The organism is Microcystis sp. LSC13-02 (assembly GCA_002282935.1).
Taxonomy (GTDB): Bacteria; Cyanobacteriota; Cyanobacteriia; order Cyanobacteriales; family Microcystaceae; genus Microcystis.
The window spans coordinates 1-57,671 of the sequence record MTBT01000043.1; the positions used below are offsets into that span (position 1 = coordinate 1).

Sequence of the window (57,671 nt, forward strand, 5' to 3'; positions counted from 1 at the left end):
TGTAAACTAATCTTACACAGCCCAAAGTGTGCCGCAATAGCGACTCTTGTTCTGGTGTGGGGTAAAATCGAAACGAATAGGCTTTTTCCATATCTTAACATTCTGGCATATATTTCGTAAATGTGCTAATATTTAACGGTAAAGCCAACCTAGAACGACGGGGTTTCAGACCCAAATTTTCGATGAGTAAGTATTTGATACTAGATATTCTGTTCAGATCATACCGGAATCAGTGGCCAAAATTATTTATCAGTAATCAGTAAACAGTGAAAAGACAGCACTGTTAATGCTATTTCATCCTCCTCACTTAATACCCCTGACTAAAAACCCAGATCTGATAACTGGTAACTGATCACTGAGTACTGATTACTGACAGGCTGCGGTGGATGTGGAGAAATTTAGTTATTTCCTCCACTGCTAGAGGGCCACTGATGCGATTGCCTTGCATTCTCTCGCAACCTAATTCTTGCAGGATTTCTAATTGTTGTTGGGTTTCTACTCCCTTGGCGATCACTATTAAGTTAAAACTTTTCGCTATCGCCAACAATGACGAGATAAAACGGGTATCTTGGGGATTATTACTCAGGTTTTTCGTTAAAGATTGCTCTATTTTCAGTTTTTTCACGGGAAATTGACCGAGATAGGCGATCGACGCGTAACCGCTGCCAAAATCATCAAGGGTGATACTAATACCCAATTCCTGCAAATCCCCAAGAATTCGACCAGTTTCGCGGCTATTTTCCAGTAAACTTGTCTCGGTTATTTCCATCTCCAGAAAGAAAGGCCCGATTTTGCTTTCAGTCAAGACTTCTTTGAGGATGGTGAGCAACTGCGGATCCCGCAATTGGTGCGGGGACAGATTGATCGAGATGGGAGTATATAATAATCCTCGCTGCTGCCATATTTGTGCTTGTTGACAGGCATTTTTCAGCACCCAACGATTAAGCTCAAGGATTAACTCGCTTTCTTCGACTAAGGGTAAGAAACGATTAGGAGCGATTAATCCGAATTGAGGGTGTAACCAGCGCAATAATACCTCTAACCCTTCCACTTGTCCCTGAGTCATATTAACTTGCGGTTGATAGTAAAGAGCTAATTCATTATTTCTGATTGCCTGATAGAGAAAATATTCAACTTTAGAACTACGAGTATTTTTAGGGCGAACATTAACTGACTCTATCCTGGAGTTATTATTGATATTATTCTTGACCGCTACTAAATTCTTCTCCAGTTTCTGTAAAGTTATTTTTCTGTCTGTGCCGACGGGGGGACAGATAACTGAACCTAAATTTAATCGCACGGCTAGGGAGTGATTTTCGATTTCGTAATTATTTTCTAGGGTTTTAATAATTCTTTGACTAACTTTTTCCAGATCATTGGCATTATTAATTTGTGGCAGCAGGATAATAAATTCGTCCCCTCCCCAACGAGCGACTATATCCCCCGATCTCAAATTTTTTCTTAACCGTTCACTGACGATTTTTAATAGCTTATCTCCCAGTCGATAACCTAGTCGATTGTTGATATTTCTTAGCCGCTCTACATCCACTAATAACAGACCGAGCAGTTGATTACTTTTCTGGGCATTATTAATAGCATTTGACAGATATTCATTAAAGAGAGAACGGTTAGGCAAATTCGTGAGAGGATCTAGGGAAGATTCCTCTTGAGTCCTGTTATCAAAACTAAGGGTCTGGGATGGGGAATTATGGAGAATTAGGGTACTTTTTGTGTGGAGGTTATTCTGGCTATAATTTGCTTCATTTTCCGTTAGATGCACTCGTAGCTGTCCTGAACTTTTAACCGGTGCTTGCTCTATTTTTTCTTGACTGGATATTAAATGAAAACTGGCATTTATATCACAGCCAAAGTTAATTAAATCACCATCTTTTAATTCATGAACCAAGCATTTAGACCCATTGACATAAATACCATTATGACTTTTATTTCCCTCTAAATCACCATCAAGAATCCAATAGGAAAATTTTTGGCGATCAATACTCTTTTTAATTAAAGTCGCATGATAGCGAGACGCGTGTTTGGAGCGAAGAACAATTTGATTATCGGACTTACGGCCGAGAGAATATTTCATGTCTTCTAGGGTAATTGTTCTTCTCCCTTGAGGATCTTCCACAATGAGGAGATAACGGGAATTGGATGAACCATTAATCATTTTTTCGGTACCTCGACAAAATATAAGTTAATATGCTCTCTCAAAAAGTCATGGCTTATTCATCTTTGACTTAATTTATTTTCTCAATAAAGTGTTGGGTGTGATTCGGAACAGTTACTTAATGGCAATTGCGTCACATCTTCTGGTTTCAAGGCCTGAGTCAACCAAAATCCTTGTACTTCTTCAAGTTCTGTTCTAGGCCGATTATAGTCGATAACATGGCTAAATGCTCGGTTTTTGATGGTAAAGATTGGATAAAGGTTCGCTCTTCAAACTGTCGAGGGGATATTTATAAATATAACTTAAGAAGGAATAGCCCGCATCAAAATTATCTAAAACTAACTGTACCCCTAATTCCTTGGCTTAAAGCTGACCCCGCTCCCACGCAGTTTTAACGAGTAATTCAGATAGTCAACAGCTTACCGACAATCAGCAATTATCAGTCATCCTTAAACTGGTACAAATGTATGAACAACCCCGTGTAAGCATCCCACTTGCAAAGCTAATGCTTTCCAGCGTTTGGGGGAGACAGTTCCTCCACGGACATCTGAGAGCAAATCGGTTTTTAGTGGTACGATTAACTGCCAATCAAACTTTAAAAACCCGCTCCCTTCTCCCCACTTCCCACTTCCCACTCCCCAACGGAGGGTTTGGGGGGTAGAATCCCCCAAGAGTCAAAGATTAAGTGATAAAATCGGAAATAACAGCCAATTCTAGCAGAGAGTTTCCCTTTAAAAATCCCAACCTAGTAAATTGACAAAAATGAGATGCAACCGACAGGAGTTCTCCCTATGGATAGCAACCGATTAATCGAAGAATTAAAAAATCCCGACTTTTATCCTCATTCTGTAAAAATTCCCGTTGAAATTATCCAAACCCATGCTTCAATTATCTTCTTGACAGGAGATTATGCCTATAAAGTCAAGAAACCAGTTAATTATAATTTTTTAGATTTCTCCACTTTAGAAAAGAGAAAGTATTATCTAGAACAGGAACTAGAGTTAAATAAAAGAGTTGCGGCGAATATCTATCTGGAAGTTTTGTCAATTAATGAGGAACGGGGTACCATAAGTTTAAATGGAGAAGGGAAAGCGATCGAATACATTTTAAAAATGAATCAGTTTCCCCAAGAATGTTTACTGAGTAAGGTTTTTGAACGAGGAGAACTAACGGAAAAAGCTATAAAATCTTTGGCTGAAAAAGTGGCAGGATTTCATCGACAAGCTCTGACTAATTCCTATATTACCCAATTTGGCAATTTAGAAGTTATTAAACAAGCTTTTGATGAAAACTACCAACAAACCGAGAAATATATTAATTTTGTCCAAACCCAAAAACAATACGATGAAACGAAAGCTTATACAGATAAATTCTTCGCAGAACACGGAGATTGGTTAGAAGAAAGACAAATAAAAGGGATGATTCGCGAATGTCACGGAGACTTACATTTAAATAATATCTGTCAGTGGCAGGGAGAAATACAATTATTTGATCGCATAGAATTTAATGAATCTTTTCGCTTCGTTGATGTCATGTATGATCTTGCTTTTACAGCCATGGATTTAACCGCTAGGGGGAGAGAAGATTTCGCTAATTTATTTGTGAATACTTATTTAGAACAAACCGCCGACTGGGAGGGTTTAAAAGTCTTGCCTCTCTACCTGACTAGACAAGCATATGTGAGGGCAAAAGTCAATAGTTTTTTGCTTGATGGTGACAGTTTTTCCGAGAAAATTAAAGCCAATGCACAGGATTATTATCAATTAGCTTGGCAGTACACACAACCGCAGAAACCGAGATTAATTCTGATGTCGGGATTTTCTGGCTCGGGTAAGAGTACCATAGCGAAAGTAATTGCTAAAAATCTTAATGCTATTCAGATTCGTTCCGATGCAGTTCGCAAACATTTGGCTGGAATTGACTTAAATCAAACAGGATTTCTCGACATATATAGTCTGGAAATGAGTCAAAAAACCTTCGCTAGACTGGCAGAATTAGCCGAAATTTTAATAGCTTTAGGTTATCCGGTTATTCTTGATGCACGCTACGATAAATATGCTTGGCGAGAACCTTTATTAACCTATGCCCAAAATTTACAGATTCCTTTTCATATTGTCCATTGTCACGCACCTATAGAAGTTTTAAAACAACGGATTGCCGCTAGAAAAGGTGATATTTCTGACGCTACTATCGAGGTTTTAAATGCCCAAATTGAGAAAACAGAACCTTTTAATGAAAAAGAACAACCCTATCTAATTTCCCTAGACACTACTAATCCCGATTGGCCAGAATTTTTAGAGAGTCAATTAGATAAATAGGTTGAGATGAATCACCGATATAGCCATTGTTATAATTAAGTTATCTTGTATAAAGTAGCAAGAAGGAGAAGCGATGGAAACTGTAGTGTTAAATCTAGAGACAGTTAATTTGACTGATGAACAATTTTATCATCTCTGTCAGGCTAATCAAACATGGAATTTAGAACGTAATCAAAAAGGAGAATTATTAATTATGGCTCCCGTGGGTGGAAATAGTGGTAAACAGGAAGCTAATTTGATTGTTAAAGTTGGGGTATGGAACGAGCAAACTCAACTTGGTGAGGTATTTAGTTCTTCGACAATTTTTCGTTTACCAAATGGAGGAGATCGTTCTCCTGATGTTGCTTGGATAAAACGGGAGAGATGGGAAGCTTTGAGCGCAGAAGAGCGAGAAAAGTTCCCACCTTTGTGTCCCGATTTTGTGATTGAATTACGTTCTCGTACTGATTCTCTCACCTCTTTACAGGACAAGATGCGTGAATATTTAGCCAGTGGTTTACGTTTAGGTTGGTTGATTAATCCGCAACAGCAGCAGGTGGAAATCTATCGACTAAATAGCGATATGGAAATTATTAATTTACCTGCTATTTTATCCGGGGAAGATGTGTTACCCGGGTTTGTTTTGAATTTAACATAGGAAGGATTACAGGGAATAACAAAGGGAATGACACCGAATCAGGCTATCTCTATTTTGTCAAAACATTTCCAGAAAAGCGATCGATTGTCAGCTTGGCCGTGTATAATCTCTCAATATCGCCCAAAAAAAAGAATCAGGATTTCAGGAACAGATTCTCTGGCTACTGCTTCAAAGAAAGAGGAAACTCTCAGTCACAACATTGATATTTGTCAATAATGTCACCTAAAATTTTCAATCATCACTTTACTCCCCTCAAATCCCTCTCTTTGGGGTTATTTCTCCTGCAAGCTTTCACTCCCCTCACTCTAGCAGCCCCCCCGCGAGAACTGGATCAAACCGTCGGCTGTGATATTCTGGTGGTGGGTGGTGGTTTAGCCGGTGCCGGTGCGGCCTACGAAGCTTTATTATTAGGAAAAACCGTCTGTTTAACCGAGATTACCGACTGGGTGGGGGGACAGATATCTTCTCAGGGAACCTCCGCATTAGATGAAAGACGAACACAAAGAGAAAAATTATTTTTCCCGAAAGGTTATCTAGAATTTAGGGAAAGAATTAGAAAGCATTACGGGAAACGCAACCCCGGAGAATGTTGGGTAAGCGGGTCTTGTTTTTTGCCTTTTGATGGACATAAATTATTATTTCAACAGTTAGAAGACGCTGCCAAAAAAGGCAAAGGAACCCTGAAATGGTTTCCCTCCACGGTAGTCAAAGAATTAAATATTGAAACTTTACCCAATCGCGGTACTGGTCAACAGATTACCGGTGTAATTGCTATTCAACATAGTCCCGCAAAAGGTACTCCTCCCCTAAATACCGAGTTCTTATCGCAAAAAATGGAGGATATCTATCGCTACGAAAATTCTCCCCGTTTTGATAAGAAAATCCTCCGTTTTGTCCCCAAATCCTCCCAACCGAATCAATTAGCAGATTGGTATGTGATTGAAGCGACCGAAACCGGGGAAATAATCGGATTATCAGATATTCCCTACCGTTTAGGTGTCGATAAGCGCAGTTATCTCGAACCTTCTTCCTCTAGCGTCACTGGAGACCCCTACTGTACCCAAGGCTTTACCTATACCTTCGCCATGGAGGAAACAGAAAAACCACAAACCCACGAGAAACCCGTTTATTATGAACGCTATGCCCCCTATTTTAGCTATGAATTGCCCCGATTAGCCGATTTTGACCTCGTTTTCACCTATCGTCGTATTTGGAGTCCGCAACTGGGTAAAGAGAAAACCTTTGGGGGAATTACTTTCACTGAACCCGTCCCGGGGGATATTTCCATGCAGAATTGGACCTGGGGAAATGATTATCGTCCGGGGACTGCTAAGGATAACTTTATCTACACCCGTGAACAGTTGCAACAGTTAGGACAGTTATCTCCGGGGGGATGGATGGGAGGATTACGCACCGAAACCCTCGCGAGGGGCGAAGAACACGCCATTTCCTACTATTATTGGTTAGTAGAAGGAACCACCGATTCCCAGTTAGGGGACGGGGTAAAAGTTCCCCATTTGAATAACCGTTATCTCTCCGGTTTTGATTCTCCCATGGGTACTGCCCACGGTTTGTCAAAATATCCCTATATTCGGGAAGCAAGACGGATTATCGGTCGTCCTTCCCTGACTTACCCCGATGGTTTTACCGTCACAGAAATCGATATTTCCCGACAAAATTTTCAAAGCGATTTCTATCGTCAAAATCTTTCTCCAGCAGAATATCGGCGCTTAATTGCCACCTTGGCAGGATTAGAGGGATTTTCCGTACTTGATGGCACATTATCCCCCGATCAGGCCGTTAAACGCAAGCGATCGACTATTTACCCCGATTCCGTCGGTATCGGTCACTATGCGATTGATTTTCATCCCTGCATGACGGAACATCCCCCCGAAAAACCGGGTAATACAGAAAAAGCAGGAGAAAGACAGGGACAAGGGCAAGCTTACCCCTTCGAGATCCCTTTAAGGGCTATAATTCCCCAAAAAATCGATAATTTACTGATAGCGGGGAAAAGTATCGCTCTCAGTCATATTGCCGCGGCCGCCTATCGTGTCCATTCCTTCGAGTGGTCCTCTGGGGTAGCTGCTGGCATCACGGCCGTGTATGCTTTAGATAATAATGTACTGCCCTATCAATTAGTAGAAAGTGACTTTCTCATTGGGAATAAACAACTGCGAGAATTACGACAAAAAATCGCTGCTAGTGGTAATCCAACTGTGTTCCCCGATGCCTCAATTTTCCGGTCGATGGATGATTGGTATTAATTAACAAAAATTGCAGGAGTCAGGAGTCTTTAAGCAGTCAGCAGTCAGCAACTCGGACTGTGATAATAACTAGAAAACGGTTACGACTGTTTTGGGTTGAGAATACTATTAATAATCAGAGCGTTTTTGGGAAGATAAGGAGGATCAATCATTTCACGATGAATACCAGTGGCATAATGATTGATTCTTTCTCCTTTTGTTGCTTGTATCCAATCATCTTGAGCTTCATAGTTTCCCTCAGCACGAATCAAATGAATAGTCCCTTGAATTTGTACATTTTTTAAGTCAGAATTCCAAAGAAAATTAAAGTATTCCCACACTTGATTATAAGTGCGATCGCGGAGTTTTTGATTCTCTAAAAAGTAACCTCTTAATTCCTGACGTTTGGGATTTAATAAGAAAACATCAACCCCTTCTTGAATCTCTGACATATCAGCTTTTTTAGCCTCACGTCCTCCTCTGTAAGTATCCAGTAAAATGACATCAGAAACAACTCTCCCTCGACTTTCTAATTGTTGAGCCATTAACATCGCTAAAAATCCGCCAGCGGAATGTCCCATTAATTTTATATCTTGATTCTGAGCCAAATCATCAATTAATTCAGCGTATTTTTTTAACATTAATTCATCGCTAATATACCGGAAAGTATAAATAGCATAATTCGTTAGATACTCTGCTAAATTGGCATAAGCAGCAGCGAAACCAAGAGCGGGAGGAAATAAAAAGACGGCTTTTTTTTGCGCCTTATTAAACAACACATACGGTCGTTCTTTCGGCTGAATATTCATCTCTTGAGCATAAATAATATAATCGCTTAATTCGGCGACTGTTGGCTTTTCATAAATCATTGATAAAGGAATTTCTATGGCCATTTTCTCATAAATTAAAGCCATAAGATTCATCGCTTGTAATGAATGACCCCCCAACTCAAAGAAGTTATCATTAACCCCTATCTTGCCAGCTTGTAGAAGTTGTTGCCAAAGACTTACTAAGATAGTTTCCGTTGAATTGCGGGGTGCTAAATAGGGTGATTCAACTAGAGAAGTCTCATCCGGTATAGGCAATTTATGAACGTCTATTTTTCCGTTAGGATTTAAGGGAAAATCCGACAACAGGACAAAAGCAGAAGGGATCATATAAACGGGTAATTTCTGTTGTAAGAAACGGTGCAGCTCCTGAGAAGTTAATAAAGTATCTTTTCTCATTACATAAGCAACTAACCGTTGATTATGTAATGTGTCTTCCCGCATAATCACAACAGCTTGTTCGACGTTGGGATGAGTTTCTAAAACTGTCTGAATTTCTCCTAATTCAATACGGAAACCTCTCAGCTTGAGTTGATTATCAATTCGCCCTAAATATTCAATATTTCCATCAGGAAGATAGCGAGCTAAATCCCCCGTTTTATATAATTTCCCCTGACCAAAAGGATTAGGGATAAATTTTTCAGCCGTTAATTCGGGTTGATTGAGGTATCCACGAGCTAAACCCATTCCACCAATATGTAATTCTCCAGCAACACCAATAGGAACCGGTTGAAGATAGCTGTCGAGGATATAAACTTGAACATTAGCAAGGGGACATCCAATAGAAATTTGGGAATTTGGCTGACAGCACCAGCCAGTGGTATAAACGGCTGCTTCTGTCGGTCCATAAAAGTTATATAATTCACAGTTTAACTGCTGAAAAAATCGTTGATTGAGTTCATAAGATAAGGCTTCTCCCCCGACAATTACTCGTTTTAAACAGTGGCAATCTTTGCTCTTGGGATGTTGCAGAAAAACTCGCAATATTGAGGGAACACAAGTGAAATAAGTTACTTGTTCTTGCACAATTAAATCTATTAAATAATCTATATCTTTATACCCGTCAGGTTTCGTCACGACTAGGGTAGCACCAGATGTTAAAGATGAGAAAACTTCCCAAACTGAAACATCAAAACTAAAGGGAGTAATTTGGAGAATGCAATCTTCAGAGGTAAGATTATAATAATCAATAGTGTATTTCAGAGTATTAGAAATTCCTTGATGAATATTCATCACACCTTTAGGTTTTCCCGTTGAACCCGAAGTGTATATAACATAAGCTAAATTTTCTGGTTTAACTGGAGAGGTCAAATTCTCTTGACTATAATTAGCTATCCTTGACCAATCTGTATCTAAACACAGTATTTTGGGGCAATTTTCTGGTAGAGATTGAACTAAAGATTGCTGAGTTAACAACAGAGAGATAGCTGAATCAGATATCATATAATCCAAGCGCTCAGGGGGATAATTAGGATCCAAAGGAACATAAGCTCCCCCGGCTTTAATAATTCCCAATATTCCGATAATCATCTCAAAAGAACGCTCAATAAAAATCCCCACTAAAACTTCTGAGGTTACGCCTTTTTCTTGTAAATAGTGACCGACTTGATTAGCTCGATTATTTAACTCTCGATAGGTCAATTTTTCGCCATCAAAAATAAGAGCTATTGCCTCGGGATTATCTCTAACTTTTTCTTCAACTAACTGGTGCAGACACTTTTGAGAATAAGCGACTTCGGTTTGATTCCACTCTATTAGTAATTGATGCCGTTCTTCAGGGGTTAATAAATTAATCTCAGATAATTGACAATCTGGATTCTGAATTACACTTTCAATAATTTGTAAAAAGTGACCGCTCATTCTGGCGATAGTTTCAGGCAAAAATAAATCTGGCTCATATTCAATAGCTAATATAAGATTATGACTATCTTCAAAGAAGCTCCAAGTCATATCAAATTGAGCCATGCGTGGTTTTAGGGGATAGGGTTGATGTTCCAAACCTGGAATTTTTAAGACAGTTTTGCTTTCTTTACCCAGTAGAGAAAACATGACATCAAATAAGGGATTTCGGGACAGATCTCGTTCTAAATTGAGAGCAGATACTAATTTATCAAAAGGATAATCACGATATTCATAAGCATCAAGACAGGTGTTAGTTACTTCCCCTAAGACTTGCTTAAAAGTTACTCCCTCTGGTAATAAAGATCTCAAAGCCAAGGTGTTAACATAAAACCCGATCTGGTTTTCTAAATCAGGATGATTTCGTGCTGAAATAGGGATACCAACTACTAAATCCCGTTGACCGGTGTGGCGGTAGAGTAATATTTTAAAGAAAGTCAGTAGGGTAATAAATAGAGTCGTATTATTTTGAGTTGCAAAGGTTTGTAATTGTTGGCTAAGACTCTCACTAAATTGATAAGTGTAGGAAGCCGCTTGAGAAGATTTTACTTGAGGTCGAGGGAAGTCTATCGGTAAGTTTAAGATAGGGGGATGTTCGGAAAAAACCTCACACCAATACTCATGTTGTTCTCTAACTTCTTCACTTTCTAACCACTGATTTTGCCATGCCACATAATCTTTATACTGTAGGGTAAGAGGGGGTAATTCAGCTTTTTTTTGTTGACTATAAGCAGAGTATAATGTCAAGAACTCTTGAAAGATGACATCAAGTGATTGTGCATCTCCAATAATATGATGGACAGTCAAACCAAAGATAAATTCTTCTGACTTAATCTGCACCAATAAGACTCGAACAAGGGGCAACTTTTCTAGACTAAAAGGTAAATTTGCCGAATCTTGAATCAAATCATATGCTAAAAGTTCAGCCTCTTTTTCTCCTCTTAAATCTTTAAAAATGATTAACTGTTCTGTGGGGATTTGCTCATGAATAACTTGCTTAATATTGCCCCCAACACTGGTAAAAGTGGTTCTGAGAATTTCATGACGGTTCACCAGTTCTTGAAAGGCTGCTGTTAATATAGAAACATCTAACTTGCCATTAATTCTCATGGCAAGCCTAATATTATAAGCACTAGAAGATTCGCTGATATGCTGCAAAATCCAAAGCCTTCTTTGACCGTGAGAGACTTCGTAATATTTTTGTTTTTCCAGTGGGTTAATTGAGTCAGATTGTGGTAAGTTGATCATCGTTTTTGTCGGGATTGAATTAATACAGCTTGTTCTTTTAAAGTATTATGGGTAAAAATTTCCCGTAATCGGAGGGAAACCCCAAATTGATTACGGATTTGTGACACTAAGCGCATCGCCTTTAGACTGTTTCCTCCTAGTTCAAAAAATGACTGATTACTGTTACTCACTTCTGCTTCTAATAACTCACCCCAAAGGGAAGCTAATAAAGCTTCTTGTGGATTAAAATCTGGGACTTGGTTAGTTGAGTCAGTAATATTTTCTTCGGGTTTTGGCAAAGCTAGACGATGAATTTTTCCATTGGGTAACAAGGGAAAAGCTTCTAACCGCATTAAAAAGCTAGGCTGCATATAAATCGGTAAGAGTTGCTTTAATTTACCTCGAATATATTCCTGATGAACTGTATCCTCTGCTTGATAATAAGCAATTACGGTTACTAATTCCTCCTTTTTATTAGCTATAACTAAGGCTTTTTCTACTCCCTCAATCGCACTGAGGACATCTTCAATCTCTCCTAATTCAATCCGTACCCCATTTAATTTAATTTGGTTGTCACTGCGTCCTATTACTTCTAAAGTTAGATCAGGAAGCAGTCTGCCTAAGTCTCCAGTACGATAAACTATATCCCTCCCCCCATTCAAAGGATTAGGCACAAAAACTGAATGAGTTAAGCTTTCATCTTGATAATAACCTTTTGTTAAATAGGGGGATTTAACGAACACTTCTCCTACTTCTCCTATTGCCCTGGCGCGATTTCCATCAACCACTGCATAAGCGGCATCTGGCAAAGTTTGACCACCCGGAACCCGTTCATAGGGAATATTATTAGGGTTAGGAATTCGATAAAAATGCTTAACAAATGTAGTTTCACTCGCTCCATAAATATTGACAAATTCTGTCTGAGAGCCAAAAATTTGATGCCATTCAGCCAGTTCTTTCACAAATAAAGGCTCTCCTCCTAAGACAAAAATTCGCAAATTTTTCAGGAGATTATGAGCATTAATTAAACCACGCCCCATCTTTAAAAATAGACGCATTACCGAGGGGACAGTGTGTAGTAAGTTAATTTTCCATTCTCCTATTCGCAGTAATAAAAGCTCTAAGTCTTCTCGCTCTGTACTCTCTGGAATATACAGAGTTCCCCCTGAGCATAAAGTCACACAGGTTTCCCTCAAATAAGCATCAAAATTAATTTGAGCAATTTGTAAACAGCGCCAACTTTCATTAATGCCAAATTCCCGTTTTTCCCAATCAATGAAATGACGTAAGCTGCCGTGACTGCCTAAAATTGCTTTAGGTTCACCGGTTGAGCCAGAAGTAAACATAATATAATTAGAATCATCAGCATCTGGCATAGCTAGAACGGGTTGCAGTTTGCTTAATTGGCAAGGAAACTCTTGATAATCCATGCCATTCCACTGATGATATTGCTGAATTTTATGAGCCTTAACCACTAAGATATGAGGCGGTTTTTCTAATGCGGATAGTTGGGGTTTAATCCCCTCTAAATTCTCCGCCGCAACTAAGATAATTTCGGGGCTAGTTTTAATCATCATGCGTTGCCGACGCTCCTCTGGTTCATCTAAACGTAGAGGTAAATAGATTCCTCCGGCTTTAAATACTGCCAGCATGGCGATTAACTGACGATAATCTCCTTCTAGGAGAACACCACAAACCTTGTCTTTTTCCACGCCTAATTCTTTTAAGGCATAAGCCCAAAAGTTAGTTAGTTCATGTAATTCTTGATAGCTAAATTTACCCCCTGGATAAATAATCGATGTTTTCTCCGGTTTGGCTTCAACTTGGTCAATAAAATCATGGATAATGGTACGGGTTTCTAAGCGAGGAATAGGATTGATAAAATTGGCGATGAAAGCGGTTTCTGCTGCCGATAACAAAGAAATGTCTTTGACGGGTTGGGCAGGGTTAGATAGCATTTCATTCAAGAGTTTATCGAAGTGAATGAGACATTTTTTCATCCTCTCCTCTTGGAATAAGTCGGTGTTATAAATTAGCTCTAATCTGAGTTTTTCCTGAGCTTCACTAAACACAAAAGATAGATCAAACTTACTGGTCGGGGTCAGGGAATCTAGAGATTTTATTTGTATATTTTCTAAGCCTACAGGTTGATCAAAATTTTGCAGAAGGACTAATATATCAAACAAGGGAGTGCGGTTAATTTCTCTAGAAACAGCTAATTTTTCTACTAAAATATCAAAGGGATAATCGGAATGTTCTAAGGCTTCGGTAACGGTTTGACGAACCTTTGCGAGTAGATTTTTGTAGCCTTTTTCGGGTTCAATTTGGTCACGAATAACTAAGGTATTGAGAAATAAACCGATTAGAGATTGCAGTTGAGGATGGTTTCTAGTGGCGATTTCTGTACCAATAGTAATATCATGTTGACCACTGTAGCGATACAGCAATATTTTGACAGCCGCTACCAATGCCATGAATAGGGTTATTTCGTTTTCTTGACAAATTTTTCTTAATTTAGAAATCGTTTCTCGGTCAAATGTCCAGCTTAAATGAGAACCCTTAAACGTCTTTATTTGGGGACGTTTAAAGTCTGTCGGTAAGTGAACTCTGGTCAGTTGTCCATTGTCCAGTTTTTGCCGCCAGTAATCTAGGTTTTTTGAATTATTTTCGCTCCTTAAAAGATTATTTTGCCACCCTGCATAATCTTTATATTGTATCGGCAATGGCTCTATATTAGGCTGTAATCCTTTGGCTAAATCAGAGTAGTATTCTAAGCATTCTTTAGCTAACAAACTCATTGACCAACCATCACAGATAATATGATGAATTTCTAACTCCAAAATATATTCATTCGGAGACAGTTTATAAACCTTAGAGCGCACCAGGGGACTTTTTTCTAAGTCAAACGCTTTTCTCTCTTTTGCAATCGTTTCTAAGATTTCTTCATCAGGTTTATTTGTCCAGTCTTTAAATTCCCAATCAAAAGGACGATTTTGCAGGATTTTCTGTTGTGGTTCACCGTTAATTAAAATGAAAGATGTCCGCAGGGATTCATGACGGGAAATCAATAATTGTATGGCTTTTTCAAAGACATCTGGGCTAAAATTTCCTGCTATTTTGAGGGTGGAAACAATATGATAAGCTACATTATTGAGATCCATCTGTTGCAAAACATAGAAACGTCTCTGAGCATGGGATGTTTCGTAGGTTTCTTGTGCAGATACAAGGGGAATAGTGGCTACCGTCAGAGGGGTAACAGTGCTTAATAATTCTGCTTGTTCAGCAATGGTAGGATGAGCAAATACTTGTTTAATGGGCAAAGATTGCCCTAACTTTTCTTGAATTTTACTCACTAGAGAAATAGCTTTTAAGCTATGTCCTCCTAACTCAAAGAAGTTGTCATTAACCCCTATTTGTGATAGCTGAAGAACATCTTGCCAAATCTGAGCTAAGAGGCTTTCTTTTTCATTTCTTGGGGCTATATAAGCAGATTCAATAATTGATGTCTCATCGGGGACAGGTAATTTTTTCCTGTCTATCTTGCCATTGTTATTTAAGGGAAAATCTGACAACATGACAAAGGCAGAAGGAACCATATAAGCGGGGAGTTGCTGCTGCAAGAAACGGCGCAATTCTCCGATACCTAATGAGGGGAATTTTCTGACTATATAAGCGACTAAGCGTTGATTTCCTGACGTATCTTCTCGCAAAATAACTACGGCTTTTTCCACTTGAGAATGGGTCTCTAAAACTGCTTCTATTTCCCCTAATTCAATCCGTAATCCCCTCAGCTTAACCTGATTATCAATGCGCCCTAAAAATTCAATATTGCCCTCTGGAAGATAGCGAACTAAATCCCCCGTTTTATATAATATACCCGAATTAAAAGGGTTAGAAATAAATTTTTCTTTAGTTAATTCCAGACGATTGAGATAACCCCGCGCTAACCCCACACTGCTAATATGTAACTCTCCAGGAACCCCAATCGGAAGCGGTTGTAAATTCTGATCTAAAATATAAATTTTTGTGTTAGAAATTGGCTTACCAATAGACGGGGATGAGGAGTTTCCTTCCTCATAATCGGGAACTATTCCTGAAGTGGTTACTACTGTATTCTCTGTAGGACCATAATTATTAATAAGCTTAAAAGGCATTGATACTGAAGGATAATGATGGAGTTTATCCCCACCCGTTAAGATAATTCTGAGGGCTATATTTTCATCCCATTCTAAAGATAAAATCTTCTCAACTAGGGGAGTTGGTAAAAAGCTGACGGTGATTTCTTGGGCAATTAACCAATCTCGCAACTCCGGGGGAGATTGCATGATTTCAGGTTTAACTAAGACAAGACTCGCACCGGCTGTTAAACAGGGCCATAACTCCCAAACCGCAGCATCAAAAGCGCTTCTTGCTAGTTGAGTAGTTTTGTCTAAAGGCGTAATTTCAAAAGCGTCTTGATGCCAACAAATTAAATTCATTAACCCCCGATGGCTAATTAATACTCCTTTGGGTTTTCCCGTTGAACCTGATGTATAAATAACATAGGCTAAATTCTCAGGAGTCGTTAGATTGAAGGGATTTTCTGGGCTATAGGTAGCTATCTTTTCCCAATCCCTATCTAAACACAGTAATTCGACACCAGTTTGGGGAAGAAAATCCCCTAAAGATTCCTGAGTTAACACCAAAGAAACACCCGAATCTGAGAGGATATCCCCCAAGCGCTCGGTAGGATAATCTGGCTCTAAAGGTACATAAGCTCCCCCAGCTTTTAATATCCCTAATAAACCGATGACCATCTCTAGGGAACGCTCCATAAAAATCCCGACCAAACTTTCTGGATTTACACCCTTATCTCGTAAACAGTGAGCTAACTGATTTCCCCGGTTATTTAACTGTTGATAGGTCAATTTGTGTCCTTCAAAAATAACCGCTATTCCCTCGGGATTCTGGGCAACTTGTTCCTCAAATAATTGATGTAAAGACTTATCTAAAGGATAATCAGCCTCAGTATTGTTCCACTCTACTAATAACTGATGTTGCTCTTCTGTTGTCAATATAGGTAATTGTGTTACTCGTTGCAGAGGTTCAGTAACAATTCCTGTTAAAATAGTCTGTAAATGTCCTGCCATCCGTTCAATCGTATCCTGAGTAAAACGGCCAGTATCATAGATTAACTGAATCAGTAACTCCTGTTTAGGAATAGCAACCACCGTCAAAGGATAATTAGTTTCCTCAAAATTCTCCACATCCTTAACCCTTAAGGATTGACGAGAATCTCTCGATAACGCTTCTCTGGGATAATTCTCAAAAACGACCAAACTCTCAAACAGGGGAACCCCCGGTGGAATATCACTCAATCTCTGTATTTCAGCCAGAGAAACATAAGCATAATCCTGAATTTCTGCTTGCTTTTGCTGTAATTCCTGTAACCAAGATAGCAATAAATCTGATTCTCTGATGGAGACTCGCAGCGGCAATGTATTAATAAATAATCCTACCCTATGTTCTACCCCTGATAAATCATGGGGGCGACCAGAAACCGTAACCCCAAATAAAACTTCTGACTCCCCACTATAGCGACTGAGAAGAATCGCCCAAGCGGCCTGTACTAGAGTAGATAAGGTCAGATTATGCTTTTGTGCCAAAGATTGCAGGTCTTTCGAGTGAGAAGCCGATAAATGACAGTTATACTCTTTATAAGTCGGCTTACCTTCAGATTTCATTAACTGGAGTCTGTCCACCCTCAGGGGGGTGGGAGTCATAAACCCTTCAAGAGTTCGCTGCCAAAAACTCTCAGCAACAGATGGGTTTTGCTGCTGTAACCAAACAATATAATCTTGATAAGGACGCGGCAAAGGAAGATGATAACTTTTCCCTTGAATACCTGCCTCATAAAACCCTAAAACTTCTTGATAAATAATAGGCATACTCCAACCATCCAGAATAATATGATGATGATTGCAGAGGAATTTATAAGTTTGGTCTGATAGTTGAATCATCAAGCAGCGCATTAAAGGAGCAACTTTGAGTTCAAACCCTTGTTGACGCTCTGTTTGTAACAATAAATCTAAACGTTGTTGTTGTTCTCTGGGGGAAAGATTGCGCCAATCTTGATAATCCCAAGGCAAATCAACCTTTTTTCGCACAATTTGCAGAGGTTTTTCCCGTTTTTCCCAAAGAAATAGAGTCCTTAATACCGAGTGACGCTCGACAACTTTTTCCCACGCTTGCCTAAAAACTGTAAGGTTAATTTCTCCCTCCAGAGTAATTAGAGTTTGGCTACAATAAATCCCTGAATCAGGAGTATAGAGACTATGAAAGAGCATCCCTTCCTGCATGGGGGAAAGAGGATAAATAGACTCCACATTTTTGGCGGGTTGATTTTTTGTGTCTGCCACGAAAGATTCTCCTTATTAGTCAATTTCTGCCAGAATATCGTCTAATTCCTGTTGATTCAATTGCGCTACCGGAAAATCTGAGGGAGTGTAACCCCCAGCATCAGGAGATAAACAATGCTCAATCAATTTCAGCAAAGCTTCTTTATAGCCGCGCCCTAAATATTCTACCGTCGAACGTTCATAGATGAGAGCGCTATAAGTCCAGTTTACTTGTAACTGTCCCTCTATAACTCTGGCCGTAATCTCTAATAAATGACTACGATGTCCCTTAAGACTGTGATTAGGCCCCTTAGACTCATCCGCTAATTTCCAATCCCCTTTTTGCAATCGTCCTTGCTCAAATTGACCTAAATAATTAAACAAAACTTCCCTGGCAGGAATTTCAGCTAATTGAGACTTAATATCAGCCTCATCACTCAAATATCGCAAAATTCCATAGTCAATTCCCTTGTGAGGAATAGCTCGTAACTGTTCCTTAATAGATTTGAGTCGCTCACCAGGGTGATTTTCGGGGGGGAGTCGCAAAACAACCGGAAAAAGACTGGTAAACCAACCTACCGTCCTCGACAGGTCAACCTCACTGAACAAATCTTCTCGTCCGTGTCCTTCTAAATCAAGGGATATGGTCAAATTTTCTGTCCATTGTGTCAAAGTTTCTGCTAAAGCGGTTAACAAAACCTCGTTAATTTGAGTGTTATAGGCAGCGGGAACCTTTTGCAAGAGGGTGCGGGTTTGTTCTTCATCTAGAGTCACCGTGACATCATTTGCCATCGCTACTGTATTGTCTTCTTTTCCACTCTCGTTATCTACAGGTAAATTTCTCGCTTCTAACCAAGGTTGAGTTAACCAATAGTCTAATAGCGCTTTCGCTTTTTCCCCTTGTCCATAATCCCTCAAGAGAAGCGCCCAATCCTGAAAAGCTATGGTTTTTGGAGGAAGTTCTACATTCTCCCCCCTTTCCAACTGTTGATAGGTCATCAATAAATCTTCTAGCAAAATTCGCCAAGATACACCATCAACTCCCAAGTGATGAATAATAATCAGTAACCGACTGGGTTGATAGGGGGCCAATTCAAATAGTACGGCCTTGATTAATAGTCCACTAGAGAGATTTAAACTTGCTTGTTGAACTGTTGCCATTGCTAAGAGAGTTTCCCCTTGCTGAGATTGAGGAATAGAAGACAAATCAATCACCTCAAAAGGTACTTCATCCGACATTCCTTCATTGACTTGTTGCCATTGTCCTTCCTCCACAGTAAACTGTAACCGCAAAGCGTCATGATGTTCAATTAATTTTCTCAGAGATTGAGCTAACAAATCAGCTTTCAGGTGATGGGGAACTTCTAAGAGGACAGACTGATTAAAGTGGTGCATTTCAGCGCGATTTTGCTCAAAAAACCACAGTTGAATGGGAGTGAGAGGCACAATACCCGTCACTAAACCCTGTTTAGCTAATTCGGCTGTGGAATAATCGGCAACTGTAGCCAGTTCAGCAAGAGTAGGATATTCAAATATCTGTTTAGGGGTAATCTTCAACCCGGCTTGACGAGCGCGAGCGACAACCTGAATACTGAGAATAGAATCGCCCCCAACTTCAAAAAAGCGGTCATAACGACTCACTTGTTTAATGCTGAGAACATCTTGCCAAATACTAGCCAAAATCTTTTCTTTCTGAGTATGAGGGGGAACAAAATCCTGCTCAGATGTGCAAGGTATCTCAGGGATGGGTAATCTTGAACGGTCAATTTTTCCATTAGGAGTCAGAGGGAGAGCTTCTAAGGACACAAAAAGAGCCGGAATCATATACTCTGGCAACTTCTGTCCCAAGAAACGACGCAAATCCTCAGTATTTATCGGGCCATTTTCTCCTACTAGATAAGCGACTAACCTCTTATTCCGATAGGAGTCCTCCCAAACCTTCACCACCGTTTGCTTAACTTGGGGATAAGTCCCTAGAGTTGCCTCAATTTCTCCTAATTCAATGCGGAAACCCCGCAATTTTACCTGATTATCACCCCGCCCCAAAAAATCAATATTTCCCTCGGGTAAATATCGGGCTAAATCTCCTGTTTTATAGAGTTTTGCATTGGGTTCATTGCTAAACGGATTGGAGATAAATTTCTCGGCGGTTAATTCAGGTTGATTAAGATAACATCGAGCTAACCCTTCACCCCCGATATATAAATAACCAATAGTTCCTAGAGGAACCGGTTGCTTAAAAGAGTCCAGAATATAAACTTCAGTATTGGCAATAGGCCGGCCGATACTCGGTTGTCCATGGTGTCCTTTAGGCACTAAGCTAAAAGTGGAATAAGTGGTATCTTCTGAAGGACCATAGAGATTATAAACTTTCTTAATGTTTTCCTGCTGGTAAAGCTTCTGGACTAATTGATTAGACAAAGCTTCTCCTGCGAGGTTTACCGTTCGCACAGTCTCAGGTATCGCCTCAATTTCCAGGAGTTGGGCGATCGCTGTAGGTACGGTATTAATTAATGTTACCTCTTTGGCTGCACTTAAACTAGGCAAATCTAGAACATTCTGGGCCAGAATAATCTTACCCCCCACAGTCAAGGGCAAAAATAGTTCAAATACTGACAAATCAAAACAAATAGACGTAGAACCCAAAACCCCCGCTAATTCCTCACTGCTAAAGACTTCCTTGGACCAATTCAGTAAGGTTGTGGTGCTTTGATGCTCAATGACAACCCCTTTCGGTTTCCCCGTTGAACCGGAGGTATAAATCACATAAGCGGTATTACTGGAACTTACGGGTAAAGAGAGGTTTTCGGGACTTTCTAGGGCTATATTTCTTTGTTCTGCCTCTAATATCACCAGATTCCCTGGATAATTCCCTAATTTCTCGACTAATTTTTCTTGTGTTAGCAACAAGGAAACTTGGGCATCCCCTAAAATGACATTGAGGCGTTCAGTTGGATAAGCTGCATCTAAAGGTACATAAGCTCCCCCTGCTTTGAGAATGGCTAATAACCCTATAACCATCTCAGTTGTCCGTTCTAGGCAAATTCCCACCAAAGACTCCTGTTTCACCCCTTTTTTGCCTAAATAATGCCCTAATTGATTCGCTTTTTCGTTTAATTGACGGTAGGTTAATTGTTCATTTTCTGCAATAATAGCGATCGCATCAGGACTGCGCTTAACTTGCTCCTCAAACAATTGATGAATACAGTCATCTGGATAGTGAACCTCGGTATCATTCCATTCTTTCAATAATTGATGTTGTTCTTGCTCAGAAAGTAAACAACAAGTCTCATAACGTTCTAACCCTTCCGTTGCCATAGCGATGAGAGTTTTCTCGTAGTATCCTCCGATTAACTCCATCTGCTTTTCCCCTAGATAATTCCCATCATATTTAAGGGTAAGTTCTACTTCAGATGAAAGGGGATGAAGACTAAAATTAGCTAACAATGTAAAATTAGTTTGATTAAAAAACTTCCCTCCCAAGACCTCTAAATCTTGCACCCCGATGATACCTTGATAAACATGAAAATGAATAAAATTAAAAGCCGTATCAAACAAAGGTTGACCCGCAAAAGTTTTTTGTAACTCAGCCAGGGGATATCTTCGCCAAGATAAGCATTCTCTTTCAACATCAAAAGCTTGCTTAACTAAATCGCTCCAAGAACCTCCAGATAACTCTAAACGTAGGGGCAAAGTATTCAAAAATAAACCTAATATCTTTTCCCCATCGGCTACTTCTAACCGTCCATTAGAGACTAAACCTGTAACAATATCCCTCTGATTATTCAGTAAACTTAATACCCGAAAATGAGCCGCCAATAAAACACTTTTTAGGGGGACTCCAACTTGTTTACCGAGTTGTTTTAATCCCTGAGATACCTGACTAGATAGGGGAACTAACCAATCCCAATCTTGATTAACTTGATTAGATTTCGACCACTGAGGAAGTTTGGTCAGCGTGACATCTCTGAGTTTTTCTTGCCAATAATTCTGGCATTCTGTCGATTGAATAGTTTTCTTTTCTAAGGCGACAAAATCCCTAAAACTGATATCTGGAGGGGGAGAAAGAGGTAAAACTTTTTTGTCGAGAAGATAGAGATACTGTTGTAACAATTCTGTGAGCAATGAGGCGACACTCCAACCATCTAAAATAGAGTGATGAAAGCTGAAAGTTAGGTTAAAGTTATCCTGATGGCGGCGATGGAGATGAAAGCGAAATAAAGGAGGACTATTCCAGTCAAAAGTGCGGATTTTTTCCCGCTCAATCCAATCATCAATAGCCGTGTCTTGTTCAGAAGGAGATAAATGGGTTAGGTCATCTAATCCTAAAGGAACATCGATTTGTCGATGAACTAATTGTAGGGGTTCCTGATATTCAAAGAGTGCGAAACTGGTTCGTAATACCGGATGCCGCTGGACAATCTCCTTAATAGCACTATGTAAAGCGGGAAAATTAAAAGTAGCACGAATATGATAGGTAAACACATCATGGTACACCGACAGATTCCCCTGATATTCACTATGAAATATCATCCCCAATTGTAGAGCAGTTAGAGGATAAGCATCCTCCACTTCCTCCAGTAAATCCCAGCGAACTTCTTGAGGAATTAAACTAAAAACTTCCGTTTTTTCAGTCCCCAAAGTATCAATTTCATAGCTAACGCAATTGGCCAATTCTTGAATGGTTTGATGTTGCAATAATTGGGGTAAGGAAAAATGAAAACCCATTTGTCGCGCCTTAGCGATCACTTGTATTGCCCGAATCGAATCCCCCCCAAGTTCAAAAAAATTATCGTGAATACCAACCTCTTCGATGCCCAAAACTTCAGCCCAAATCAGTGCTAAAATTTCCTCAAGAGGGGTACAAGGTGCTACAAAATTCTCCGAATTCCTTAAACTGTTATAGCTTGGAGAGGGTAGGGCGCGACGGTCAATTTTTCCATTATTTGTCAGAGGAATAGAATCCAATTGCACAAAGGCATGGGGTATCATGTATTCTGGGAGTTGCTTTTGCAGATAACTCCGCAGTTGGGGAATCAGTTTACTGTTTAACTTAGACCTTAAAGGGTGATTTGCATAAAGTTGCCATTCAGGTTTTGCGGTGTGGGTGGGGGTAAAAGCGATGTAATTTCTACGGGAATTTTCTAGCGGAGCAAAAATCACATCGTAACAGTCCGGAGTATCGGACCTAGTTACCCAAACCGAAAGGGATAAATCCGCAGCTAAAGCCGAAAAATCTTCAGTTTCTACGGCATTTTCCGGTATAATGTCCGATTTAATCGCTTTAAATTCCTCGATTGTCCCAAAGTCTTGAGAATTGTTCAACAATTCCACAATTTTTAAAGGTCCAAACAAGCGCAAATTAGGGACACCTATCACCCTTAACCCCTCAGATGTCCCCAGTTGATTTCTCACCTCAGATAAAGTCAGCTGCTGTTCAGTCCAGTTTAATTCTTGAAGGTCGGTGCTAAAATCCACAATTGTTCCAATCCGCAGAACAACATTGTAACGAAATTGAGTCAATTCGTTGTGGTATCGACCTCTCTCTAGATGAATCTCGACTTCAGTAATCTGAGGAAAATAGGACTGAATTGCTCTAAACAAATCAGGGTCAATGAATAACTCATTTTCTTGCTCAATTTTCCTCTGTACAAGCTGTTTAAAATCCCTAATCGAATCTTCAGGGTTAGCCTTATAAAGTTCTACATCAGCGTGAAAAGCTGCCATGAGTTGCAAGTTTCGCACATCTCCAAGGAAAATACACCCCCCCGGAGTTAGTACCTTGATAGCTCCCTCTAAAACCCGCAATAAGTAATCTATATGGGGGAAATACTGCACAACCGAGTTAAGGATAATTGTATCGAATCCTTCTGACTCCAAACCCTCAAAATTATCGGCAGTACGGGTAAATAACCTTATTTGCTCCAGCTTTGGCCATTCTTGATTAATTCGCTGAATATGGTCTAAGGCTACTGATGAAATATCTGTTCCCCAATAATGCTGACAATGGGGAGCAACTTGGAATAATATTAACCCGGTTCCACAACCTATTTCCAGAACTTTTTTAGGTTGTTGAGCGAGAATAACCTTCACCTTATCATCTAGCCATTCTCGCATCTGAGCAGTCGGGATAGGTTCCCCCGTGTAACTACTATTCCAGCCAACAATATTAAATATACCCTCAGAATCTGCCGATGTTTGGCTGTAAATTTGGTTATAGAGGCTTTGCCATTGCTCGATTTGCTCATCGAATAATTGCCCTTTTTCTGAAGTCGCCAAGAGTTCCCCCTCTTGAGACTGACCCACAACATAAGCAATTAGTGTTTTACTGCCGGTTTCTGTCTCCGATGCAATGACTACCGCTTGCTCGACTGCTGGATGTTCACTGAGTATAGTTTCAATTTCCCCAAGCTCAATCCGGAAACCTCGAATCTTAACTTGATGGTCAATACGCCCCAAAAATTCAATATTTCCATCCGGTAAATACCGGGCTAAATCCCCCGTTTTATATAATTTTGCCCTAATTTCTCCCCCTATTGCTCCTGCGACCTTAGCAAAAGGATTAGGGATAAATTTCTGGTCTGTTAATTCGGGACGATTGAGATATCCACGAGCTAAACCTATACCACCAATATGTAATTCTCCCACAATCCCTATAGGAACTGGTTGTAAGTGCGGATTAAGAATATAAATCTGAGTATTGGCAATTGGTTGACCAATACTCACTATCGCTTTTTCACTCCCCGGTAAACAGGGCCAGTAAGTCACATCAATCGCCGCCTCAGTCGGCCCGTAGAGGTTGTGAAGTTCACAGTTAAAATGCTCAAAAAAGCGTTGTGTTAGGTCTAATGGCAGAGCTTCCCCACTACATAAAACCCGCTTGAGAGAACTACATTCTTTTAGCTCTGTTTCTTGCAGAAACACTCGCAGCATCGAGGGGACAAAATGAAGGGTAGTAATTTGCTGCTCTTGGATCAATTGTATTAAATAGATACTATCTTTATGACCTTCTGGTTTAGCTACCACTAGGGTTGCACCGGCTAATAATGGCCAGAAGAATTCCCACACTGAAACATCAAAACTAAAAGGGGTTTTTTGTAAAATGCGATCGCTGTTAGTTAACTGATAAGTATCCTGCATCCACAACAAACGATTCCTGATACCCTGATGAGTATTCATCGCACCTTTAGGCTTACCTGTAGATCCCGAAGTATAAATAACATAGGCTAAATTTTCCCCCGCTACGCCACTGTCACAATTGTTCTGACTTTCTTGAGAAATTGCTGGCCAATCTGTATCTAAAGCAACAACAATCCCCCAGTATTCCCCCAACAATCCCCGCAGCGATTCCGCAGTAATGATCACTTTTACCCCAGTATCTTCTAATAGATAACTTAGGCGTTCTTGAGGATAATTAGGATCTAAGGGGACGTAAGCTCCTCCGGCCTTCAAAACAGCCAATAAACCTACTACCATTTCTAAGGAACGCTCCAGATAAATTCCGACTAATTCCTCTGGTTTTACTCCTAATTTTTGTAGGTAATGACCAAGTTGATTGGCTTTTTCATTTAATTCTTGATAAGTTAATTCTTGATTTTCAAAAATGACCGCCACTCTCTCAGGGTAAAGTTTGGCTTGCTCTTCAAATAGCTGATGAATCCATTGCTTTTGAGGATATTGAATGGCCGTATCATTCCAATCTATCAGCAATTGTTCTCGTTCTTTTGCCGTTAATATATCAATTTCTGACAAATCTATATCGGGATTAATCGTCACTGTTTCTAAGATTTTCTGGTAATGTCCTAGCATTCTCTCGACAAAATCTCTGGGAAAGTTATCTTTAATAAAAGTGACAGAAAAACCACTATCATCCGCTGCTATGGCAAAAACTAATTGAAATTTATTTAACGAAGAAATGTCCCCACACAGGCCTTCTTTGATCACAGCAACGTCAAAAATATTCTCTAGTTCTCCTCCTCTTGCTGCCAAGGTTTTGACCAAACTATCCAGAGCATAGTTTTGATGGCGATATCCTTCTTGTAAATCTTTACGAATGATTCTTAGTAAATCTTTAAATGAACTAAAATTATGTTGATTGAATCGGCAAAATATCAGGCTATCTAATTTTTCTGTATTCAAAGCTCCTGTAGCCGTAGCAAACTCGACTTGAGCAGTATATTTAAACATTAAAACCTGGACAACAGCCAAATGAAATGCTAAATTATTAACAGAATTATTTGCTGTTAAACTGTTGATTTTTTTCTGTAAATCTGTAGAGATAACTTCAATAACGCTATCTTGCTCCCCGGTTTTATTCTGACTTACATTACCAAATAGAGTAGTTACTGGATCTATTTCTTGAAGTTGCCGAATTTGGTAATCTATTGAAACCAGATGTGCTTCCATTGCTGTTCTAACTTTGTCCCTAAATAGTAGTTGATGGCGGTATTCAGAGTCATGGGGTACAATGCTTACCCGTTCCCTGTTCCCTTAAAGCGATAATTCCCGTCTCTGACGAGTGGAATTATTGCTATATGGACTACAGGAAACCCGACTACGGCTAAGGTCGAGGTTTCTGTCGCTTCTTCAAAATTGTTCTGAGCTTCGACATCATAGCATATTAAACCGACATTCCGCACATCTTCATATACTTTCTATATATCTTTACATTCCCCAAGATGTTTTGACGAAAAATCTTCATTGTAGAAACTACTCTTGTCAGCAATAAATTAGTAAAAATTATTAATTGAATATTAAGAAGTGCGGAAAGTGTGACATTTAAAGATATAGTGGCGCGAGGCCAGCAGAGCAGAGCTTAGGATGCCACACCCCACACCAGGTTATTGGAGATGTCTGTTGACAATTACTACCTCGATCAGGTATGATTGGCTGTCTGGTCGTAATAGCTGAAGAAGTGACAACGAGGTGGAAATTTAAGTGAGGTGGGGGGAAAATTTCCTCACTGTAAGCCATCAAATTAATCGACTTACCTAGTAAAAACCAAATTCCCTCGTTATCTTTCGGCGAAAGTCTCAAGCTTTTTCCCTACACCCTAACCCCGACAATCTACACCCTGTTTCACTTTCCATCTGCTTGTCACCCCGTCAGTCGCAATAATTATTCTTTTCCAAGTCGAGTCTAACACTATGGACTTTCAAGATAAAAAGAACTTATCCGAAAACGAGCAATCAATCCAAACTAGAGTTTTTAAAGCTCTTAGTGAAGCTAAAGAAAAATTAAAAGCTTTCGAGTCTCAACAAAGCGAACCCTTAGCTATCGTGGGTTTAGGTTGTCGTTTCGGTCATAATATTGCGACACCTGAATCCTTCTGGTCTTTCCTGAAAGCGGGTAAAAATCACCTCAGAGAAATACCTAATGAGCGCTGGAACCAGCAGGATTTTTATGATTCAGATCGGAATAAAGTGGGTAAAATCTATGTTTCTCAGGGGGGGTTTCTCGATGATGTCTCCCAGTTTGATGCCCATTTTTTCGGAATTGCTCCCAAGGAAGCCGTCGCTATGGATCCTCAGCAAAGGTTGCTTTTAGAGGTAGCCTATGAAGCTTTGGAAAATGCAGGAATGGCAACAACGACGGCTAGAAGGGGAAAAACAGGGGTTTTTATCGGGATTACTAATAATGACTATGCCCGTATTCTTACCTCAAATGAGGACTATAATGCCATCGGAGCCTATCATATTTCGGGCAATCATACTAATGCGGCAGCTGGGCGTATTTCTTACCTTTTAAATCTTAATGGTCCGAGTTTGGCAGTAGATACCGCTTGTTCTTCTTCCTTAGTCGCTGTTCATCTGGCTTGCCGTTCCTTACGTTCCCAAGAATGCAGACAAGCGTTAGTCGGAGGAGTGAACTTAGTTTTAACTCCAGAAGTCGTCATCGCCTTGTGCCGCAATCAGATGTTAGCCGCCGATGGCCAATGCAAAACCTTTGACGAAAGTGCCGATGGGTTTGGGATAGGCGAAGGTTGCGGAGTCATCGTCTTAAAAAGACTCAGTGACGCTCTTCAAGATGGCGATCACATTTGGGCAGTGATTCGGGGGACCGCAGTCAACAACGATGGGGCCAGTGGCGGCTTTACCGTTCCTAATGGGCCTGTGCAGAGAGAATTAATCAGAGAAGCTCTAGCTGATGCTCGTTTAGATGCCGCCGCTATCGATTATGTTGAAGCTCACGGTACAGGAACATCTTTGGGAGACCCCATCGAAATTAAAGCCATAGCCGAGGCATTATGCGTCAATCGTCGGAAATCTAACCCGTTATTAGTCGGTTCTCTCAAAACTAATTTAGGTCATCTGGCGGCGGCGGCCGGAATTTCAGGATTAATTAAAACCGCATTATCGCTACACTACCGTGAAATTCCGGCTCATCTGAATTTCAAAAAACCCAATCCTCATATTAATTGGGATGCCTTACCGATTAGTATCGTCACGCAAAATTGTCCTTGGAATGTTAACAATGGCAAGCTCAAAGCGGCTGGAGTCAGTTCTTTTGGAGCATCGGGAACCAACGCTCATGTTATTTTAAGCGAACCGCCTCAACCGCAACCCCAAAACCCGAAAATATCCCCCATTCTCGTTACTTTTTCGGCTAAAGAACCCGAACGTTTACGTCTTTTTACGACTCAATTTGTGGATTATCTTGAGCAGAAAACATCTCTCAACGTCAAGGACATTGCTCTATCTTTAAATACCGGTCGTTTTCCCCATAAACACCGCCTTGCTCTTTTAGTTTCTAATCAAGAGAATCTGCGCCAAGGAATTCAGGCTTTTCTCAAGAGCGATGGGGATGAAAAGCACTTTCAAAATAATAGCTTCGACATTATTTATGGAGAAGCGCAAAGCAATCCTAAAATTGCTTTTCTCTGCAATGACGAGCAAGAAATTAGTCCAGAAATCCCAGAAATCATTGAAACCCTGCTCAATAATGAGCCAGTATTTTATGATGCTTTTAGGCAGTGCGATCATCTGTTTAAAAAATATTTAGAATTTTCTCTTCAGGAATTATTGTCATCTAAAAAAGCCTTAGAGCCTCAGATTCCTTTGTCTGTACAACCGTTATTATTTGCCTATCAATATGCTCTTTGTGAACTCTGGAAATCGTGGGGAATTTCGCCTTCTGCGATTTTAGGTTCTGGATTAGGGGAATATCTCGCCGCTCAACAAGCGGGAGTTTTTTCCCTTGAAGATACCGTCAAGCTGGTGGCGAAACGCGCTCAAATTAGCCCACAAAACCCCAACGCAGAAGACCTTTTATCCTTGCTCAAAAGCACCCCAGAAGTCGATTCTAACTCTCCCGATATTACCCTAATTTATCAGGGTGAAGTTGTGAAAAAATCTCTCACAAATTCAGTTAATAGAGGGGAAAGGATTAGGCAGAAATCCGACGAAATCGCCCAGGGAATTTCTACTTTGCATCAAATGGGATATCAAATCTTCCTAGAAATGGGAATTAGTGCCAATCTCATTAATATAGGTCGTCAAAAGTTAGGGGTAAATTCAATTCTATGGTTATCTAGTTTAGGGGAGGATTGTCACAGTGATCAGCATGAGCAAAGGGTGCTAGGTCAACTCTATGTACGAGGATTTAATATTAACTGGGAAGCCTTTCATCGCTCACATCTGGGGCAAAAAATTAGTTTACCTAATTCGCCTTTTATCCGCAAACGCTACTGGATAAATTCTGGCAATAAATCAGAGTCTTCTAGCTATAAAAACCCTAATTATTACTCTGGACATCCCTTACTAGGCGATCATTTTCCTTCTCCCTTAGCTCTCCTTCAATATCGAGGCAATATTAGTCAACATAAACCTGCATTTTTAAGAGAACATCAGGTTTTTGATCAGGCTATATTGCCAGCATCTGCCTTGATAGAAATGGCTTTAGCTGCCGGGGAGAATCAAAAAGTTATTTTAGAAAATGTTGAATTTAAGAAGGCATTAATTTTAAAAGATACGGAAGACACATTACAGTTAATCATTGAGCAAAAAAGCTTTAAAATTTACCATGCACTTGAGCCAAATTGGGAAATATTAGTTACTGGAAAAATTGATGAATTGAAATCAACTAATTTACCCCATTGTCATCTAGAAGAAATCGTAAAAAAATGTTCTGAAGAAGTCGATATCAACTCCTTTTATGAAACTTATCAAAAATCAGGGATAAATTACGGGAGTAACTTTCGGCTCATTCATCAACTGAAGCGGGGGGAAAATACAGCTTTTGCTCAAATCAAATTAACCGATAGGTTAGAGCGGGAAAAATATCATTTTCATCCAGCTATGTTAGACGCTTGTTTTCAAGGGATTGCTGCCATTTTATTTAAAGAAGAATCCTCAGTAACTTATGTTCCTGTTCGCCTTGGGCAATTGGCATTTTTCCACCCTCCTGATGAGCAGGTAATCAGCGCGGTTCGACTGAAAAACTCCTCCCCTAACCCTAACATTATTATCGCTGATATTGATATCTATTCCCCTCAAGGTCAACCCTTGGCATCCCTCATCAACTTAGAACTAAAAGCCGTTCAATCTCAAGAGATTATCCCCCAAGAAATACCCCCTCAAATCTATCTAGAAGAATGGATGCCTTGCGAGGAATTATTAGGGAATGGTAGAGACACTTTAGTAGCTCCCCAGGTGATTAAAAATCAAATTCACCCCGCACAGTTAGAACAACAACTAGGGGAAAAATTGGGGCAATATGAGAGCTTAATGGAGGCCTTGGAAAAGTTAAGCGTTGTCTATATCTGGGAAGCCTTAACAAAACTTAATGGACAGCCAAAATTAGGTCAAACTTATTCCGAAGCACAGATAGCAAATCAAGGTCAAATTGTTGATTTTTACCGACCTTTATTATCTCGATGTTTAAGTATTTTAGCTGAAGAAAAAATCGTTAATCAGACAAAAGATGGCTGGTTATTCGTCAAAGAATTAGAAGCACCTTCATCGCCATCGCAAATTAAAATTCTCCGCCAAGAATTTGCCGATTATCCAGCAGAAATTAGTCTAATGGAGCGTTGTGGCTCTGCTTTGGCATCAGTCATGAGTCGTCAAGTTGAGCCATTAGAATTACTCTTTCCTCAAGGGGATTTAGAAGCGATCGCAGCAATTTATTCGGAAGCTGCCGGAGCTAAATTGATGAATCAGTTAGTCGCCACCACAATCAGCCGTGCTATTGCGAATTTCCCCCCCTATTATCCCCTAAGAATTCTCGAAATTGGGGGAGGAACAGGAGCCGTTACTGCTGGCATTTTACCTCACTTACCGACAGAACATATCGAATATGTATTCACCGATATTTCCTCTAGTTTCTTAACAAGAGCCAAGGAAAATTTTAGAGACTATCCCTTTATTAAATATCAAACTTTAGACATTGAAAAAAATCCCTTTACTCAAGATTTTCTCCCCGGCAGTTTTGACATAATCATCGCCGCTAATGTTCTTCATGCCACAGCCAACCTTCAAAAAACCCTTGAAAATGTGCGCTCTCTCATCGCTCCTAAGGGACGACTAATCCTCTTAGAAAGTACAGGGGCAAGACGTTGGGTAGATTTAACCTTTGGCTTGACAGAAGGATGGTGGTTATGTAGTCAAGATCTGCGCCGGAATGGTTATCCGTTAATCAGCACAAAAGATTGGCAAAATTTACTGATTGAGAATCAATTTGAAGACATTAATATTATCGAACCAAGCCAAGCAAAAACCCGAAATTTATTAAAACAAAGTGTCATCATTAGTCGAAGCAGTGAGCAATTACCTTCTCTTCCGGCAAAATCTTACTATCATCAAATAATCTGGGCAGATAGTCAAGGAATTGCTAACGGTTTAATCCCTCTATTCCAACAGAGAGGAATAAGTTGTTCTTGCGTCTTTTCCAAAGATATTAACCCGGAGATGGCTGAAGATTACCTATCAATATTGAGAAACTCGATAACTTCAGAAACTCGTCAAATACTGTACTTCTGGGGCTTAGAAAAAATCCCTGGAGAAATTGATCAACAAGTCGAGATTCATTGTCAACGATTTCTCTTTTTCTTACAAGCCTTATTGCAGCAAGAAAATCCGCCGGCTCTGATTTTAGTGACTCAAGGAGCAGTACCAGCAAAAGCCATTAAAACCCTGACCTCTCCCTCTCAAGCATCCTTATTAGGAATAGCCTTCAGCCTAGTCTTAGAACATCCTGAACTTAATTTCAAGGCAATTGACCTAGATCCAGATGAAGTAAACTCAGCCGACAAACTGCTGCAAGAAATCTACAGTAATCCCCAAGAAAACCGGGTTGCTTTGCGGGGGGAACAGCGTTTTTATCCCCGTTTAGTGCAGAGAAAACTTGAAGATGGAAATATCAATTTTAGTCCTGATGGCTATTATTTAATCACAGGAGGCACAGGGGGGTTAGGATTAGCAACAACCCGATGGATGATTGAAAAAGGGGCGCGGAATCTAGTTTTGTGTAGTCGTCGAGGGGCAGAAGGAATTAGCCCTGAAATATTAGCCAATCTCTCCTCTAGTGGGGCAGAAATTACCATCAAAAAACTTGATATTACTGATGCTGAAAAACTGCACACTGTCTTAGAAGAATGCCGTTCTAAATATCCTGTGCGGGGCGTTTTTCACATTGCTGGAACCTTAGACGATACAACCTTATTAAGACTAACACCAGAGCGCTTTAATTATGTTTTAGCTCCCAAAGTTAAAGGAACTTGGTTGCTTCATCAACTCACCCTAAATGACCCATTAGAATTCTTTGTCTGTTATACTTCTGCTGTATCTTTAATTGGCTCAGCTGGACAAGCTAATGCTGCGGCAGCTAATGCCTTTGAAGACGCTTTTATCTATTATCGTCAGGCGCATCATTTACCCGGAACGGTCATAAATTGGGGTCCTTGGAGCGAAATAGGTGCAGCAGTAGATCGCAATGTTTTGGAGAGATTAGCCGCTAAAGGATATGCGGCTATGAAACCCGATTTAGCCCTTAATGCTCTGGAAAAAATTCTCCTAAATCAGATTATTCGCGCTGGTGTAATTAAGATTGACTGGCAACAATTTCCTTATATTCATCAAAACTTTTATAAAAACTTTCTGCCTCAAGGAAAACCCCAAGCTGCCCCCTCATCTGAGTTTTTAAAACAATGGCAAAATTTAACCTTAAAAGAGCGTCCTAATTGGCTAACTAATCATATCATTATGCGTGTTTCTAATGTCTTAGGACACTCAAATGATGAAACTTTTTCCCCTCAACAAGGCTTTTTTGATTTGGGGATGGACTCTCTCACTTCTACAGAGTTACGAAATCTGTTACAAACTGACTTTAATTGTTCTCTCCCTTCGACGATTACTTTTCGTTTTCCGAATGTTGAAGCCTTGGCTAATTATTTACAGCGAGAAGTTCTAGATAATTCTCAACCGGTATTTACCCCTCAAATAAAAGCAGAAATTTCTCAAAAACAGCCAGAAAAATCACAACTCGATGATGATCCTATTGTTATTGTCGGCATGGCTTGTCGATTCCCCGGCGGTGCTAAGAATTTACAATCTTTCTGGGAACTTTTAGAACAGGGAAAAGATGCTATAACAGAAATTCCTCAAGATCGCTGGGATCAGGAAACATGGTATGATCCTAATCCCGATGTCCCTGGCAAAATATACGCTCCTTACGGTGCATTTCTAGAACAAATTGAGGAATTTGATGGAGAATTTTTTGGCATTATTCCTAGAGAATCTGTCGCTATGGATCCTCAGCAGCGTTTACTCTTGGAAACTACTTGGCAAGCTTTAGAATCTGCTGGACAAAATCCCCAAAAACTACGCAACAGTCAGACGGGAGTTTTTATCGGTTGCATGACGCAAGATTATGCCCAATTAAGTTATTCTCCTCAAGCCATTAATGCTTATACTGGTTCAGGAACTTCTGTTAGTATGGCGGCGGGTCGTCTTTCTTATGTCCTTGGTTTACAGGGTCCATCAATGACCATTGACACCGCTTGTTCCTCCTCATTAGTAGCGATTCATTTAGCTTATAATGCCTTACTTAATGGTGAGTGCGATCTGGCTTTAGCCGGAGGGGTTAATATTATTTTAACTCCCATTATTTCTTTAATCGAAAGTCGCGCCCATATGCTTGCCCCTGATGGACATTGCAAAACCTTTGATGAGAGCGCAAATGGCATGGTGCGAGGAGAAGGCTGTGGAATAGTTGTTCTGAAAAGATTGAGCCAAGCGGTTAAGAATGGAGACCAAATTTTGGCGAAAATTTATGGCACAGCCGTCAATCATGATGGTCCAAGTAGTGGGCTAACCGTTCCTAATGGTCAAGCTCAAGAAAAATTATTATATCAAGCCCTTAAACGTGCTAATCTCAAGCCTGAACAAATCGATTATATCGAAGCTCACGGCACTGGAACAGCCCTTGGTGATCCGATTGAATTAGAAAGTATGTCCGCCGTTTTTGGTCAACGCTCCCCTAATCGGCCTTTAATTATTGGTTCAGTAAAAACGAATTTAGGCCATTTAGAAGGTGCTGCCGGAATTGCCGGATTAATTAAAACCGTTCTAGCGTTACAACACCATAAAATACCTCCTCATCTTCACTTTAAAAATCCTAATCACCGCTTTGATTGGAGTTCTCATATTTTTGAAGTTCCTGTACAAGGAAAACCTTGGAATATCAGCGAACGTCCAAGGATTGCTGGAGTAAGTTCCTTTGGATTTAGTGGAACGAATGCTCATATCATTGTTGGGGAAATTGACGCTGATTTACCTCAACCTTCGGAGAATAATTTTTATCTATTACCCCTTTCGGCTCGCTCTGAAAAATCGCTGCAAGAGTTAGCGAGAAATTATCAAGATATTTTGACTGAGTCTATCAATTTAGCTGATGTTTGTTTTACCGCCAGTACAGGACGGGGGATTTTTCCGCAACGAATCTGTATTTTAGCAGACTCAATAACCACGGCACAACGAGCATTAATTGATTACCAAGATGGTGAAAATTCTGACTCATTAATCCGACCGATTTTATCAGAGACTCCGCCAAAGATAGCTTTCCTCTTTTCTGGACAAGGCTCTCAATATTCGGGCATGGGAGAAACCCTTTATAACCGAGAAGTTGTTTTCAAGGAAACATTAGATCTTTGTGCTCAAATTCTAGAACCCCTTTTAGAAAAATCTCTCTTAGATTTAATCTTTCAAGAGCAAAATAGTGAGTTATTAGAGGAAACCCAAATCACTCAGCCGGTGATTTTTTCCCTTGAATATGCACTTGCCAAATTATGGCAATCTTGGGGAATACAACCTTCAGCCCTTTTAGGACATAGTATCGGGGAATATGTGGCGGCTTGTTGGGCAGGAGTCTTTTCTTTAGAAGATGCCTTAAAATTAGTGACTCAACGGGGTAAATTAATGGGAAAATTGCCCCATAATGGCAGTATGTCCGCTATTTATGCTGATTATGAGACGGTAGCAAACGCTCTAACTTCTTATGAAAATCAAGTTAATATTGCTTCAGCCAATGGCTCAATTACCGTCATTTCTGGATTTAAAGAGATTGTTGAGCAACTGGAAAAAAACTTTATTGATCAAGGGCATAAAACTAAACGTTTAGCGGTATCTCATGCTTTTCATTCTCCTTTAATGCAGCCCATTCTTGATGATTTTTCCCAGGTCTTAAAAACAATTTCTTTTCATGAACCTAGCTTAACGATTATTAGTAATCTGACAGGGAAAGCTGTAGGTTCAGAAATTACAACTCCTGATTATTGGGTAGATCATCTGCGTAGTACTGTACAGTTTAGTCAAGGATTTCAGTCTTTAATTGATCAGGGTTATCGTTGTTTTCTAGAAGTCGGTTCTAAGCCTGTATTACTGAGTATGGCTCGCCTTATTTCTGCCAACCAGGATCTATTATGGTTGCCTAGTATTGTACCCGGGCAGGATGAACAGGCACAAATGTATAGAAGTTTAGCGACACTTTTTGTTAATGGTTATTCTGTAGACTGGACTACAGTATTTAAACAAGGTAAGCGGATTATTTTACCGACTTATCCCTTTCAAAGAGAACGGTATTGGCTATCTAATTCGGAATTTTCTCTAGGGCAAATCAAGACTCAGTTACATCCTTTTATTAAAGATTTTAAAAAGTTAGCAACGGGAGACATGATCTTTGAAGGCGAGGTGAGTTATCTTAACCCTAGTTATTTAGAAGAACATCAGGTATTTGATAACATTGTATTTCCAGCTACTGGTTTTATTGAAGCTATTTTAGCCGCAAGTCAGAAAATATTTAATGGGCATTTTGTCACCCTTCAAAATGTCTCTATTCATCAGGGATTACTCTTATCTCCAACTCCCTTAATAGTCCAAATAATTTTTAGACCTAAAAAATCATCTCAACTGATTTATACTTTTGAGATATTTAGCAGTGATTCTGCACAAGAAAAATGGGTTCTTCATGTTACAGGTGAAGTCAAACCTAAGGATATACAAAGCTTGGATGCCTCAGAATTAACCCAAACTAAATTAGAAAGAGAAACCCCTAAAGAATCAATTTCTATTCGTGAATTCTATGAACTTTATCAGCAGATGGGGATCAGGTATGGGGAGCAGTTCCAAGCGATTCAAGAGTTATATTCTTTCAAAAAAGGCTCTCAAGCTAAAATTAGTATTAACCCTAGTTTAGCGGATCGGCGTTATCATTTTCATCCAGTTCTTTTGGATGCTTGCTTACAAAGTATTGGGGCAGCTTTCCCCGAAATTCATGGTCAAGAATTGCATCTACCTTATGGATTCTCTTCCTTGGAAATATTCCTAAATCCAACTTCGCAAGTTTGGACGGAAGTTCAGGTCATCTCAGATACTAATGGTGAAATGAGAGTAAATGTTAATATTTATGATGAACAAGGACAGCTTTGCGCTCGCTTTACTGACTTAACAGCACGGCGCATAAATCCGGCTATTTTACAGAGTTTATGGCAAGAAAAGTCGAACGATTGCTTTTATAAAGTGGAATGGAAAAAACTTCCATCAATGCCAACTGTTGCCGTCAATTCTCAAAATTCTTGGTTAGTCTTGGTTCGTCCAGAAACAGACTTAAATTCCCTAATTAATTTATATAAAAGGGCAGGAGAAAAAGTAATTACTGTAGAAATGGGACAGAATTATCAATGTAATTCTCAAGATTCTTTTGTCATCAATCCGGCTCAGAAATCTGATTTTCAGCGTCTCTATCAAGAAGCTTATCCATCGGGAGAATTTCCGACTGGCGTTGTTTTTTCTTGGGAATCTTCAGAAGCTGAAGACGTGCTAGATACAGTATATCAGAGTTCTCATGCCGTCTTAAATTTAGTGCAAACCCTCACTAATAACTGGGAGAAATTACCTCATTTATGGCTGATTACTCGCGGGGCTAATAAAATTATCAATGATACGGCTTTATATCCTCAACAGTCCCATTTATGGGGATTAGGAGCAGTCATTAATCAAGAGTATCCTAAAATGGGTTGTGTTTGTTTAGATTTACCAATCCATAAAGAAGCTAATGAAGCTGAACTTTTATTCAATGAATTAAAGTGTTTCCCCCATGAATTCCGTTTGGCTTTACGTCAAGGAAACCGCTACGCAGCCAGGTTAGTTTCTGCATCTCTTCCTAGCTCAGAAAAACGACATTTTATTAATCAGTCAGGGGTTTATTTAATCACGGGAGGGGGAGGAAAACTGGGCGGATTAGTGGCTCAATGGTTATCAGAAATGGGAGCAAGTCACTTAGTTTTGTGTAGTCGCCATGTTAAATCTTCAACAGAATTGATAGCCCCATTAGTGGAGAAAGGAACAAAAGTAACCTTGATTGAAGCTGATATTACTTCCCCCACAGATATGAAAAATTTATTCTCTCGTTTTGGGGCAGACTTGCCCGTCTTACGAGGAATAATTCACGCAGCAGCGGTCTTAGAAGATGGGCTGATCAGTAATCAAAGTTGGCAAAAATATCAAAAGGTAATGAGTCCAAAAGTAGCAGGAACTCTATTATTAGATCGTTATACTCGCTCTCTATCTTTAGACTTTTTTGTGAGCTTTTCTTCTGCGGCTGTCATCCTTGGTTCACCAGGTCAAAGTAATTATGCTGCGGCTAATGCTTTCATGGATGCTCTAATGCAGCAACGGCAAAGTTTAGGATTACCTGGTATTAGTATTAATTGGGGAGCTTGGGAGACGGGCAACCAAATTGATCAACAACGTTTCGCTAATTGGGGTTTGCAGATGATGCCTTCTGAGCAAGCGTTTCAATATCTCAATCAGGTAATTTTAGATGATATTAACCAAGGGATAGTTCTCGATATTAATTGGTCGATTTTTAACCAAACTTTCAATATTAATCAACCCTTCTTTAGCGAGGTATTAACCCTAAAAAATCAAAAACAAACAAGTCCAGCAAAACTATTAGAACGATTAAAATCTGTCTCTATAGACGAACGAATAAACGCTTTAGTAGAAGGACTGGAGAAAATATTAAGAGAAGTGACTGGGTTAAATGGGAACAAAGTTATTCCTCAACAAACATCATTCTTAGACTTAGGTTTAAACTCTCTAATGGTCATAGAATTTAAAAATCGCTTAGAAACAGATTTAGGGTGTAAATTGCCATCTTCGATCATTTTCGATTATCCTAATCTTCTCAGCTTAAGTACCTACTTACGGGAACAAATTCTAGCCAATCATCTCGATTTTGAGATTAAAATAAATCCAATTCCTGACAATCATAGTCCCTATGACAGCCTCAGTGAAGACGAACTGGCAAGATTACTTAATCAAAAATTAACGGAGCTTGATCAATATGGAGGTTAAATTTTAAAAATAATGTTTCAAAAGGCATCAGATGTGGTAGGCTAAGTAGATGAACATGAGTAAGCTTAACTCTGTGGGGTTAAACTTTTGTTTATATTCACTGATAGCAGCATCTTAATTTATGTTTAACGGCGGATAAACTTAGAAATTATAGAGAATGGGGCATGGTTGAGAGTATAGATTACAAAAAATTAATGGCAACGACCTTAAGTAAAATGGAGGTAATGCAGGCTCGTATCAATGAATTAGAGACGAGACAAAGTGAATCCATTGCGGTGGTCGGAATGGCCTGTCGTTTTCCGGGAGGTATTAATTCCCCAGAAAAGTATTGGAGTTTTTGTCAAGCTGGACTTGATGCAATAGTAGAAGTTCCTAAAAGCCGTTGGGATATATCAAAACTGTATTCTCAAGAACCAACTTTAGGAAAAATGAACACCGCTTATGGGGGATTTCTTCAAGAGAATATCACAGAATTTGATGCCCGTTTCTTTTCGATCTCAGCAAGAGAAGCCGCCTCCATGGATCCTCAACAAAGGTTACTCTTAGAAGTTGCTTGGGAAGCCTTAGAAAATGCCAATTTACCTCTGAAAAATTTAGCCGATAATAAGGTAGGGGTATTTGTGGGGATTACTAGCATTGACCATGCCCTGAAGGTTTACGGCACAAACTATGATCAAATTGACTCTTTTTTTGGCACCGGCAATGCTCTAAGCGCAGCCGCTGGCAGGCTATCTTATTTTCTCAATCTTCACGGTCCTTGTCTCTCGATTGATGCAGCCTGTGCCTCCTCATTAGTAGCCGTCCATCAGGGGATTCGTAGCCTGAGAAATCGTGAATGTGAACTCGCTTTAGTGGGTGGGGTAAACCTCATTTTAGAACCCGCAATTACGATTACTCTTTCTCAGTCGGGAATGATGTCCCCCGATGGGCGTTGCAAGACTTTTGATGCCTCTGCAAATGGATATGTGCGAGGGGAAGGCTGTGGGGTTTTAATTTTAAAAACTTTATCAGAAGCCCAGAAAAACGGGGATCAAATTCTTGCCCTGTTGCGAGGTTCGGCAGTGAATCATAATGGCGCTGCTGCAGGTTTAACCGTACCCAGTGGACCCGCCCAGCAAGAATTGCTCCGTCAAGCTCTAGCTAATGCCAGAATAGTCCCTGAAGATGTCAGCTACATAGAAGCTCATGGCACAGGTACTTCTTTAGGAGATCCCATCGAATTGAATGCCATTGCCTCAGTTTATGGAAAGCGCTCCGACCCTCTTTATGTCGCCTCAGTGAAAACCAATATCGGCCACCTTGAAGCCGCTGCTGGCATGGCGGGAATAATTAAAACAATTCTGATTCTTCAACAGGGTAAAATCCCTCCCCATCTTCATTTCCAAAGCCCTAATCCTCTGGTTGATTGGGAAGACCATCCTATTAAAATTCCTACTCAAAATATACCTTGGCCGAATAACAATAAAGTACCCATAGCTGGGGTAAGTTCTTTCGGGTTTTCTGGCACAAATGCCCATGTCATTGTTCAACAAGCACCCGTCAGCAAAATCTCAGAAATTCAACAACAAATTCCTAGTCATCTCTTAACTCTTTCAGCCCACAACACAACCGCTTTAAAAGAATTAGCTAAACGTTTTCATACCCTCCTAGAATCTCATCCTGAAATTGGAGATATTTGTTATAGTGCAGCTGTCGGAAGGATAGATTTACCTGAACGTTTAGCCATTGTTGGCGATACTTGTCCAGAATTACAACAAAGATTAGCCGCTTTTGCTGAAGAAAACCCACTTGATGATTTGACTTTTTATCAACGTTTTACATCAGAAAAATCCCCTAAAATTGTTTTTCTTTTTACAGGGCAAGGGGCTTGTTATCCCGGCATGGGGCATCAACTCTATCAAACTCAGCCAACATTTCGTCAATATATTGATCAATGTGCCGAAATATTAGCGAAGTATTTAGACCATCCTTTAACTGAAATATTATTTGGTGAACAGACCGATTTACTCAATCAAACCGCTTACGCTCAACCGGCTATATTCGCCCTAGAATATTCCCTAACAATGCTATGGAAATCTTGGGGAATTACCCCCAGTTTACTGATTGGCCATAGTGTGGGAGAATATGTAGCAGCTTGTATCGCAGGAGTATTTAGCTTAGAAGCTGGACTCGCCTTAATTGTCAAACGGGGGCAATTAATGCAAACCACAACCTCCGGGAAAATGGCTTCAATTTTTGCTGATGAAGAGACAGTAAGTTCCCTAATTAAAAATTATAATGAAACGGTTTCAATAGCTGCCATTAATCACCCTCAACAGATTGTTATTGCTGGAGAAAGTGCCAGCCTTGAGGAAGTTATTAGCACCTGCAAAAAGCAAAAAATTCCCGCTCAATATCTCCCCGTTACTCAGGCTTTTCATTCCCCTTTAATGGAGCCAATTTTAAAAGAATTTGAAAAAGAGGCTCGTCAAATTTCTTATCAACGACCCCAAATTCTCTTACTTTCAGGACTTGATGGAGAGGTTTTAGAAAATGCACCAGATGCCACTTATTGGAGCAAACAATGCCGAGAACCAGTAAGATTTTTGTCGAGTTTGATAACCGCTTTCAACAAGGGATATAACCTATTTTTAGAAGTGGGACCAAGACCAATACTGGCAGAACAAGGTCGTCGTTATAAAGATGAGGTCATCTGGTTAAGTTCTCTCAATCGTGGCTTAGATAACTGGCAGACAATTCTTTCAGCCTTGGGACAACTCTACCTCAATGGCCTGCCTTTCAACCCAGAACAATTCAATCAGAATTATGGCTATAAAAAAGTCAGATTGCCGAACTATCCCTTTCAAAGAAAACCTTTCCAATTTCAGCCTAATCCTCGAACAGAAAATCAGAGCATTGACAAAATATTCCTAGACTCACAAACTTCTAACCTTACCGAAACCACAGTTTTTAATATGCAAAAGCATCAACAGGAAATCCGTAATCAATTAAAATCAATTCTGGCTTTACTTCTGAAAGAAGATGAGAACGATCTGCCGGAGGATGAGACATTACTAAACTTAGGAGCAGACTCAATTATCTTGACTGACTTTTCTCGCAAAATTGAAGAAAAATTTCAAGTCAAAGTGAAAATAGATCAACTCTTTACCGATTTACAAACTCTTGTTGATATCTCCGAATACCTCTGCCAATTTGTAAAAGAAAAACCCTTAGAAAATACTTCAGAAATAACAACTAAAGTTATCGATGACGAGACAGAATTAAGCAATTATCTGCAAGTCATTAATCAATTGCAACCCATCGCTACAGCCTATATCATCAAGGCTTTAGAGTCCTTAGGGAAAAAACTTAATCAGGGGGAACAATGGACAATAGAAACCCTAAGACAAACCTTACCTATTGCTCCCAAATATCACATTTTGCTCAATCGTTATTTGCAGGATTTAGAGCAAGCTAATATTCTTCAAAATCAAGGGAATGTTTGGACTGTCAAAAACTTGCCTGAGTATTTTTCCCTACCCCAAGCCCTACAAAAGCTAGAAAAAATTTGTCCGTCTGCAAAACCTGAATTAGAAATGTTGCAACGCTGCGGCGAAAATTTAGCAGAAGTTCTTAAGGGAAATACAGATCCCTTGACATTAATTTTCCCAGAAGGTTCCGTTGCTCATGCAGAAAGTATCTATGGCAACTCTCCCGTATCTCGATTGATGAATCAACGAGTTGCCCAAGCTATTAACCAGATTTTAAAGAACTTTTCTAATAGTGATCGCCCCTATCGAATTCTCGAAATAGGAGGAGGAACTGGTGCCACTTCAGAAGCAATTCTTAACCACTTAAACCTCGATCATGTCACTTATTCTTTTAGCGAAGTTTCTCCCTTCTTACTGCATCAAGCTAGGCAAAAATTTCAGAAAAAATATAACCTAAACTTTCATCAACTAGACATTGAAAAGTCCCCCATTTCTCAGGGGATACCTGCCCATACTTATCATATTGTTGTGGCCGCTAACGTCCTTCATGCAACCCGAAATATTACAGAAACTCTAACCCATATTCGGGAACTTCTGCGCCCCGGCGGTTACTTAGTTCTCCTCGAAACCGTAGAAAATAACTCATGGCTGAATTTAACCTTTGGATTAACCCCCGGATGGTGGCGCTTTCAGGATCAACAATTACGCTCAGATACTCCCTTATTAAGGGGTGAAAATTGGTGTTCCGTTTTAAAAAGTTGTGGGTTTGCTACGGCGAATAGTTTCTCTAAACAAAACAATATTCCCATTAACAATGGACAAGAATTAATTCTTGCTTGTGTGCCAGATGAAACCCTCTCAATTCCTGCAATGCCTAAGCTCACTGTCTCTGGTGAAAGCTCTGGTAAAGAAGCCTTAATGATGGCTCAATTACAATCTTTAAAAGACCTAAAAGACCTCCATGAAAAAACCATTATCAAGCAATTAGAAGTTCTTCAAACTGCCCCCGTCTCCCCCAGTATAGCCCCCGAAATATTAACGAATCAGACTCAAATCATTCCTGCCCAAAGCTCTAAAATAGAAACTTACCCGCCGGTTTCTCAAGAGAAGCCCAAATCTCCTGAGAAACCTAGTTCTCCCAATTTAAACCCCTTAGCCTTAAAGCTCACTGAGAACAAATCCTTAACCGAACAACAACAAGCCTTTATTCAAAATTTACAGGGTATTTATAACCAGAAAACCGCCAAATCAAAAGCCTATTCACAAAATAGCCGTAAGACAATGGTAGATGTTAAACCGACCATTGACTTCCGCATGGCCTTAAAAGAATTTCAATATCCCATTGTTTCAGAATCCGCTCAAGGGGCTTATTTTAAGGACATTGATGGCAATAATTACATTGACTTAGCCATGGGGTTTGGGGTTAACTTTTTTGGGCATAGTCCTGATTTTGTCATTGAAGCGGTTCAAGAACAAATAAATCGAGGAATAGGTTTAGGAATGCAGTCAAATCTGGCCGCCGAAACCGCCGCTTTAATTAGTGAAATGGGCCGAGTCGAAAGAGTCGCTTTTAGTAATACGGGAACCGAGGCGATTATGGCGGCTGTTCGCATTGCTCGCTCCCGTACAAAACGTCAAAAAATCGTTATGTTTGCCGGCTCCTATCATGGAACTTTTGACGGCATCTTAGCACGAGTAGGAGAAGATAAAACCACTGCTCAACCTTTAAGTCTAGGCACCCCTTTAGGAATGGTTGAAGACGTAATAGTCTTGAGTTATGGAGTTGAAGAAAGCCTCGATATTATTGCTACTCATGCTGATGATTTAGCCGCCGTATTAGTCGAACCAGTTCAAAGTCGCAAACCCGATTTACAGCCTCAAGAATTTCTGCAAAAACTACGACAAATAACCCACAAAAAAGGAATCACCCTCATTTTTGATGAAATTATTACCGGCTTTCGGATTGCTCCGGGAGGAGCGCAAGAATGGTTCAATGTTGAAGCCGATATAGTCATTTATGGTAAGGCCATTGGAGGAGGTTTACCAATTAGTATGATCTGCGGTAAAGCAGATTTCTTAGATACCGTTGACGGCGGTTTCTGGCAGTACGGAGATGACTCTCATCCCCAAACCGAGTTAACCGCTTTTGGGGGAACTTTTTGTCGTCATCCTTTAGCCCTTGCTGCTTGTCGTGCTGTGCTGTTACATCTTCGGGAAAACAGTACAACGATTCAAGAAAAAGTGAATCAATTAACTCATCGATTAGCCACCGAAGTCAATCAGTTTTTTCAAGAAATAGGCATTCCGATTCGGGTTGTTAATTTTGGCTCTTTATTCCGCTTTGAACCTTTTGGAGCTTATAGTATCTTCTTACAACCCATCGAATTACCCCTCTTTTATTATCTATTAAATCTCAAAGGGATCTACACATGGGAAAAACGAGTTTGTTTTCTCTCCACCTGCCATACTAATGAAGATATAGACAAAGTTATAGTAGCTGTCAAAGAAGCGATTACGGAATTGCAGCAAGCCGGTTTTTTTGCTAATGCTAAACGCCCCCAAGTCAAGAAAGAAGAAAAAAAGCCGCTCTCTGAAGATGAAGATGGTAGGGGACATTTACCATCTTTAAATCAATCCTTTCCCACCAGTGAAGCTCAACGTCAGCTTTGGTTATTAGCTGAATTAGACCGTAATGCTTCAGCATCCTATAACGTCACAACATCCCTAGAATTACGAGGTTCTTTAGATGTTTACATTTTAGAAAAAACGATTAATCAAGTTATTAATCGCCATGAAGCTTTGCGAACCCAAATTATAGAACAAGGAGAATTACAGGAAGTTGTCAATGAAGTTAACATTAAATTAAAACTAATTGATTTGAAGGATGAAGATAATCCCGAAGCGACGGCCTTAGCGTTACGATCTCAGTTTTCCCAAAAACCCTTTGACTTGTCGATTGCCCCCTTATTTGCTGTGATTTTAATGCGCTTAAAACCTGGCCATTATCTGCTATCTTTAAAAACTCATCATATTGTGGCAGATGGTTGGTCACTAGGATTAATTTTGCAGGAAATTGGTCAATTTTATTCATCCTCAAATAACACAACTAAAGAGGTTCTCAAACCACCGATGCAGTTTCGGCAATATTTAACTTTGCGAGCGCAAGAGACGCAAAGTCCACAAATGTTAGAGCATCGGGATTTTTGGTTGAAAACCTATCAGGAAGATCTGCCAACCTTTGAGCTTCCCACCGACTTTCCCCGTCCCGCCGTTAAAACCTACACTGGTGGACAAGAAAGTCAAGTCATTCCTTCTGAAGTTGGGCAAAATTTGCAGAAAGTAGGACGCAAAAATAAAGCTACATTATTTATGACGATGTTCGCCGCTTATACTGCTTTTTTGCGTCGAATTTCTGGCCATAAAGATTTAGTCATTGGTATTCCTATTTCTGGGCGACAAATAGAAGGCAGTGACAACTTAGTAGGCTTTTGTTCTCAATTTTTACCCCTGCGGATACAAGTCGATGCTACCACCTCTTTTATTGAACATTTACAACATACTAAACAAACCCTGATAGACGCTTTTCGCCATCAGAGTTATACTTTAGAGGATTTATTAGCAGCTTTACAATTACCTAGAGATTTTTCTCGTTCCCCTCTCATTTCGGTATCTTTTAACATGGATCCTAGTTTAACTCTGCCTGAGTTTAAAGACTTAAAAGTATCCTTGCCACCGGAACCGATTGGTTACACCCCTTTTGATCTAGGATTTAACTTAATTGAACTTAATGATAACCTCATTATTTACTGCAATTACAATACAGAACTCTTTAAAAAAGAGACAATTAAACAATTTATTGAAAGCTTTGAAATTTTGCTGAGGGGAATCATTGACGATGCTAATAATCTTCTTTATCAGTTACCTTTATTAACCTCAGTCCAACAAGAGCAGTTACTCAGACAATTAACGGGAAAAACTCGCAAACTCCCTGAAAAATCCACCATCATTGATGACTTTGTAGCTCAAGTTAAATTAACCCCTAATGCTCCCGCCTTAATTGCGGGAAAAATTAGCCTTAGCTATCAAGAATTAAATGAAAAAGTCAATCGTCTTACTCATTATTTACAGCAGGAATATCAGCTAGGTGTAGGAAAAGTGATTGGGGTGATGCTCCAGCGTGATCACAACTTAATCATCGGGATTCTGGCTACCTTTAAAACTGGAGCGACTTACGTTCCTATAGACTCTCAATATCCTAACAGTCGCATTGAGTTTATTTTAAAAGATAGTGGCTGTCATGTTTGCCTAACGGAGAGTAATTTTATCTCTAAGTTACCTGAAAAAATAGAGAAAATTTGCTTAGATAAAATCGATCCTATTGTTGAAAAATATGACAAAAATGAGCCTAAAATATTCCGCAACTCTAACCAAACCGCCTATATTTTCTACACTTCAGGCTCAACTGGTAATCCTAAAGGAGTCATGGGCCGTCATATCTCAATTTTGAATGTTATTCAAAGCTTACGACTTACCTTTGATTTAGATAAACATCCTGAATGGCGCTATATTTTCACAGCTGCTGTTACTCATGATCCATCTATTCGTAATATTTTTCTCCCCTTAACCATAGGTGCATCCCTATATATGTACGAAATAAAATATATAGGACATTTGGTTTCTTTCTTACAGGAAAATCAAATTAATGCCCTACACACCACCCCATCTATCTATCGAGAAATCTTCGGGCTACTTGAACCAGAAGAAACTATTTCCAGCTTAAAATATATCTCGGTAGGAGGGGAAAAATTAGATCGGGAAACTGCCTTAGCTTTACGGAAACGTTTTCCAGCAGAAATTGTTAGCAATGTCTACGGATCTACAGAAACTTGTGTAGGAGTATCCCAGTATGAAATCACGGAAAACTTAGACAGCGAAATCCCCCTCGGTCAAGTTTTCCATAACAATCGCTTAGGGGTTCTTGATGAATTTAATAATCCCGTTCCCCTCCATGTAATCGGCGAAATTTGTGTAGAAGGTGCCGCCCTAGCATCGGGTTATCATAACCAACCCGAAATGACTCAAGAAAAATTTAAACCTAGCTTTCTTGATGAGACAAAAACTCTCTTTAGAACCGGCGATTTAGGCAAGCAAACTGCTCCCGGTATCATTGAGTTTATAGGACGAAAAGATAATCAAGTTAAGGTCAATGGTTATCGAATTGATCCCGGAGAAATTGAATATCAATTGACTCGTTATGCTCCCATTGAAAGAGCGATTGTTTTACCCGTTCAAGTGAATAATCAAACTCAATTATCTGCTTACTGTCAAACAGAAAAAATTCTGGAAATTGCTGAGATTCGAGAATTTCTTGCCAAATTTTTACCAGTTTATATGATTCCGAGTTACTTTATTTTTTTAAAGCAATTCCCCTTAACTCGACATGGGAAACTTGACCTGCACTCCCTGAGAGAACTCAGAGAAACCGGTAAATCTCTGGTTAATTCTAATTATGTTGCACCCCGGAATTATTTAGAATCCAATCTCGTTAGCATCTGGGAAAAAATTCTCTCTAAATATCCTATCGGTATTTTTGATAACTTCTTTGAAATTGGCGGTCATTCTCTACTCTTATCAAGGGTTGTAACCCGGGTTCATAAAGAACTAAATGTATCCGTAAAATTGGCTGACTTCTTTAAAGTTCCAACCATTGCTGGATTGGCGACTTTAATCTCCCAGACTCAATACAATTATCAAGAACCCATTGCGGCAATTCCCCCCCAAAAATCCTATCCGATGTCTCATGGTCAGCGTCGTCTTTGGGCTTTAGAATTTCTAGATCACAATCATAATGCTTACGGAATGCCCAGTGCTTATCAATTCAAGGGCAATCTTAATATTGATGCTTTTGAAAATGCCTTTCAACAGTTAATTCAACGCCATGAAATTTTGCGGACAACCTTTACTTTAATCAATAATCAACCCCGTCAAGTTGTCCATAATCAAATGAACTTTGTCATTAAACAAATAGACCTGACAGCTTATGTTAGGACAGAACAAGAAAACTTGATCGAAGAAGCGATTGCCCATAATGCCAAAACGACTTTTGATTTAGAAGTCGGACCGTTACTTAAAGTTAACTTACTTAAACTAAGCCAAGAGAATTACATCGTCTTGTTTAATATGCACCATATCATTTCTGATGGTTGGTCAGCAGGGGTTTTAATTAAAGATTTCCTCACCCATTATCACGCCTATGGACAAGAAAATTACCAATTAATGCCCCCTCTCAGAATTCATTATAAAGACTATACTTCTTGGCAAGAAAGTCAATTAGAAACCTCGAAACTTCAAGGTCAACGGGATTACTGGTTAGCTAAATTAACTCCTGTCCCTGTGCGTCTTAACTTACCTGTTGATTATCCGCGCCCACCTGTTAAAAGTTTTCAAGGAAATACAATTACATGGCAACCTGAACCCGAATTGATCGATACTTTTGAGAAGTTAATTAAAGCACAAGAAGCCAGTTTATTTATGGGTTTAGTTAGTTTGGTTAAGAGTTTTCTATTCCGTTATACTGAGCAAAATGAAATTACAATAGGCTCTGCTATCGCCGGCAGAAATCATCCTGATTTAGAAGATCAAATCGGATTTTATGTTAACACTCTAGTCCTGCGGGATCAGATAGCAGATCACGACAGTTTTACGGATGTCCTTAGCAAAGTAAAAACAACCACTTTAGAGGCTTATGATAATCAAGACTATCCCTTTGATCAGATCGTATCTGATTTAAATTTACAACGAGATCCTAGCCGGAATGCTCTCTTTGATGTTGCAATTGTCCTGCAAAATAATCAAAATGTAGATCTCGCCTTGAACGGAATTACAGTTAACTCCATTGACCCAAAAATGATTACCGCTAAATTTGATTTAGAATTTATCTTTGTTGAGGAAGAAGAACTTTATCTCAAGCTAATCTACAACACAGATATATTTATCCATGAGCGAATTTTATTGATCATAGATTTGTTAAAAAATTGGCTAGAGCAAGTTTTAAAATTTGCCCATGAACCTTTGATAAACTTATCCTTAGCTTCCTCAGAAAATCTGATTCAAGAGGAGCAGGATCTGTTCGCAGAAGACTTTAATTTTTAGTCAACAGCAATTATACGAGCAGGAGATTTGAATGAAGACAAAACTACCGATTCTTGGCATTTTAGGGGGTATGGGACCAGTGGTAACCGCCGAATTTCTTAAGTCGATTTATGAATATAACCCTTTTATTGATAAGGAACAAGAAGCCCCTAATGTCATCGTTTTTTCTCTTCCCTCTGCACCTGATCGCACAGGTTCTATTGATAGTGGAAAAGAAAGAGAATTTATTGATTTTATCCAAGTCAATTTGGAACATCTCAATAAACTGGCTGATTGCATAGTCATTGGCTGTTGTACGGCTCATTATGCTCTACCTCAGATTCCCGAAAATCTGACGGATAAACTTATTTCCTTAATTAAAATAGCGGATCAAGAACTCCAAGAATATAATGAACCTACCCTTTTACTTGCTAGTACAGGGACTTACCAGAAAAAATTATTTCATGAAGGCTGCACCACCGCAGATCTGATTATTTCTCTCTCAGAAAGTGATCAAAAGTTGATTCATGAAATGATCTATAAAGTGCTAAAAAGAGGACACGATCCGTTAAGTATTCTTAGGGATATAGAAGCATTATTAGAGAAATATAACACGCGCTCCTATATTTCTGGGTGTACCGAATTTCATCTCTTAACAAAATCTCTCAAACTCAAAGGAATTGACTCCATTAAAGCGATCGATCCTTTAAGTACCATCGCTCAAAACTTTTCTCAGTTAATCATCAAACAAGCTCAGGTAGATCTAGTGACCGACTGCCATCAACCTTCAAACCCAAAAAGCCCTTGACCATCGCACCCCTAGGAGGTACAATTCAAACTTGAATTGGCCACTTCTGACTTTTAACTTGCGCGTAGCGATATACTGATTCATAGGGTTTTCGAGATTGGTTCTATTTTTGATAAAGAGGTGGAAAAAAAATGTCTAAGCATTCAATCAGTTTTGGAGGACAATTGGAAGATAATTGGCGGACTCTGTCAGAAGTCTTAGAAAGTGCCACTAAACATAATAATCATGGAATTACTTATATTAAAAATGACGCAACTGAATATTTTCAGAGTTATCAAGACTTATATCAAGATGCTCTGGTTATTTTAAATGGACTGGAACACAAAGGAATAAAATTAGGGCATAAAGTCATTCTACAAATTGCCAAAAATCAAGACTTTATTCCCGCACTCTGGGCTTGTTTTTTAGGGGGAATTATTCCAGTTCCTTTGACCGTTGCTCCTAGCTATGATCTGGAAAATTCTGCCGTCAAAAAACTAGAGAATGTTTGGAAAATTTTAGACAATCCTTTGATATTATCCGACAGTGAACTAATTACTGAAATTGAAAAATTAGGAACTTACTCTCATCTAGAAGGGTGGCAAGTTATCTCGGTTAATGAACTCAGAAAAGCCCCCTCTAAAGTCCATCAATTACCGATTATTGATCCACAAGATACGGCCTTATTACTTTTTACTTCGGGTAGTACGGGTATGCCCAAGGGAGTAATATTAACTCATCATAATATTCTGTCCATGACTGCTGGTACAGTGGCAATGAACCACTTTACCCAACAAGAAGTTACCCTTAATTGGATGCCCTTAGATCATGTAGGAGCTATCGTATTTTTAGGAATTATGGCGGTAGATTTGGCTTGTCATCAAATTCATGTTCCGATGGAATTAGTCCTACGCCAACCTCTCCAATGGTTAGACCTCATTCAAAAGCATCAAGTAAGCATTTCTTGGTCCCCTAACTTTGCATTTTCCTTAATTAATCAACAGGCCGAAGAACTTAAGCACGCCTCTTATAACCTCTCCTCAATGAAATTTTTAGTGAATGCTGGCGAGCAAGTTTCAGTAAAAACGATTCGCCTATTCTTAGAAATTCTTGAAAAACATCAACTACGGGAGAGAGCGATTAAACCAGCTTTTGGCATGACTGAATCCTGTTCTGGGATTACTTGGTCAGCCGGTTTAAGTAAAAATGAACTCACCGAAGAAAATAGTTTTGTCTCTCTAGGAAAGCCGATTCCTGGAGCAACTATCCGGATAGTCGATCAGGAAAATAATCCTTTACCTGAAAGAGAAATTGGAAAGCTTCAAATTCAAGGTAATTCTGTTACTAAAGGATATTACAATAATACTGAACTCAACCTGGAAGTTTTTCAAGAAGGGTGGTTTACTACGGGAGATTTGGGGTATTTATTTAATGGGGAACTCTTTATTACTGGGCGAGAAAAACAAGAAATTATAATTAATGGTGTTAATTACTTTGCCCATGAACTTGAAACAACAATCGAAGAATTAGAAGGGGTTAATGTATCTTATACAGCCGCCTTTGCCGTCTTTGATCAAAGTCGAGAAACTGACTTATTAATTATTACTTTTAGCCCAGAATCTGATCAATTTGAACACTGGATAAAAGTTGTTAGAAAAATTCGCAGTCATTTGACCCAAAAATTCGGGATTGCTCCAGCTTATGTCATTCCCTTAGAAAGGAATTTAGTTCCTAAAACCTCTATTGGCAAGGTTCAAAAATCTAAATTAAAAAAGGATTTTGAACAGGGATTATTTACCAGCCTTATCCAAGAAATAGATCAATATTTAGCAAAAGAGCGCCAGAAAAATCAAACCTTACCTCAATCAGAAAATGAACGTCAAATAGCAGCAGTTTGGAGTGAAGTTTTACAGTTAACCTCAGTTGGTTTAGAGGATAACTTCTTTGAACTAGGGGGACATTCTATACACTTAATCCGAGTTCAAAATGAACTTGAAAAACTTTTTAACCGTCAGCTATCCCTTGCTGAAATGTTTAAAAATCCTACCGTTGCCACCCTAGCCCGTTTCTTAAGCGAAGAATCAAATACCACTCAAGTTATAGCACAAAAAAGCCGTCAACGTGCCGAAAATCGGACCCGTCGCCATAATGAAACCCATGACATTGCAATTATTGGTATGGCGGGGCAATTCCCTGGGGCTAAAAATTTAACAACCTTCTGGGAAAATTTAAAAAATGGAATCGAAACTATCTCTTTCTTTTCGGAAGAAGAATTACAAGAGTCGGGAGTGTCTCAAGAACTCTTTAATCAGCCTAATTATGTTAGAGCTAGACCAATTCTCGATCAAGTTGAATACTTTGACAGCGAATTTTTTGGCTATACAGATAGAGAGGCAGAATTACTAGACCCTCAGCAACGTTTACTTCTTGAATGTAGTTGGGAATGTTTAGAAAACGCTGGTTATAATCCTAGTACTTATCAAGGAGCAATTGGTATATTTGCTGGCGCAAGTATGAACACCTATTTGATAAATAATTGTTATCCTAATCGGGGTCAATTAGATAGTAATGACGAGTTACAACCCTTCACACTAGATTCAACGGGAGGGTTTCAAACAATGGTAGCTAATGACAAAGACTATTTAACAACGCGAATTTCTTATAAACTAAACTTACAGGGCCCAAGCGTTAATGTTCAAACTGCTTGCTCTACTGGATTAGTTGTAGTTCATCTCGCTTGTCAGAGTCTAATTAGTGGAGAAAGTGACATGGCTCTAGCTGGAGCTGCTTCAATTAATTCTCCTCAAAAAATTGGTTACTTATATCAAGAAGGACTGATCATGTCTCCTGATGGTCATTGTCGCGCCTTTGATGCTGAAGCAAAAGGGACTATTTTTGGCAGTGGAGTAGGAGTAATTCTGCTCAAAAGATTGTCAGATGCTTTAGCCGATCATGACCATATTTATGCAGTTATTAAAGGCTCTGCTATTAATAATGATGGTGGCCAAAAATTAGGATTTACTGCGCCTGGTGGAGAGGGTCAAATTGCTGCCGCTACGGAAGCCCTAGCCTTTGCCGGTGTTGATGCTAATACAATTAGTTTTGTGGAAGCTCATGGCACAGGAACCCCCCTTGGAGATCCCATTGAAGTTGATGCTTTAGGTAAAGTTTATCAGGGTGCAAATGAGGGAGAATGTGCTTTAGGTTCAGTAAAAACTAATATCGGACATATGCAGATTGCTTCTGGTATTGCTGGTTTAATTAAAGCGACTTTAGCCCTCAAATATAGAGTTATTCCACCTACATTACATTTCCAAAATCCTAACCCTCAAATTAATTTTTCTCAGACTCCTTTTTATATTAATAATGAAGCTATTTCTTGGACTACTAAGCAAGACAAGGACGAAAAATTACCCCGACGGGCAGGGGTAAACTCTTTAGGTATTGGCGGGGTTAATGCTCATGTTATTCTAGAAGAAGCTCCTCCCATTATTCCTCAAGACAATCAGAGCAAACGTCCCTATCATTTGCTCACCCTTTCCGCTCGAACCGAACCGGCTTTAACAGATTTAGTAAGTCGCTACATAGACTTTTTAGAAAGTCAACCTGAAAAGGATATGTCTGATGTAGTATTTACGGCCAATACAGGCCGAGTTCATTTCTCGAATCGTTTAGCATTAACTGGCTATAAAAACAGTGATTTTATTGAACAATTACGTCAGTTCAAGCAACTAGATTATCAGTCAACTATTCATGGTATAGTTGATGAAAAAAGACCGCCTAAAATTGCCTTTTTATTTACAGGACAAGGTTCTCAATATGCAGGGATGGCTCATCAACTCTATCAGACTCAACCCACCTTTAGAAAAACTTTAGACGCAGGGGAAAACTACTATCAAAAACTAACGGGTAAATCCCTGCTAAACGTCGTATTTGCTGATACAGATGACCCCTTAAACCAAACCGCTTATACCCAACCGGCACTATTTCTGATTGAAGTTGCTCTCGCTCAATTATGGCATTCTTGGGGAATTCAACCGGCCGCCATTTTAGGGCATAGTTTAGGAGAATATTCTGCTGCTTGTTTTGCTGGCGTTTTTGATCTTGAAAGTGGCTTAAAACTGGTCACCCATCGAGGCAATTTGATGGGGCAGTTACCCCAAAATCAAGGAGAAATGGCCGCTATTTTTCTCGATAAGAACTCAGTTATTGAGCAGTGCCAAAGCCAAGGCATAAAAATCGCTATTGCTGCCATTAATGCGGAACAACATACCGTTATTTCTGGAGAAAAAAGCGTAATTCAAGAACTCTGTAACCATTTCAATAATGCCGGGGTGAAAGTTCGTCAACTCAAAGTTTCCCATGCTTTTCACTCCCCTTTAGTAGAGCCAATGGTTGCAGAATTTAAAACGATTCTTCAAGAGACTTCTTTCAGTCAACCTCAAATTTCTCTGGTCTCTAACCTAACAGGAGAAATTGCTGATGACAGCATTATGACTCCTGAGTATTGGCTTCAACATTTACTAAATACGGTACAATTTCATCAAGGGGCTTTACTCCTACAATCTCTCGGATGTGATACCTTTATTGAAATTGGACCTCAACCTATTCTCTCAGGAATTGTTCAATCATCCCTATCTTCATCTGAACCTCTAACTCTACCCAGTTTACGCTCAGGATTTTCTGATTGGCAAGTTTTATTAGAAAGTCTGGGCAAACTTTATGTTCGCGGTGCAAAGATAGACTGGTTTAGTTTTGATCAAGACTATCATCCTAGACGATGTGCTTTACCTACTTATCCCTTTCAAAAACGTCAACACTGGATTTCTTTAAAAACCCCATCTGCAACTGTTCCACGGGAATCTAATCTGGTCAAAATGTTATCTGAAAAGGACAAAACTACTTTAATGCAAACCCTCTTAGAAACAGGTCATTATTCTGAAGATGAAAAACCAACAATATCCGCCATTGTTCAACAGTTGATTAAACTGTATTATCAAGAAAAAGAGGACTTTAATTTTGCCAAATTACTTTATCAAGTAGCTTGGCTTCCCTGGGATTTAGCCAACGGTAAGCTACAAAATTTGACCCCCCTTAAAACGGATTTAGAGGTTTACTTAGAACCCCAATTACACTCCTCAGAATTGATGGGAGTTTCTCTCGCTTTTTCCGAAATGGAAAAACTGGCAGCTGACTTTGTAGTTAAAGCTCTGAAAGATTTAGAACTCTTTCAAATGAATACCTTTCTTGATCCCGATCAAAGTTTTATTCAAGCTGAACTCAAACAAGAATATAAATCTTTCTGGAATCATGTTCTAGAAATATTAGCGAAAGTCGGCATTTTAGAAAAGCAAAATACCCTATGGAAAATTGTTAAAGAACCCGAACACTCTAATCCTGATTTAGCGGTAGAGGATTTAATCAATCATTATCCTAATGCTCAAATAGAACTCAATCTATTTCGACAAGTTGCCACAAATTTAGCAGCCATTATTACGGGAAAAATATCCCCTTTATCTATCCTATTTTCTCAAGATGGACAAGGAGGAGCCAGCGAGTTTTATAAAAATACATCTTCGGCAAAAATTCTCAATCTGGGTATCTCTAAAACCGTTGAACTTCTACTCTCAAGTTATGCTCCCTCAGCTTCCCTCCGCATTCTCGAAATTGGCGCGGGAACTGGAGCTACAACCCAACAGGTTCTTAAAGCTTGTAAGTCTCGTCAAATTACCTACACATTCACTGATGTTTCCCCCTTCTTTCTAGAGAAAGCTAGAGATAATTTGGCTGAATTTTCTGGACTAGAATACAAAGTCCTCGATATTGAAAAAAGTCCGAAATCCCAAGGGTTTTGCTGTCATTCTTATGACTTGATTATCGCAGCTAATGTCTTACACTCTACCGCCAATTTACAAGAGGAAACCTTGCCTCATATTCAAAGTTTACTACGTCCAGGCGGTCATTTATTACTGTTAGAATTAACTCAGCAATCTTCCTGGATTGATTTAATCTTTGGTCTGACCCAAGGTTGGTGGCGTTTTAGCGATTATCATTTGCGCCCAAATCATCCTATAATTACAGCATCGACTTGGGAATCTATTCTGCTTAAATCGGGGTTTTCTCAGGTAGAATTTGTTTCTCCTGATCAAAAAATAGGTAGTGTTTTATTTCAGCAAAGTATTATTCTGGCTCAAAGTTCCGAAATCTCCCCTAACCTCGCTAAAAACTGGCTAATTTTTACTGATGTTGACCCCCAACAAAATACTTTTCCCTTAGCGATTCAAGAGCAACTACTCAAAAAGTGTGATTCCTGTCGGATAATTTATCAAGGGGAGAAAAATACACAAATATCATCTTCTGAGTCTTGTTTGAATGCTAATCAACTACAACAATTAGAGGAATGGTTTGCGTCAAATCCATCTCCAGATCGAATTATTTATCTTTTGAATAGTGATGCCAAAGATCAACCAGAATCCATTTTATTAAATCGCTGTAACTATCTTTTAAATCTTCTCAAAGCTATTCAAACAATCCCTAATCCCCCTCAATTATTCCTTGTCACTCAGGGGGCCCAACCCTTTGAATTAGAACAGCCTTCTTTAGGGTTTCAGTCTCCTCTTTGGGCAATGGGGCGTGTTATTGCCCTAGAAAATCCGCAATTATGGGGAGGTATGCTGGATCTTGATCCCGACCTTGATATTAATCAAAATATTACCGCATTACTATTAGGATTAACTCATGCTCACGATGAGGATCATTTGGTCTTCCGCAAAGGTCAAGGCTATGTTGCTCGTCTGCTTCCTCTGAAGTCTCTAGAGACAAAAACCGTTAAGATTCAACCTGAGGCTACCTACCTAATTACGGGAGGAATAGGACATCTAGGCTTAGAATTGGCGGAACATTTAGTCAATTTAGGAGCAAAACATCTCATTTTAACGACACGCCGCTCATTACCAGCCCGCTTCCTGTGGGATTCAGCAGCCGAATTAGCTCAAATATCAGAAAAAATCAGAAAATTAGAGGAAAAAGGAGCATCAATCGAAGTGATTTCGGCAGACGTTGGCAATTTTGAGGCTATGCAGGCCATATTTACCCAGATTGAAAAAACCGCTTATCCCTTGCGTGGCATTTTCCATCTTGCCGGAATCTCAGGCCGACAAGCTCAATTAAAAGACTGTACTTTGCAGGATCTCGAAGCAGTTTTTCAGGCAAAAGTTAAGGGTTCTTGGAATTTACATCAACTATCTTTGGGTACTCAATTAGACTATTTTGTGCTGTTTTCTTCCGCGGGTGCTATTTGGGGGGCAAAGGAACAAGGCTTATATGATACTGTTAGTCATTGGCTGGATGCTTTGGCTCATTTCCGTCATCTTCAAGGGCTTCCTGCAACGGCTTTAAATTGGGCGTTATTGGCGGGTAATGGTATAGTTTCTCAAGACTATGAGGACTGGCTCAAACAGATTGGTATCAGGGAAATTGCTCCAGATATGGCCTTGAGGGTGATGGATGCTATTATGGCTTCTAATCAAACACAAGTTTTAATCGCTGATGTGGATTGGGTTCGTTTCAAAAATATCTATCAATTTAAAGGCGAGAAACCACTCCTAAAAAATTTAGGACTCTCAGAAATTCCCATTAAGTCTGTTCAAGAATCAGACTCTGTACTGGATCTTTTAGAGGATATTCCTTTAGGAGAACGTCGGGAATATTTGTTAGAATATGTTAGC

Annotated in this window: 12 protein-coding genes (1 of these 12 running past the window's edge); 7 read left to right on the plus strand and 5 right to left on the minus strand. The window is 39.5% G+C overall.

Annotated features, from left to right (window positions below; genetic code table 11):
• Positions 1–91: helix-turn-helix domain-containing protein (locus tag BGL89_RS02635; protein WP_286824313.1), on the minus strand; the 91-nt coding region annotated here is incomplete at its 3' end.
• Between the two features lie 261 nt (positions 92–352).
• Positions 353–2,173, minus strand: coding sequence for an EAL domain-containing protein (locus BGL89_RS02640; RefSeq protein ID WP_286824293.1), 1,821 nt, complete (start codon positions 2,171–2,173; stop codon positions 353–355).
• A gap of 791 nt (positions 2,174–2,964) precedes the next feature.
• On the opposite strand from BGL89_RS02640, the gene BGL89_RS02645 reads away from it, so the two are divergent.
• The 3 genes from BGL89_RS02645 to BGL89_RS02655 all read left to right on the plus strand — a co-directional run bounded on the left by BGL89_RS02645 (position 2,965) and on the right by BGL89_RS02655 (position 7,395).
• Entirely contained in the window at positions 2,965–4,491 is a 1,527-nt protein-coding gene (locus BGL89_RS02645; RefSeq protein ID WP_286824294.1) for a bifunctional aminoglycoside phosphotransferase/ATP-binding protein, read from the plus strand.
• 73 nt (positions 4,492–4,564) lie between these two features.
• Complete coding sequence (locus tag BGL89_RS02650; protein WP_286824296.1) at positions 4,565–5,128, plus strand: Uma2 family endonuclease; 564 nt, start codon at positions 4,565–4,567, stop codon at positions 5,126–5,128.
• Between the two features lie 215 nt (positions 5,129–5,343).
• A complete protein-coding gene (locus BGL89_RS02655; RefSeq protein WP_286824297.1) occupies positions 5,344–7,395 on the plus strand; it encodes an FAD-dependent oxidoreductase in 2,052 nt (683 codons plus the stop codon).
• A gap of 80 nt (positions 7,396–7,475) precedes the next feature.
• Here the strand turns inward: BGL89_RS02655 and BGL89_RS02660 are convergent, their stop codons facing one another.
• From BGL89_RS02660 to BGL89_RS02670, 3 genes are read right to left on the minus strand one after another with little or no spacing between them, the layout of a single operon-like run.
• Entirely contained in the window at positions 7,476–11,348 is a 3,873-nt protein-coding gene (locus BGL89_RS02660; protein WP_286824299.1) for a non-ribosomal peptide synthetase, read from the minus strand.
• Entirely contained in the window at positions 11,345–17,725 is a 6,381-nt protein-coding gene (locus BGL89_RS02665) for a non-ribosomal peptide synthetase (protein WP_286824301.1), read from the minus strand. The genes BGL89_RS02660 and BGL89_RS02665 overlap by 4 nt, the downstream gene beginning before the upstream one ends.
• A 15-nt stretch (positions 17,726–17,740) precedes the next feature.
• Positions 17,741–26,110: a non-ribosomal peptide synthetase gene (locus BGL89_RS02670; RefSeq protein ID WP_286824302.1), complete on the minus strand. Its 8,370-nt coding sequence runs from the start codon at positions 26,108–26,110 to the stop codon at positions 17,741–17,743.
• 740 nt (positions 26,111–26,850) lie between these two features.
• On the opposite strand from BGL89_RS02670, the gene BGL89_RS02675 reads away from it, so the two are divergent.
• From BGL89_RS02675 to BGL89_RS02690, 4 genes are all read left to right on the plus strand, one after another.
• Complete coding sequence (locus BGL89_RS02675; protein WP_286824303.1) at positions 26,851–38,556, plus strand: type I polyketide synthase; 11,706 nt, start codon at positions 26,851–26,853, stop codon at positions 38,554–38,556.
• A gap of 194 nt (positions 38,557–38,750) precedes the next feature.
• On the plus strand, positions 38,751–49,178 hold the full coding sequence (locus tag BGL89_RS02680; RefSeq protein ID WP_286824304.1) for a non-ribosomal peptide synthetase/type I polyketide synthase: 10,428 nt from the start codon (positions 38,751–38,753) through the stop codon (positions 49,176–49,178).
• Positions 49,179–49,209: 31 nt separating this feature from the next.
• Positions 49,210–49,965 (plus strand): aspartate/glutamate racemase family protein, encoded by a 756-nt coding sequence (locus BGL89_RS02685; protein ID WP_286824305.1) that lies wholly within the window; start codon positions 49,210–49,212, stop codon positions 49,963–49,965.
• A 131-nt stretch (positions 49,966–50,096) separates the two neighbouring features.
• Positions 50,097–57,671, plus strand: the 5' portion of a protein-coding gene (locus tag BGL89_RS02690; protein ID WP_286824307.1) for a type I polyketide synthase. Its footprint extends 321 nt past the window's final position; 7,575 of the gene's 7,896 nt are visible here — the first part of the coding sequence; the start codon lies at positions 50,097–50,099; its stop codon lies off the right edge, out of view.

Excerpts from the sequence above, each read along its gene's own strand:
- BGL89_RS02655 (WP_286824297.1), top strand. The coding sequence starts at position 5,344 with ATGTCACCTAAAATTTTCAATCATCACTTTACTCCCCTCAAATCCCTC.
- BGL89_RS02670 (WP_286824302.1), bottom strand. The coding sequence starts at position 26,110 with ATGGAAGCACATCTGGTTTCAATAGATTACCAAATTCGGCAACTTCAA.
- BGL89_RS02675 (WP_286824303.1), top strand. The coding sequence starts at position 26,851 with ATGGACTTTCAAGATAAAAAGAACTTATCCGAAAACGAGCAATCAATC.
- BGL89_RS02645 (WP_286824294.1), top strand. The coding sequence starts at position 2,965 with ATGGATAGCAACCGATTAATCGAAGAATTAAAAAATCCCGACTTTTAT.
- BGL89_RS02685 (WP_286824305.1), top strand. The coding sequence starts at position 49,210 with ATGAAGACAAAACTACCGATTCTTGGCATTTTAGGGGGTATGGGACCA.
- BGL89_RS02660 (WP_286824299.1), bottom strand. The coding sequence starts at position 11,348 with ATGATCAACTTACCACAATCTGACTCAATTAACCCACTGGAAAAACAA.
- BGL89_RS02640 (WP_286824293.1), bottom strand. The coding sequence starts at position 2,173 with ATGATTAATGGTTCATCCAATTCCCGTTATCTCCTCATTGTGGAAGAT.
- BGL89_RS02650 (WP_286824296.1), top strand. The coding sequence starts at position 4,565 with ATGGAAACTGTAGTGTTAAATCTAGAGACAGTTAATTTGACTGATGAA.
- BGL89_RS02680 (WP_286824304.1), top strand. The coding sequence starts at position 38,751 with ATGGCAACGACCTTAAGTAAAATGGAGGTAATGCAGGCTCGTATCAAT.